This window comes from Streptomyces antarcticus (genome assembly GCF_026627255.1).
Lineage (GTDB): Bacteria > Actinomycetota > Actinomycetes > Streptomycetales > Streptomycetaceae > Streptomyces > Streptomyces antarcticus.
Map to the genome: position 1 here is coordinate 1 of NZ_JAPNLM010000041.1, position 46,906 is coordinate 46,906.

The following is a 46,906-nucleotide window of genomic DNA, read 5'->3' on the forward strand; positions in this document are numbered from 1 at the left end:
CTCAACCGCATCACCGGCGCACAGACCCCCTCCGGGATCCCCGTCACCATCACCAACCCCGCCTCAGACCGCCCCAAGCGCAGCGCCGCCTCCTCCCGCGGACGCCGCAGCCGCCCCGCACAGGAGCAGCGGCGGACCGGTCAGCGACAGTCCTCCTTCGACGCGGCGGCCTGAAAGGCCCTGTGATCCGGAAGCCGGCCCATCTCCGCAGGAGGCATCTCGTGACGCTGGTTCAGACGCAGCCCCGCCCCGCGCACGCCGACCCCGTCCGCAGGACCGTGGCCGACGCCATGGCCGCCGCCGGACCGCAGGTCTGCGACGACATGACCGTCGAGGTGGCCCTCGCCGTGATGGCCAGTGCCCGCGCCGGGCACCTGCTCGTCTGCGACGAGTACGGCGAGTGCACCGGGCTGGTCACCCGGGCACGGCTCACCGCCCTGCGCGACAGCGCCGGGTACACGGACCGGATCCGGCTGCGTGACCTCGCCGGGGACCTCGGGCCCCTGACCTCGACCCGCACCACGATGGCCGAAGCCGAGCACGCCATGCGCTACCGGCGGCTGCGGGCCCTGCCCGTGGTCGACGAGCACGGCAGCGCCCTCGGCGTCCTCGCTCTCACCCGCTGAACCGCCTCACCCGGCCGGACCGCCCTCCCCTTCTCCCTGTGAGGCATCATGCGCTGTGTCATCGCCCGTTTCCCGTTCGACCTGACGAAGAGCGGCGTGCTGGAATCGATGAAGGGCATCAAGCCCGAGCTGGTCACCGCCGAATCGGTGATCATCGGCCGCCGCCAGTACCCGGTCAAGCAGGTGGGTGAGGTCATCACCCGTCAGGACCGTCGCGACTTCAGCGCCGGTGAGGTGTTCCGGGCCATGACGCAGCTCGGCTTCACCTGCCGCACCGTCGCCAAGGCCGTGCCCGCGCCCGTCGCCGGCCCGCTCCTGGGGCGCGCCGCGATGATCGGCGCCCCCGCGGCCGTCTGACCGGCGTACGGGCGAGAGCCCAGAGCAACGCATCACGATGAGGGCCCGACCGGCACACGCCGGTCGGGCCCTCATCGCATGATCCGTCAGCCGGTCAGCCGGTGGCCCTCGTTCGGCTGGCCGGCCTGCCTGCCGCCCCCCTGCCCGCGCGGCTCCGCGGCTATCGGGCGAAGAGTGCGCTCACGGTCTTGCCTCCGCCGGTCCGGCGTGTGACGGCGGTGGCGCGGGCCAGGTGGTTCACCATGGGCCAGCCGAAACCCCCGTTGCCGCCGTGCAGATCGGGGACGCGCATGCGCGGCGCGTGTGGACTGGCGTCGTGAACGGCCACCTCGATGCTGTCGGGGTGCGCGGTCAGGTCCAGCGTGCAGGCACCGCCGCCGTGACGCAGGGCGTTCGTGACGAGTTCGGACACGACCAGGACGACGCTGTCTGCGGAGTCCTGGTCGACAGACGGCTGCCGCAGCCCGCCGAGGAACGCCCTGACGGAGTCCCGTGCGCCGGCGACGGCCGACGTGGAGCGGACGATGCTGGCGTTGGTGTTCGTCGTGTTCATCAGGCTCACCTGCTCTCTGGATCGTCCGTGGCCGGACCCTGCCCGGACCCTGCCCGGACCCTGCCCGGCGATGTGACCCGATGCGATCCGGTCCGTACCGGAACGGGGGAGGGGGCGAGGCCGGCGTCCCGCCTCCGGCGTCCTCGACGCGGCCACCGCACGGGCGCGCCGCCATGGACCGGGCCAAGCGTGCTTCGTGCCCCGCCCTTCGGGTACCCCGCGTCGCGGGGGCCATGTGCCGGGATGCCCGAAGTCGTGTGGGGCGGGGCGTATTTGTCACCCCGCGGTGCGGCGGTAGCGGCCCGAGCGCGGCTCGGGCACCGTCCGGAGGCGGCGCCGGGGCAGGCGCGGTGCGTCGGTGCTCCGGTGCCGGCCGGCGTGCTGCTCCGGCCGGAGCTCCCGCCTGCCCGGTCGTCCGTCCGCCCGGGGCGGCGTCACCGGTGGAGCGAGTACGAGAGCGGCGATGATCGTCGCCACCACGCTGAGGATGATCACGGTACCCACGGACATGTGTCCCGCCTCCCTGCGGTCGACTGCGTTTCTCCTCACCCAGTGTTACCGCTCGCGACTCCTTGAAACACGCTGTGTGATCGGATGTGCGTGTGCGGTGTCTTCCGTGCCCGCATTTCCCTCGTCGTTTGAAGTCGGATCACTCACCGTCGAACGTGCGAAACCTATGGTGGCCGGAGTAGACATTGCGCGGCCGCCTGGTTATGGTTTCTCACGTAGCCAAGATTGAACGGCCCGGCAGGCTGATCTGCCGGACAGGCGTACCCGCAGATCGGTGCGGCGGTGGAGTACCGGAGCCATGTGTTCGCACGACGGTGACGGGGCTGACTGCCGTACCGGGTGGCCCGCGGTGATCAGGGGCCGCCACGCTTCTTCGGGGGCGAGACGGCGGAAACAGAAGGTCGGCGCAGCACCAGGGCCGACAGATGGTGTTGAATTTCTTCGGGGCCCCGGTGCCACACGGCACCAGGGCCCCTCCATGCGTTCCCCGAGGCCTTACGTGAAAGTTTCGACAGAGGTGCAGATGACAGCAGAGAACCCCACAGGCCCGCTCGGCGGTCACCTGGACGACGACGACTATCCCGCCTACACCATGGGCCGGGCCGCCGAGATGCTCGGAACCACCGCAGGTTTCCTGCGCGCACTCGGAGAGGCCCGCCTGATCACCCCGCTCCGCTCCGAGGGCGGCCACCGGCGCTACTCCCGGTACCAGCTGCGGATCGCGGCGCGTGCGCGGGAACTCGTCGACCAGGGCACCCCGGTGGAAGCGGCCTGCCGCATCGTCATCCTCGAGGACCAGCTAGAGGAAGCGCAGCGCATCAATGTCGAGTACCGCCGCGCGGCGGGTTCCCCACATGCCTGACGCTCGGCGGGGGAGTGTGGCGTACCGATGTTGAGTGGCCGCTTCCTCTGGTGACGGTGCGTACCGTCCGTGTAGCGTGCCGGTAGCTGTCGTGGTTCGAAGTGCCTTCTGCCCGCATCTCCTTGGTGTGGGCAGTTCTGCTGAGTTGTGCCTGTGGACCAGGGCGATCACCTCCGTTTCCCGCACCGGTGGGCGACGATCATCGACTGGAAGGCATTGCTATGGCTACGGGCACTGTGAAGTGGTTCAACGCGGAGAAGGGCTTCGGCTTCATAGCCCAGGACGGCGGCGGCCCCGACGTCTTCGCCCACTACTCGGCGATCAACGCCTCCGGGTACCGCGAGCTCCAGGAGGGTCAGGCCGTGACCTTCGACATCACGCAGGGCCAGAAGGGCCCGCAGGCGGAGAACATCACCCCCGCCTGATCACCGGGTCCGCCTGATTCTCAGGGGCACCACGGGTACACGCCTCAGGGCCGCGCGGCGCGAGCCGTGCGGCCCTGAGGCGTATCCGGCAGCCGCGGACGTCCATCCGCAGGGCTCCCTCAGCTCTCGGCGAGCACGATGAGCCGGCCGCCCTCGGCGAAGCGGACCCGCTGCCGCTTGTCGGGGTTGATCCGCACGCCGTGGCCGGGGTCGGCGGCGGCGTCCGCGCGCAGCCGGTATCCGACCGCGCATTCCCGGCGGCGCAGCGCCCACTCCACGACCGTGGCGAACGCGACCTCGCGGTCCACCCGGACGTAGTCCGAGACCGGCTTCAGGTAGAGCTCGTTCCCCTCCGCGCTGAACAGCTCCTCGAAGACGTCGGCCAGGTAGCGGCTCTCCGAGATCTGTGTCATCAGGAGACTGATCATCCGACCGCTCACGATGAAGTCGGCTCCCTCCCGGGCGGGCGCGAGCAGGCGGTTGCCGTCGTCGGACATCTCGGTGGTGAGGGAGAGGTCCCGGTGGGTGGCGTCCCCGATCGCCCGCAGGTGCAGCAGCGTGACCAGTGTCCTGTCGTCCATCTCCGTCCCGGTCTCGGATTCCGGTCCGGGTGGCCCCGTACCCGGGGCCCTACCCGTTCCGGGGGCGAGGCGGGGCGCCGCCGCGGGCCCGGGGCCCATCTCACCGATGACGATCACGTTGTCGTACGACGGCACGTCCAGCTTGGCCAGCACGCCGGGATCGGTGATGTCCCCGCGCTGGAAGGACACTTCGAGGTGGCCGCGGGCCGGCGTGATGTCCGGGCCGGGCCCGGCCGAGTAGCCCCGGGGCCCGCCCTCACCCGGAGATATGAATGTTCCGCGAAACACCGATCGGCCGACGCGGGGCGGGCATGCCCCGCCGGGCCCGCCGGTGCGCCGATCCGTCGCCGTCACCGTCCGGGGACGAACGGGGCGCGGCGGCGGCGTACTTCGCCGAGGCCGGGGCAGCCGACCCCACGGGCGGCGTGCCGTGGCCCTCGCCGCGAACCCGCCCGTCCGGCCCGCCCCGCCCGACCCGATGAAAGGCCCCCGCACCCATGCATGCGCGCCGCGCCCTGCCCGCCGCCGTCCTGGCCTTGGCCGCCCTCACCACCCTGCCCGGCTGTGACGGAACGCCAGCGGCCGCGCCGGCCCCCGGTGCCGGAACCGGACGTGCTGCCGTGGCGCAGGGAGGGCGCGCCGCCGAGATACCCGGACTCGGACCCCTGACCAGGGGAGGCGTCCCCGGCGACGCGCGGCAGGCGGTCGTGGTCACCGGCCGGGACCCGGACTCCGGCACGTCCACGGTGACCCTGTACGAGCGCGACGCAGCCGGGGGCTGGACCCCGGCGCCGCTCTCCGGGTCCGGCTGGCCCGCGCACAACGGGCGGCGGGGCTGGACCGACCACCACACCCAGGGCGATCTGCGCTCGCCCGTCGGGGTCTACGGACTGACCGGCGCGGGCGGACTGCTCGACGATCCGGGGACCCGGCTCCCGTACGACCAGGGATCCGCCTTCACCATCGGCGGTACCGGATCGCTGGGCGAGCCCCTCGCCGGCTCCTTCGACTACGTGGTCGCGATCGACTACAACCGGGAACCGGGCACCTCGCCCCTGAACCGGACACGGCCGCTCGGCGAGGGGCGGGGCGGCGGGATCTGGCTGCACGTCGACCACAACGGCCCCACCGAGGGCTGCGTCTCCCTGGCGAAACCGCAGATGGGCGAACTGCTGCGCTGGCTCGACCCCGAGCGGCGCCCCGTCATCGTCATGGGCGACGCGGACTCCCTCCGCCGCTGAAACCGGTCAGGCGGACACGGGGGTCGGCGCGGCGCCGTCCGGAGCAGCCACGCGGTGGAGGCCGCCCTCCAGCGGTACGACCAGACAGTCCGCGGCGCGCAGGCGGTCGAGCGCGTCCTGTCCGGCGGGGTGGGTACGGTCGTCAGGGCGGCGCCCCGGCGGAGGCGTCGAGGGCGGCGCGAACCCGCTCGCCGCGTCGCGCCGGGGAGGCGCTGCGAGCGACGCGTACGACGGACCGGCCGGGGGAGCGGTCAGCGCAGCGGGGCGCCCGAGTAGTCGAGTTGCATCTGCGGCCGGCCGCTGACCAGCAGCCAGGCCGGCAGCAGCGCCACGCACAGCAGCGGCAGCAGGCCCGGGTCCGGGGCGAGGATCGCGGCGGTGAACAGGCTCACCCAGCCCTGCCGGGTGACGGCCAGCAGGACCCCGAGGACCCCGCAGGTCACGCCGACCGCCGGATGCACGGCGGGCACCAAGGCGTTCGCGGCCAGACCCAGCGCGACCCCCACGAAGACGGACGGGAAGATGCGGCCGCCGCGGAACCCGGACCCGCAGGCCACCAGGACGGCGGCCAGTTTCACCACGGTCATCAGGAGGAGCGAACCGGCCGAGTACGCCCCCGGATCGGAGGCGAGGACTCCGATCTCCTCCAGCCCCTTGAACAGGGTGAGTTTGCCGCCGAGCGCCCCGAGGAGGCCCAGCACCAGGCCGCCCAGGGTCAGTGCGAGCACCGGGTGCGGCAGCAGGTGGAAGGCACGGTGGACGTAGGGGAAGGCGCAGACGGCGACCAGGGCCAGGGCCGCCCCGGCCGAGGAGATCACGAGCGCGGCGATCAGGTCGGGCCAGCGCGGGTTGGAGAACGGCGGCAGCGGCAGGTGGAAGCTGGGCGCGGAGAGCATCACGCTCGTCACTCCGCCCGCTCCCGCGGCGATCAGCGGGGCGAAGAGCTGGTCCCACAGGGTGGGCGCGCGTTCGCCGGGGGCCGTCGGGGTCGCCGGCCGCGGCGCGGACACCATCGACTCCGTGAGGATCAGCACGGCCGCCACCGGGGTGCCGAACAGCGCGCCGACCGTACCCGCCGCGCCCAGCGCCACCCACACCTGCGCCGGACTGCCGGGCGCGAGCCGCCGCCCCAGCCAGTACGCGAGGGCGATGTTCGCGGCGGTGATCGGGTTCTCCGGGCCCAGGCTCACTCCGCCCGCCAGGGCCAGTCCGGTCACGACGAGCAGCCCGGGAACCACGCCCAGGGGCAGCGGGGCGTCCACCAGACCCGTGGTCGCGGGGTCGGGGCCGGCGTGCCCGTGGACCTTCCACGCCACGAGCCCGACCGCGAGACCGGTCGCGGTCAGGACGGCCAGGATCCAGGCGACGGACCAGGGACCGACGCCGAGGGCGTCGGGCAGGGTCTTCCACAGGACGTCCTCAAGGAGACCGGCCGCCCCGCTCACGCCGATCAGCAGCAGGCTGGAACCCACTCCGATGACGAGGGCGGGCAGGATCAGGGGGAGCAGGGCCCTGGCGGGGGAGGCCGGAGGGGGCGCGGCGGGCTGTGCGGGGACGGTCACCGGATCAACGTAGCGGTGAATCATCTGAAACCATGTCAAATGGTGGCGTGTACGCGTGACGGAGGGGTGCTCACCGCGACGGCGGGGCGATCCGGGGATGCCGGAGCCGTGGCCGTGCCGTGGCCGGGGCCGCGTCCGGGGCCGGGGTTGGGGCCGTGGGGACGTACCCGGCTCCGGCCCCGCCCGAGGGTCACGGCCGCCCGAGCATCCGCAGCCGCAGGCTGTCGTACACGGGCACGCTGCCCATCCGGTCGGCGGTCAGTGTCGCGGCGAAGCAGGCGGTGAGCAGCGGGACCAGCAGGGACGTGGCCCCCGTCATTTCGACGACGAGCACGATGCCCGTCAAGGGCGCCCGGACGGCCGCGGTGAACGGCGCCGCCATGCCGACGATCGCGAAGGACGCGGCGCCGGATCCGTCGTGGGGGTCACCCGGCGCACCCGAGCCCGTGGCGCGGCGGCCGGACGCGGGGAGCGCCGGGCATGTACTGACCTCCGCCAAGCCGTGGTTCGCGTCCGTCAGAGCCTGGCCCGCCGCCCGCGCGTCGCCCCGGACATCGGCGCGGCCGCGCCCGAACCTTGCCCGACTGGGCCAACGCGGCCCGGAATGCGGCGGCGTACGGTCCGCGACATCCGCGCACCAGCGTCCCCAGGAGATCGATTCCGAGCGCGAAGCATGGTATGCCGGTGTGCATACCGAAATGCCCAGTTTTCGGTCATTCGTGGAAGGTGACTTCGTTGTCGCACGATCCGCCGGCCGGCCCTCGTTCCCGAACCGACAAGGTGGTCTTCGGCGTCACGGCGGGCCTGACCCTGGCCTTCGTGCTGTGGGGCGCCCTGGCCACCGACTCCCTAGAAAGCGTGTCGAGCCGACTGCTGAAGGGGCTCATCCACAACGGCGGCTGGGCCTTCATGCTCGCCGCCACCGCCTTCGTCGTCTTCGCGCTCTGGCTCGCCGTCAGCCGCTACGGCCGCATCCACCTCGGCCGCGAGGGGGAAGCCCCCGAGTTCCGCACCGTGTCGTGGGTCGCGATGATGTTCAGCGCCGGCATGGGCATCGGGCTCATGTTCTACGGCGTGAGCGAACCGCTGTCGCACTACCAGACACCCCCGCCCGGCACGCACCCCGTCGACTCCGCCGAGCGCATGCAGACGGCGATGGCCACCACGCTCTTCCACTGGACGCTCCACCCGTGGGCGATCTACGCGGTCGTCGGACTCGCCATCGCCTACAGCACCTTCCGGCGCGGCCGCCGCCAGACGATCAGCGCGGTCTTCGAGCCACTCATCGGCGCCCGGCACGCCCACGGCGCCGCGGGCCGCGTCATCGACATCGTCGCCATCTTCGCCACGCTCTTCGGCTCCGCCGCCTCCCTGGGCCTGGGCGCCCTGCAGATCGGCAGCGGCTTCCAGGAGCTGGGGTGGATGGACGCCGTCAGCACCGGTCTGCTCGTCGCGATCATCGCCGTGCTGACCGTCGCGTTCGTCGCCTCCGCGGTCTCGGGCGTGGAGCGCGGCATCCAGTGGCTGTCGAACATCAACATGGTGCTCGCGCTCGTACTCGCCGTGTTCGTGTTCATCGCCGGGCCGACCATCATCGTGCTCGACCTGCTCCCCACCTCGGTGGGCGCCTACATCGGTGACCTGCCCCAGCTCATCGGCCGTACGGAGGCCACGGGCGCGGGCGACGTCGCCGACTGGCTCGGCAGCTGGACGGTCTTCTACTGGGCCTGGTGGATCTCCTGGACGCCGTTCGTCGGCATGTTCATCGCCCGGATCAGCCGCGGCCGTACGATCCGCCAGTTCATCGGCGGCGTCATCCTCGTGCCGAGCTCGGTCAGCCTGGTGTGGTTCGCCGTCTTCGGCGGTACGGCGATGAAGCTCCAGGAGAGCGGCGAACTCGGCCGCGAGACGACGCCGGAGGGGCAGCTCTTCGGGGTGCTCCAGCAGTTTCCCGTCCCCACCGTGATGAGCCTGCTGGTGATGGTGCTCGTCGCCATCTTCTTCGTGTCGGGCGCGGACGCGGCGTCCATCGTGATGGGCACCCTCTCCCAGAAGGGCGTCTTCGAACCGGCCCGACTGGTGGTCGTCTTCTGGGGCGTGGTCACCGGGGCCGTCGCCGCGATCATGCTGCTCATCGGGAACGGCAAGGGCGACGCGCTCGCCGGCTTGCAGAACCTGACGATCCTGGTGGCGGCGCCGTTCACGCTGGTCATGATCGGCATGTGCGTGGCCCTCATGCGGGACCTTCGCAGGGACCCGCTGATCGTGCGCGGGGAGATGGGCGAGGAGGCCGTCGCCCAGGCCGTGGTCGCGGGCCACAAGGAGTACGACGGGGACTTCGAGATCCGCATCGGGCCCGGCACCGGACCGGAACCGGACGGAACGCGGCCCTCGCCGGTCGAGCGGCCGCACTGACAGCCGCCGGGCCGTGTCGTCATGGTCCCGTCCGGCCGGCCGGCGCCCCCGGCGGGAGTGCGTGGGGAGGGTTCCTCAGCGGGTCCCCGGGCGCGGCGCCGCGGTGATCCGCCGTACGGACTCCACCACCGCCGCGCGGTGACGGGCCAGCCGCTCGGCCTCGTCGCCTGTCCCGACTACCAGCACTTCTCCGCCAACGGCGACTGAGCGCGCCGACGGCCGAGCCCTACGGCGGGTGACCCTCGCGACGGCCGGCCCCTGCGGCCGCTGAACCTCGCGACGGCCGCCCCACCCCAGCGGCGAGGCGCGCGGAACGCGTCCCGCTCGGGATCCGCGAGGACCGCAGGTTCAGAACGCCTTGCGGAGGCGGAGCCGCATGGGCCTGCCGTCCGGGTCCACGAGCAGCCGGTAGAACGGCATGGACACCCGCTTGGCCAGCGGCGACAGGTCCGGCGGCCGGTACGCGCGGAGCCGGCCCGGCGGCCGCGGCCCCTGGCGGCCGCCGTCGTGCCAGGCGTCCAGCGCCGAGGCGGCCGCCGCGAACGCGTCGAAGGCGTGCAGCGGGTCGCAGAGCGGATCCGGGGCGCCCGGAGCGGGCTCGGCTTCGTCGAGGTGTTCGCGCGCGAGGCGCAGCCGCAGTTCCCTGGCGAAGACGCGCGCGCCGTCCCCCAGACCGGCCGGGTCGTGCGGCGCGCGCGGGTCGGCGTCCTCGTCCAGGACGACGCAGCCGAGTTCCGAATCGTGGCTCCAGGAGCGGAGGTTGATGTTGTCGGAACCGACCGCCGCCCACACGTCGTCGATCACGCACGCCTTCGCGTGGACGTACACCGGAGTTCCGGCGTGGTTCTCCAGCCCGTACACCGCGACCCGATCGCCGCCCGCCTTGCGCAGCCGGTCCAGCGCGGCGATCCGTCCCACCAGGTTCATCGGCAGCGTGAGCCGCCCGTCCTGCTCCGGGACGGTGGGGATGACGGCGACCAGGTGCAGTCCGGGATGGGCCGCCAGGGCCCGCGCGAAGCTCTCCACCACGCTCGGGGACCACAGGTACTGGTCCTCCAGGTAGATCAGCGACCGGGCCCGCCCCACGGCCCGCAGGTAGCCGCGGGCGATGCTGCGCTCGCCGTCGGGGGCGAAGGGATAGCCGCGGAACAGCCGGTTCGGGTACGTGCGCAGCACCTGGACCGTGTGGTTCCCGCAGGGCTCCGGATCGGGAAGCTGCGCCGGCAGGGGGTCGGCTTCGGTGTCCTCGCGGTGGGCGATCTCCCGCATCCGCGTCAGGGGGCTGCGGCTGAGCGGCGACGGGTCCTCCCACCGTTCGCGGAAACCGGCCTCGAGGTCGCCGACGGCCGGCCCGCGCACCGCGAGCTGGACGTCGTGCCACGGAGGTCGGTCACCGTACGCCTCGGCGAAGGGGATGGCCTGCGGGTCGCCGTGGTGGGAGGCGTCGTCGTTGCGGCCGTGGCACAGGTCGATGCCGCCGACGTACGCGACGTCCGCCGCGGGCCGGTCCGGGTGGCGCAGTACGACGAGCTTCTGGTGGTGGGACCCGCCGGGGCGCACCCGCATGTCCAGCAGGCATTCGCCGCCCGCCGCGGCGATCTCCTCGCCGAGGTGGCGGTTCTCCGTCTGGCTGAACTGGAGCCCGTCGAGGTGGGAGCGCCAGATGAGCCCCTTGACGATCACGCCGCGCTCGGCGGCGGCGGCCAGCACCGCACCGATCTCGGTGCCCTCGCCGTCCAGGCGTTCGTCGGGGTCGCCCCGCCAGTCGGTGAACAGGAGGAGGTCGCCCGGCCCCTGCGCGCGAATCGCGGCGAGCAGTTCCGCGAAGTACGTCCTGCCGTGGACCAGCGGCCGCACGTGGTTGCCGTGGGACCAGGCCGCTCCGTCCGGTCTACGGCGGTCCAGGCATGTCGCGGGGTTGCCGCGCTCTTCTGCGGTCAGCAACCAGTCGGAGAGTTTCACTGCACGTCCCTTCCCTCCGTACGGCGGCTACCCCGTCCGCGCGGTCCCATGCCGACGCGAACGGGGCGGCACGCCGGCGCGGGAGCGGCTACTGCTTCGGGTTCGTGACCTCGACCCACGACTCCCACCGTCCGCTGACGGTGTGGTGCACGACGTACGGGCCACCGGAGACGGCCGTGCCGCTGGTCAGGTCGTCGAGGACCTGCACGTCGATGGAGACGCCGTTGATGTGGCTGATCTCGCCCGCCAGCGCCTCCCTGACGTGCGCGTCCGGGTTCGCGCGCATCGCGGCCCGCCCCGCCTCGTCCAGTTCGAGTTCGAACACCTCGATCTCCCGCGTCTCGACATCGCCGATGCGCCGCACGTTCGCCATGGCCGGTCCTTTCGGTGGGTGGCCCACCAGTGTTCAGCGGCCGGCGGCGGAAGCGGTGCAACCCGGTCGCCCGCAGCGGGGACGAGCCCCGTTCGGCTCACGCCCGGCCCCGGGACGCCCGTCAGCCGAGGGCAGAGGCCAGCAGGGCGGCGGTCCGGGCCACCAAGGGGTTGTCCGCCGCGGCGTCCGGCTCGGGCCGGGTCGTCAGGACGGCCATGACGACCGGCGCCGCCCCGTGCGGCGGCCAGGCGACGCCCACGTCGTTGTTCGTGCCGTACGAGCCGCCGCCGGTCTTGTCCGCCAGGACCCAGTCCGCGGGCAGCCCCGCCCGGAAGCGTTCCGTACTGGTCGTGTTGGCCAGCAGCCAGCCCGTGAGCCGCTCCCGGTCCCGGGGCGCGAGCGCGTCACCGAGCGCGAGGCGCTCGTAGGTCCGGCCGACGGCGCGCGGGCTGGTGGTGTCCGTCAGCCGGCCGGGCTCCGCCGAGTTCAGCTCCGGCTCCCAGCGGTCGAGCCTGGTGACGCCGTCGCCCACCGAGCGGCAGAAACGGGTGACGGCGCGCGGACCGCCGAGTTCGCGCAACAGCAGGTTGGCGGCCGCGTTGTCGCTCTGGCAGATCGCCGCCGCGCACAGCCGCTCGACGGTCATGCCGTCGGCCAGGTTCTCGGGCCGGCCGGTGACGGGGGCGTACCCGGAGACCCGTACGTCCCGCTCGGTGTACCGGATGCGCCGCGCGAGGAACTCCCCGTCGCGGTCCAGATCGCGCAGGACGGCGGCGACCGCGAGCGTCTTGAAGACCGAGCACATCGGGAAGGTTTCGTCGGCGCGGTACAGAACCGTCCGGCCACTGCCGGTGTCGCGCGCGAACACGCCCAGGCGGGCGGAGTGTTCGCGCTCCAGGGCGCGCAGCTCGCGCAGGACCCCCTTTCGGCCCGGCGGCGCGGCGAAGGCCGTGCCGCTCGAGGCCAGGACGGCGAGGGTGCCCGCGCCGGCGGCCAGGACCGCGCGGCGGGACGGGTGGGCTCGTACTGTCTCCACGATGCGTTCTCCTCTGCGGCGGCCTCGGAAGCCTCGGCCGGCCGGGTCGTATCCCGTATGACTGACCACGTATGGAGTACAAGACGCGCGGACTGCCCCGGCGGTTCACTCCGCCACCGTCCGACTCACGCGTCCGGCCGGGGCACACCGCTCAGGAGGCGGTACGCAGCCGGGCCGCCGCGGCCTCCGCCTCGCTCACCACCCGGTCGGGTTCGACGTCGACGAGGCGGCCGCCGAGTGTGAGGGGGCGGCCGTCCAAGGTGAGCACGCGCGAGGCGTTCCTGAGCGCGGTGGCCCGGGCGGCCCGCCCCGCCGGACCGCGGGCTCAGCCCGGACCGTGCGGGCGCAGGTGGCCCGAGCCGGCCGGGTCGGTGCCGCGGTGCGGGTCCGGGCGGCCCGGCGGATGGAAACAGGCCGTGATGGTCTTGCCGCCGTGGAAGGCGTGGGCGTCCCAGCGGTCCGCGAGGGCGTCGACGATGGCGAGACCCCGGCCGGAGACCGCTTCGTCCGAGGCTCCGCCCGGAGCCGGCAGGCCGGGATCGGAGTCGGCGACGCTGACGTGCAGGCACTCCCCGTCCCAGGTCAGGACGAGTTGGGCACTGCTGCGCGCGTGGACGTGCGCGTTGGTGACCAGCTCCGACACCGTCAGCAGGACGGAGTGGACGACATCGGGAGAGTCCTCGGTCCAGTTCAGGGCCTCCAAGTGCTCCAGGCTCCACCGGCGGGCCGAACCCGGCCCTCGGTAGATGGGGAACGACTTGGCCCAGCCCACCGCACGGAGCGACAAGGCACCCACCTCATTTCCCTGGTTCAGGCCTTTCGGCACGTGCTCCTCAGGTCCGTCCGGCCCGGTGGCGGGCGTGGTGACCGCCCCGGCGCTTGACGAGCAGGAGCGCCAGCAGCATCGGCGCGATCAGCAGGATCATCGTTGCCATGGTGGAGTCCTTCCTCGCGGACCGTTACCTCTGCGCGTGTGACCGCCAGGCCGCGCTCGAAACCCCTCCGGCCGAGTGACGCACCGCCCGGGGACGGCGCGACGTCCCCGGGCGCGGCCGAATCGCGCGGTACGGGGGAGGGATTGAGTCAGCGCTCTTGTGGTGCGGGTCTCCGGCCGGGCAGGCTCGGGTCATGAACACAGCCAGGCACGCCAGTGAACAGCTCATGAGCTGGCCTGCACTCAGCGAAGGCCGCACCCCGTGCGGCAGTGGGCTCGGCCTCAACGCCGGTTCACAGGAGATCGTCCACTTCCACGGCGATCACGAGGCTGACGTCCACCTGACCCGCGCGATGATCGCGAAACTGGAGCCGGCCCTCGCCGGATCCACCGCGGTCCATCTGCGCACCGGGTCGGAGTGGGTGACGGTACGTCTGGACATCGACTCCGACATCGACCTGCTGGCCACCCTCGTCAGCGCCGCGCTCCAGGCCGCCACCCGGGCCGAGGCAGAGCCGGACGTACGAGGACCGCGCCGGGACCCCTGTACGCGTCAGGGGAGCCCGGCCCCGGTCATCATCCGTCACCCGGACGTCCCGGGTGACGAGACGAGCGGGCGGAGCTGCTACAGGTAGCGGCGGATGGGCAGCACCGCGGTCTCCCGGGCGCGCTGGAGCACCGAGCGGCGCTTCCAGCGTCCCGGGCGGATCAGGTCGCTCGCCTCGAGGTCCTCGTCGTAGTGCGAGTCGAGGGTCGCCGTGAACTCGGCGTCCATCACGGCGAGCATCACTTCTTCGTCGTGGTCCAGCGACCGGCGGTTGAAGTTCGTCGAGCCGATCAGGGACACCACGCCGTCCATGGTCACGATCTTGGCGTGCATCATGGTCGGCTGGTACTGGTGGATCTTCACGCCGCAGGCGGTCAGCGCCTCGTAGTGGTGCTGGCCGGCCAGCTGGCACACGCGCTTGTCGGTGTGCGGTCCGGGCAGCAGGATCTCGACTTCGACGCCGCGGCGGGCGGTGGCGCAGAGCAGGTCGATGAAGTAGGTGTCGGGGGCGAAGTAGGCGGTCGCCAGGCGGACCCGCTCCTCGGCCGATTCGAGGATCACGCGTATCAGCGTCTGCATGTCCTGCCACCCGAAACTGGCCGAACCGCGGACCACCTGCACGATGGCGCCGCCGCTCGGTTCGTGGCTGACGAACCGGTCGCGGTCGTCGAAGAGCTCAGCGTGGCACTCGGCCCAGTTCTGGGCGAAGGCGGCGGCGATGCCGTCGACGGCCGGGCCGCGCACCTCGACGTGCGTGTCCCGCCACTCGCCCGGGTTGCGCGCGTTGCCGCACCACTCCTCGGCGATGCCGACGCCGCCGGTGAAGGCGGTCTGCTCGTCGACCACGAGGACCTTGCGGTGGCAGCGGTGGTTCTGCTTGAGCGGCGAGAGGTAGAGCGGCTTGCGGAACCACGCGACCTCGACGCCCGCCTCCTTCATCTCGTCCAGCAGGGTCTGCTCTATGAGACGGCTGCCGAAGCCGTCCAGCAGCAGCCGCACCCGGACTCCGTCACGGGCCCGGCCGGTCAGGGCCTCGGCGAACTGCCGCGCGATGTCGCCCCTCCAGTACACGAACGTCATCATGTCGACCGTGTGGCGGGCCGAGCCGATCGCGTCCAGCATCGCCGCGAAGATCTCGTCCCCGTTGCGGAGCGGCCGTACGGTGTTCCCCTCGGTGGCGGCGATGCCGATCAGCCGCTCCAGACGCCGGCGGATGCGCCGGATCCGCTCGTCCGCCGTGCGGGCGCCCGCCGGCCGTTCCAGTACGCCGCCGAGCGGCTGCTTTCCGTCGGTCATGCCGCGCGCTCCTCGGTTCAGGGTCTCTTGCCGCCCAGGACCCTATCCGACGCCGGCGGCGACGGTTCCCGGCCCTTCGCCGCGGGAAGCGGGGGCGGGCCGGAACGTGCCGCCGTCAGGTCAGGCGGCGGCCGTACCGGCCCGCGCGCCCGCTGTCGTGGCGGCGGCCGGGGCACAGGGCGCGGCCGCCAGCATGTCGTCGGCGGCCGCCAGGGCGTCCTTGATGTTCCGGGTCGCGGTTGCCACGCACAGGGTGAACGAAACGTTCTCCAGCTCGAGGCGCACCTCCGGGGAGTCCTCGAGGGCCAGCGTGATCCGTGCGTCGGCGTATCGGGACAGCAGGCGGCGAAGGACGGCGGGTGCGGGCTTCAGCACGGGGGACTGCCTTTCTACGGAGTGTGTTACGCAGCTGCCCCGTAGCGCGGCGCGCATGCGCGCGGTTCCGGAACCGATCCGCGGCAACCGATCCGCGGCGGGGTGGGCGGAAGAGTGCGCGCAGGGTCGGGCGGAGGGACGGGCGCTGGACGTCGGACCCGCGCGCGTACGGCACTTCGGCCCCCGCGGGGACGGTCGAGAGCCTCTGGGCGGGTCCCGCCCCCCTCCCTGCCCACCGTCCCCATGCCCGCGGACATCTACCTCCTCGTACGCGGCCAGCCCAACCAGGGCACCGGCAAGGAAGTTTTCGGCTGCTGGAGCAGCGGCCTGATCCGGCAGATCACCGCCGGCGAGTACAAGCGGTGGGGCTTCCCGCCCATCCAGTACACGATCCCGACCGGCCCGGACGGGGACGCCGAGTTCGCCCAGTACGTCGCCTACGACCGCGCGCTGCGCGGCTGAAAGGACCACCACCATGCGCATCTCCGGACGCGAGCCCGTCTACCTTCTCGCCGTCATCGCCGTCATCGCCGTCACGCTGAAGCTGGCCGCGGCGTACGGCTGGGAGGTCACCGAGTTCCAGCAGACCCTTGTCAACACGTTCCTCGCCTGCGCAGTCGCGGTCGCCTCCGCGATCGTGCTGAAGACCGGCGCCGCCGGAGCGGCGATCCTCCAGCTCGCGCAGGCGGCGCTCGCCCTGTTCGTCGGGTTCGGCCTCGACCTCTCGGCGACCGAGCAGGCCGGCTGGATGAGTCTGGTCTCCGCGGTCCTGGCCTTCGTCTCGCACGATCAGGTCGAGGCGCCGGTGGCCCGGCTCCCGATCGAGACGTCGAGCCCGGTCAAGGCGACCGCGCCGCAGGTGGTCTGAGTGCGGGCCGCCCTGTGGAGGCACCTCCAGTGGCGGGGCCTGGCGCTGGGCGGCACCGGCCTGTGCTGGATCGCATACGGCATCGGCCTGATCGTCACTGTGAAGTCCTGCCGGAAGGTTCTCGTCGAGCGGCCTGAGGGCGAGACAGGCAAGCCGGCCGCCTGCAAGGACGTGAAGGAGGGGGACTACGGGACGATCGTCATGAGCGCAACCGTCGAGCGGCTCGGCTGGTCCGACGAGAACGGCCGGTTCGACGAGCAGAAGATGCGGGAGAGCGTCGGCAAGTAGCGGGCGCGGCGCCCCCTCCCCGCCCAGGAGGGGGCGCCTACGTGCAACCGGGCCCGGTGGCTACGCTGCCCCCATGACCATTCGGACCGTCGTGCTCGACATCGGCGAGACCCTGACCCGCGACGATCGGTACTGGGCGGCCTGGGCCGACTGGCTGGACGTACCCCGCCACACTCTGTCGGCGCTCGTCGGCGCGGCCGTCGCGGAGGGCCGGGACAACGCGGACGCGCTCCGCCTCGTCCGCCCCGGCCTCGACGTCCCGGCCGAGTACGCGGCCCGTGAAGCTGCCGGCCGCGGCGAACTGCTCGACGAGAGCGACCTCTACGACGACGTCCGGCCCGCGCTCGCCGCGGTCCGGACGGCCGGTGCCCGCGTCGTCATCGCGGGCAACCAGTCACCGAAGGTCGGCGCGATGCTCCGGGCGCTCCACCTGCCTGCCGACGCGGTGACTGTGTCCGGGGACTGGGGCGTGTCGAAGCCGGACCCTGCGTTCTTCGCCCGCGTGCTGGCGGAGGCCGAGGCTGCCGCGGCGGAAACGCTGTACGTAGGGGACCACCCGGCCAACGACATCTTCCCCGCCGCGCTGGCCGGGCTGCGAACGGCGCACCTGCGCCGGGGGCCGTGGGGTCATTGGTGGGCGGACGACCTGGACGTGCGGGCGACAGCCGACTGGTCGATCGACACGCTCCACGATCTGGTGGACATCGTCAAGCAGTAGCGGCAGACGGCCTGTTGCGCGCGCGGTACGGTGCCTGCATGGCTGACCACATCAGGCAGCGCGTCGCCGCGCGTCGCCAGTCCCGACGCATGACCCAGCTCGACCTCGCTCGCGCCGCGCACGTCTCCTTGAGCATGGTCGCGGAGTATTGAGCAGGGCACCCGCGCGCCGAGCCCGTCCACGCTGGAGGCTCTTGCCGTAGCGCTCGCGGTGGACGCGGCCCGCCTGGATCACGCCTATGCCGGCACCGCGCACCGTGTTCACGCGGTCCTGCCTGCGGTGTCGGCGGCGATCGCAGGCTACGACATTCCGCTGGACCCTCCCACTGGGCCGCTGCTCCAGCTGCGCCGGGAGGTCGACACGGCGGTGTCGTGGCGGCTGGCTGCCCAGTACGGTCTCATCGCGGTGGCCGCGCCGAGGCTGCTGGGTGAGGCGCTGGCGCACCTGCACCACGCGGCGGGCGCGGCCCGAGCGGCCGCGGCTCGGACCGTCGTGGCCGCGGCGCGGTGCGCGGACGCGGTGGCGTACAAGTTCGGGGCGCACGACCTCTCGGCCCGGTTGATTGACGTGATGCGGTGGGCGGCTGGGCAGGCTGGCGATCCGAACGTCAGTGTCGTTGTGTCGTACGTTCGCGCCGAGACGTTCCTTGCCGCGCGCGCGTACCGGGCCGGGCAGGCCGCGCTGGAACTGGCGCTCGGCGCGGCTCCGGCGCCGGACACCGACCGCGCGGCGGCCGCCCGGGGTGCACTGCACATGCGGACCGCGGTGGTCGCCGCTCGGGCTGGCGCGGCGACGTGCGCGCGGGAGCACCTGCGGCACGCCGCAGGCTTCGCGGCCGGGCTGGAGGAGGGCGTCTATGCGGGGACCGCTTTCGGCCCGTCGAGCGTACGAATCCACGAGGTCGCCGTCGCCGTATCGCTGGGCGGGGACCACGTCGCCGCAGCCCTCGCCGTCGCCCGTGAGTGGAAGCCGGGCGCAGAGATCCCCGCCGAGCGCCGGTCTGGGTTCTACGTCGAGCTCGGCCGCGCACAGTTGTGGTCCGGCCGACCGGACGATGCGTTCGAGTCTCTGAAGGTCGCTCGGCGGCTGGCGCCGCAGCACGTTCGCGAGCACCCGTGGGCGCGGGAGGACATCGAGAAGATCCGCCGGTTGAAGCGCGCGGACGCCGAGTCCCTGACAGCGTTCGCGGAGTGGATCGGCGCCGTGTAGTCAAGCACTCGGGGTACCACAGGGTGTAGCACTTGCGCCCCTTGCCCCGGCCCATCATCTGTCTGTCCGCACAAGACGAGCAGATGGGACGGCCTGTGAGTACCCAACCGGTTGTGTCCGCCGGCGATGTGAGCATCGCCCGCCTGCACGGTGAGGCCTGCTGGGACTGCGGGGCCGTCTCGGCCGACCTCGTCCCGGCCGGTGAGGTCGCCGTGCGGGGCTTCGAGAAGACGTGGCCGATTCAGCGGTGCGCCGCCGGGCACCCCGCTGCGGCCGGGGGTGAGTCGTGATGGTGACTGCAGCCCTCTGCCAGGATGCGCCGCTGCCCGCTGTGGACAGTCTGACCTGGGACCAGACCGCGGGCCGTGCCTGCATCGCCTGCGGGCAGCGGCTGACGTTCGGGGCCGTTCCGCGCGGGTCGATCTCCACCCGGCATGGTGCCCGGGTCATCGCCTACGAGGTGTGGTCGTGCCCGCCACCGCCGGCGGTGGCGTGATGCGGATCTGCTGCTACTGCGACCGCGTCATCCGCGGCGAGGCCAACGAGGTAGTCGTGCACTCCGCGTCGGGGGTCCGACCGAATCAGCACGCGCACCTGCCGGGCGACCCGCAGTGCGGCGGAAGACGGCGGCCGCGCCGTGACCGAGTGGCAGAGGCAGATCCTGATCATCGCCGCCGTGTTCTGCACCGCGTCGGCCCTCGCGCTCGCCGCGATCGTCAACGGCAACTGACTCCCGGCCCGGCGTTCGCACACCCCCGCGGGCGCCGGGCCGGGCCCATCCCTGCAACCGTCCGAAGGAGGCAGTCGTGCAGCCCGTGACCAGCTCCCGAACCATCACCGCCCGCACCCGCGTTCGGCACATCCCCCTCGGGGCGCGCATGACCACCCCTCGTGTGGGGCATCCGGGGCAACGCGGCCCCCCGTAACGGGCCGGACCGCGTAGCCTCACGCGCGATGACCACAGACTTCGCCGACGAGGCCCGCTCCCGCGTCGCGCAGCTCCTGCGCATGGCGGCCAGCGCCGACGACCGGACCCGAGCCCGGATCGTGGCCTACGCCGCATCGACACCCGACCCGCCCCCGTACGGCCCCGACGGCATCCGCACCACGGGATGCCCCCGCTGCCACCGCACGATGTGGATGCAGCGGACCGTGTGGGTCTGCTCATCCTGCGGCCACGTAGAGGACGACCGAGTGAACTGCCACCGGTGCGACAGCCCCATGTACGAGAGCGACGCCAACCCCGGTAAGTGGTGGTGCCGCTGCGGGGCCTACCGCGCCACCGGCGAGAGCACCGCGGATGTCCGGGCCAGGGAAGACGAGACCGCCCGTGTGATGGCGCTGCTCGACGAAGCGATCGCCGAGCGGCCGGGGGCCCAGGAACAGCGCGACTCCGACCTGCTGATCCTCGCCACGATGGAGACCGACATGGGACAGACGATCCAGACCGCGGGCTGCGACAAGTGCGGCGGCACGATGTACCGCACCGTCGACACCGACGACAAGGGCAACCCGATCGGCATGGGCCCGTACGTGTGCGCCGGCTGCGGCCACATGCGGGGCTAGCACTTGACCGTGCCCCGGCCGGCTGCCTCTCCGGCTGGCCGGGGCCTGCCCGCGGACGAGGTGCGGGCGGAGGCGTCCACCGATATCGGATGCATTGGCCAACCGGTTGCCCGAAACCCATTGCGTCACGGCCTTGCAGCAGTAAGGGTGCTTACAGAGCCGCGCCGATCAACGACCCCCGGTGAGAAGACGTGCACGAAATGCCAGACATGCCAGGCCCGGGGTCGGCCCGTCCCGAAGTCGCACATCGCGACGAGATGCCCGCCTGCGCGCCGCCACAGCAGCGCGCAGCGACGGACTAGTTACTCACAACCTGAATGATTCCCTCCCCACAGGGCAGACGGCCGTACCTGGCCTCTGTTCCCCACATGCGCGCCCGCCCGCGCACCCTGGGCTGGCACGCTCTGGGATGCGCGAGCGCTCGACCCCGGCCGGCTGCCACCGGCCGGGGTCACTCACCTCCTGCTGTCGACGAGCTGCGTGACTGGCACCTCTAACGCCGTCGCGATCAACAGCAGATCGGTGAATCTCGGATCTTGTTCGCCGCTCTCGTAGCGCTGGATACTGCGCCGTTCGAGACCGATGCGGTCGGCGAGCTGGTCTTGGGACAGGCGCAGATCTCGGCGGCTCTGGGCGATGCGTTCGCCCAGCTCCTGCCTGCGGACGATGACCCATTCTGGGAGGAGGGGCGTACGGCGGGCTTGGCACTCGTTAACGCTCGAACCGGAATGATCTTGCGTCAGTACCCCAACGGGCGCTTCTGGCGCGCGGATGCCCTGACCACCCGAATGGTGGCCAGGGCATCGCTGCGCTGTGACCTCGTGAGGTGATGTTCCAGAGCGGGCGTGCGTTCCGGAATCGTTCCGCTGGGCCCCGGATTCCGGTGAAATTCCGTACGTTCACGGAACGCGCAGACCCTGCATGAAATGCTACGAAACGCATTGCTCAGCAGGTCAGAGCCCTAGCAGCCTTGTGATCTGCTCAGGCGCTTTCGGCGGTGAACATCCACGCGTGCTTCTCCAGGTCGCCCGTCAGGCCGATCAGGATGTCCTGGGTGATCGGGTCCGGGTCGCCGGTGGACTGGATGCGCTCCCGCATGCGCGTGATCACCGCGCCCAGGGCGTCCACCAGGATGCGTACGGCGTCGGCGTCCTTGACCAGGCCCTCGGGCACGCCGGCGATGGCGCTCGTCGACGCGACCGTGGCCGCCCGGCCGTCCGGGGTCACGCCGAGGGCGGAGGCGCGCTCGGCCACCACGTCGGAGTGGGTACGGGCCGAGGCGACGACCTCGTCGAGCTGGAGGTGGACGGACCGGAAGCGGGGGCCGACGACGTTCCAGTGGACCTGCTTGGCCACGAGGCCTAGGTCGACGAGATCCACCAGCGCGCCCTGCAGTGCTTCGCCGACGGTCTTCAGGTCGGCATCCGACAGGGCACTCTTCACGACGGACACGAGGTTCTCCAATGTGCGGTGTCCCCGGCGGCCGGCCCGGCGCTACGGGAGGGCCCTGCCGCTGAAGAACGGATTTCCGAGACGAAACATCGATTACCCGGATTACTCGGGCTAAAACGGATGCTCCACGAAGGAAGAGCGTGGCGCACCCGGCCGGCGCCCCCGGCGGAGCGGGCACGCGGCGGGCCGCCGACCCGCTGGTCAGTCCGGCCAGGTGCCCGTCAGGCGGCGGACGCCCGTGGCTCCCGCGCGGTCGACGGCCGCCTTCACGACCGCGAACACCGCGCCCTGGATGGCGGCGGCGAGCAGGATCTCCCGCCAGGTGCGGTCCTCGTCGGTCGCGTTCGGGGCGTCGTCATCGTCACCGACGACCTTCCAGATCTGTTTGACGGCCGCACCCGCCGCCATGCCGCCCGCGATTCCCAGCAGGAGGCCGACCGGCCTGTACGCGACCTTGGACGTATTCATCGGTTCCTCCTCCTGGCCCGGCGCAGCAGGGCCAGCGTGGCCACTACGCCGACCGTGATCAGGGCGGTGCGGTGGCGGCGCGCCACCGCCGCGATGATCCGGCCCTTCTCGCGGGCCTGCTCGGGGGTGCTTTCCTGAACCTTCGCCGCGACCGCCGAGGCCGACGCGGTGAGCTGGTCCCTGGTCTGCGCCGCCGTCTCCCGTACGGGCCCCGGCGTCTTCTCGTGCGCCGCCTCCACCACGTGGGCGGCCGCGTCGTGGACCTGTGTCTTCACCTGAGCGGTCCGGGCCTTCACCTGGGACTTCACCTCGGCGGCCTTCGCCCTGGCCTGCGCCTTGACGTCGGCCTTCGCGGCGAGGGCCTCCACGGTGTGGCCCAACTCCTCCCGTGTCACCCGTACTTGTTCGCGCAGCTCCGCGGGGGTGGGGGCGGAGTGCTTCCTGTCGGCGTGGTCCTCGGTCATCGGTGTGCCCTTTCCCTGATCTCGGCCACGTCGGCCTCCACGCTCCGGATGGTCTGTTCGGGAGGCGGCGGGGTGGCCCGGCCGATCCGCTCCCGGACGGAGCCGTGCCTGGACGGGTTCACCATGGGATCGCCTTCCGGTGCTGTCGTTATGACGCGCCTACCCCGGCCGCCGCGGGTCAGTCGCCGCGGGCTCCCCGCGTTGTGGGTCGCCCCGGCTCCTGGCTCCCGCTCCCGCTCCGGAAGCCGGCGCCACCGCGGCCGCTCCCGCCCGCCAGGTCACCCGTACGGCGGCGGACGGTAGCCTTCCGGGAGTCCGCCGAGAGGCGGGCGGGCGGGCGGATCCTCGGAAACTCAGGGCCGGGGAGGCTGCGGATACGGAGGCGGGAGCGGCATGACCGGGGCGGGTACCCACCGTGCGCGGGCCGGGCGGTCGTCGATCTCACCCCGATGGACGTGATGATGCCGGGGACGGACGGGTACACGGCCACCGCGGAGATCCGCCGGAGCCCCGGCCACGCGGGCCTCCCGGCCGCCGCGGTCACTGCGGTCACACCGGTGACCGCGGTCACACCGGTCACCGGCAAGGCGATGCCGGGCCCGCGCCGAGGCGGACCGCGGCCGGCACACCGCACCAACGAGAAGGGGACATGGTGAGCACCCCGTACAGCCCGTCGCAAGAACCCGAGGCGGCCCAGCCCCCGCCCACGCGGACCGGTACGCCCGAACAGGTCCTCGTGTCCGTACCCCTCCCCGGGCTGCCCGCGCCGCCGGCCCCGCCCGACTCGGCGGTCGGCCGGCTGGTGGCCACGGTGGAGCGGCTGCGCCGCGAGGTGCGGGAGGCCGACGCCGCCGCCGACGGCCGTGCCCTGATCGAACTGGCCAAGGGCATCCTCGTCGAAAGGCTCCGCTGCGGCCCCGCCCACGCGGCGGAGCAACTGGACCGACTCGCCGGCCGGTCGGGCGTGTCCCGGCTGGAACTGGCCGCCGACGTCGTCAACCAGGCGTCCCGGGACCGGGTCAGCGAGCTCGCCGCCGACTTCGCCGAGCGCACGAAGGAGCCCCCGTCCGCAGACCCGGAGGCGCTCCCGCTCTCCGTACGGCTGCGTACCGCCGAGAGCGGCGTCCTCGCCGCGGGCGACACCCAGGCGGTCGCACGGTCCCTGTTGGAGAACGCCCTCGACCCGCTGGGCGTGGTGGCCGTCGCGGTGTGGACGGCCGGAACCGACGGATCGCTCGTCCTCGCCGGGCACGCCGGCTTCCCCGAGGCGGAGGCCGCGCGCTGGCGCTACGTCCCCCCGGAGGTGGGTACCTTCGCCCGGCTGGCCCTCACCGAGCGCGGCCCGGTCACCTCGCACCACCCCACGGACCGGGACGCCCCGTCCCTGGGCCGCCACACCTGGCCCGAGGGAGGCCGGATCGCCCTGCCGTCCGGGTCCGGCGGGCGGGTCCACGGCGTGCTGGAGGTCTGCTGGCCGGTCCCGCTGGCCCCCCAGCCGCCGCAGGTCCTGCGCCAGCTGGAGGCCCTCGCCGAACTGTGCTCCCACACGCTGCACGACCTGCCCGCGCCCGAACGGCCCCACACGGCTCCGGCCGCCTGGCCGGAGCTGGAGGAGCTCACCGATCTCGTCGACAACCTCCACGACCCGGCCCTCGTCCTCACCCCCGCCATGGACGGCCGGGGGAACCTGACCGACTTCCGCATCCAGCACGTCAACGAGCGGTTCGTCGATCCGGCCGGCCGGCCCCGCGGCGCCATCAGCGGTTCCCTGCTGCTGGAGGCGTACCCCACGGCCGCCGGGGACAACGGCCTGTACGAGAAGGCCGAGCGGGTCCACGCGACCGGTGAACCGCTGCGCAACCAGCGGACCACCCTCACGGCCCTGATCGGCCAAGTCGCCCTGCCGGCGGTCGCCGAGGTCAGCATCAGCCGGCACGGCGGAGCCCTCCTGCTGCTGTGGCGGACCGAGGACGAGACGGCGCGCCTGGCGAGCCTGCTCCAGCACGCCCAGCGGCTCGGCTGGGTCGGTGGGTTCGAGGAGAACCTCACCGCCGGACGGATCACCTGGAACAGCCAGCTGTTCGACATCTACGGAAGACCCGCCACGGCCCGCCCCGTCCCGATGGAGGAACTGCCCGACCACGCCCACCCCGACGACGGCGTCGACATCCGGCGCTTCCTGAGGACCGTCCTGCACCACCGGCGCGACGCGTCCGTCGACTTCCGCCTCCAGCGGCCCGACGGGATCACCCGGCACATCCGCGTGGTCGCCGAACCGGTCCTCGACGCGCAGGAGGGCCTGGTCGCCGTCCGGGGCGCCTACCAGGACATCTCCGCCCAGCACTGGACCGAGGTCGCGCTGGCCGCGACCCGCGACCGGCTCGCGTACACCGAGGCCGAGTCGGCCGACCGGGTCCGGCTGACCCTCCAGCTCCAGCAGGCCATCATGCCCCCGGCCCCGGCGCCGCTGGAGGTGCCGGGCATGCGGATCGCCGTACGGTACCGGCCGGCCGAATCCGAGGCGCTCGTCGGCGGCGACTGGTACGACACGGTCCTGCTGCCCTCCAAGGAGGTCATGCTGTGCGTCGGCGATGTCGCCGGGCACGGCATCGGCGCGGCGACCGGGATGGTGGTCCTGCGCAACGCACTGCGCGGACTGGCCGTGACCGGCGCCGGCCCCGGACAGCTGCTGTCCTGGCTCAACCGGGTCGCGCACCGCCTCACCGACCAGGTGACGGCCACCGCCGTCTGCGGCCTCTACAACCCCGAGACCGGGATCCTGCGCTGGGCACGGGCCGGGCACCTGCCGCCCGTCCTGATCCGCGGCGAGAGCGTCACGTCGCTGCCGCTGTCCGAGGGCCTGCTGCTCGGTGTGCTCGACGACGTCACCTACACCGAGCAGGAGATCCGGCTGGAGGGGGACGATACCCTGCTGATGTTCACGGACGGACTGGTGGAACGCAGGGACCTGCCGGTCAACGAGGCGGTGGGGGAGTTCCTCGTCCGCACCAGGGACGCCCCCCGTGACCTGGAACGGCGTCTCGACCGGCTGCTCACCCACAGCAAGTCCGACACGGACGACGACACCTGCCTGATCGGGATACAGCTGGTGTGACGGGCGCGGCGGGAACGGCGGAGAAGGCGAACGGCGGAGAAGGCGAACGACGGAGAAGGCGGACGGCGGAGTCGATGGAGTACGAAGGAAGGCAGCACCCGGGGGTCGCGCACGAGCTGCCGAGCACCGTTGCCCAGGCTCGCGCGCGGGTCCGGGAGCTGTTCGAGAGCGTCCCCCCGGAGCGGGCGGGTACGGAGGAGGGACTCACCGACATCCTGCTGGTGACGTCGGAACTCGCCACCAACGCCATCCGCCACGGCGGTGGCCTCACCGGCTTCGGCGTCCGGCTGGGGGCGGACGGACTCGTACTCACGATCGCCGACGCGAGCCCGCTGATGCCGGTCGCGCTCCTCAGGGAGGAGGGGTACACCGGCCCGGGCGGGTTCGGCTGGCCCCTGATCTGCCGACTGGCCAAGGACGTCTCGATCACCCGGCTGCCCGGGGGAGGCAAGAGCCTGGAGGTGCTCATGCCCGTGCGCTGAGGGCGGGCGCGCGGGCCGGGCGGCCGGGCCGGGCAATCCGGGGGCCGCCCACCGGCGCCCGGAAGCCAACGTGCATGGTTGGTACAGGCCATGGGTAGTCCATGGCCGCACTGAACGAAGAAGAGGGGAGTCCAGGGTGACTGCCGACCGCTGCCATGTCGAAGTGCTGGATCAGCAGGACGGGGTGCGCGTCGTGGTGATGACGGGCGAGTTCGACCTCGACAACGCCGGTCCGCTGCGTCTGGCCCTGGATCCGCAGGCCGAAGGCGTCCGGCGTTTCGTCGTCGACGTCACCGAGGTGTCGTTCGCCGACTCGATCACCTTGACGATCCTGCTCCAGGCGACCCTGGCGCGGGACGTCGTGCTTGCGGGGTCGCAGCCCTCCCACCTCGCGCAACTGCTCAGACTCACCGGCGCCGACCGGGTGTTCGCCGCCGCGCCCTCCGTGGCCGAGGGACGCACCATGATCCTGCCGCCCCGGGCGGCGCGGTAGCCGGCCGCGTATCGCGGGGCGCGGCGTCGCGGGGCGCGGCCGTCGCGGTGTCCGACCCCGCGACGGCCGCCTTCGTCTCCCGCCGACGTCAGGGCCGCAGGCCGCGCGCCGCGCGTGCCTTCGTACCGCGTGCCCGCGCCGCGCGGGCCCACGGGCCGGGGGAGCGGCCGGGGGCGGCGGGCAGGGACCCGGGTACGGCGCCCAGGGGCTCGGGTGCGGCGGCCGCCGGGGACCGGCGCTGGAGTTCGGCGTTGAACTGCGCGCCGATGAGCAGCGAGAGGTTCCCGAGCCACAGCCAGATCAGGAAGACGACGATCCCGGCCAGGGACCCGTACACCCTGCTGTAGGTGCCGAGCCCGCTCTGGCTGTACAGGGTGAACAGGAAGGATGCGGTGAGCCACAGCACCGCGGCCAGCACACCGCCGGGCAGCCCCCGCCGGGTGCGCCCCGGGCTCAGCCGCGGCCCCGTGCGGAACAGCACCAGCACGAGCGCCGTCACGACGAGCAGCAGAGCGGGCCAGCGGGCGACCGCCCAGGCCCCGCTGGTGTCGTGGCCCAGAAGTTGCGAGAGTTTGCGCGCCGCCGGCGCCGACAGCAGCAGGAGCGCGGCCCCCGCCAGCAGCAGGGCCAGCAGGGTCAGGGCGGTCAGCACGATGGTGTGCGCGGTGCGCAGCGGCGGCCGCGAGTCCGGTACGCGGTGCATGGTGTGCAGGGCACGCCGGAAGACCGCGAGGTAGCTGGACGCGGACCACAGCGCGCTGAGCAGACCGCTGATCAGCAGCGCCCAGGTGGAGCTCTGCGAACTGACCAGGCCGGCCAGCGCCTCCTGGAGCACCTGGGCGGACTGCGGCGGCAGGTACGAGGTCAGGTCGGAGACGAGCCGCTCGCGGGTCGGCGTACCGGCCAGGCCGAACAGGGAGACGGCCACCAGCAGCGCCGGCAGGAGGGCCAGCACCGAGTAGTAGGTCAGCGCGGCCGCGCAGTCGGAGAGGTTGTCGTGCCAGCCGCGGACGACGGTGCCGCGCAGCACGCCGCCGATGCGCGCGCGGAAGGGCACGGTCGGGCGCGGCGACGGGGGTGGAGGGGAGGGCGGCGAGGGGAGCGGAGGCGGCGACGGGACCACTGCGCGCTCAGATTCCGGACCCGGACGCGGGCCGTGCGTGAGGAGACATGGGACCCGTCTACCCCCAGCCCGGTCCGGCATACGACGGGGACGGTGAAATGAATCAGTCCATCAATAGTGGCAAAACGGCGGAAAACGGGAAGTGCGACGAGGGACGTCCCCTCTCACGGCCGCACCGCGGCAGACAGGCAGGCAACAGCGTGCTCATCGATCTCGCCGGGAAGACCGCACTGGTCACCGGCTCGACCCAAGGCATCGGCGCGGCGATCGCGGCCGGCCCTGGAGATCGACGACGCCGAGTGGCGCCGCTACTTCGAGACGAACGTGCTCACGGCCGTCCGGACCACCCGGCACTACCTGCCGGGCATGATCGGATGCTCGTGGGGCCGCGTGCAGAACATCGCCAGCGACTCGGCCGTGGCGATCCCGGCGGAGATGATCCATTACGGCATGTCCAAGACGGCCTTCCTCGCGGTGTCGCGGGGCTTCGCAAAGGAGGCCGCGGGGACGGGCGTGACCGTGAACTCGGTCATCGCCGGACCCACGCACCCGGGAGGGGGCGAGGACTTCGTCTACGGGCTCGTGGACCCGGACCTTCCCTGGGACGAGGCCCAGCGGGCGTTCATGCGCGAGTACCGGCCCCGGTCACTGCTGCAGCGGCTCATCGAGCCGGAGGAGATCGCGCACATGGTGGTCTACCTCAGCTCGTCCTTCGCCTCGGCGACCACCGGCGGCGCCCTCCGCGTCGACGGCGGCTACGTCGATTCGATCCTTCCCTGAGGACCGGCCGCTCGGCCGTATCGGAGCAGCCGGCCGTTTCTGTGCAAGCGCTTGTGTGTAAAGGCGGGACGGCGGGGCAGCAGAGGCTCTGGAGGTTGATAACAATGGTTCCCCTGCTTCTTGTTCTTCTGCTCGCCCTGATCCTGTTCGGTGCCGGTTTCGCCCTGAAGGCATTGTGGTGGATCGCGGTCATCGTGCTGGTCGTCTGGCTCGTCGGCTTTGTCGCCCGCCCCAAGGGCAGTAGCGGTCGTTGGTACCGCTGGTAGCCGCTGTCGCCTTTGGTGGCCGGCCTGTCGGGCCATCGGCCGTTCGATATCGAGGAGTTGTCTTTACATGACGAACAACGTGTGGGCCTATCGCCAGACTTCGGGTCATCTCCGTGGCACCGACCTGACCGGATTCAAGGTCGAGGCGACCGAGGGAGTCATCGGCAAGGTCGACAAGCACTCCGACGAAGTCGGTTCGTCCTACCTGGTGGTCGACACCGGTGTATGGATCTTCGGCAAGGAGATCCTTCTTCCGGCGGGCGCCATCACGAAGGTCGACGTGGACGGGAAGAAGGTTTACGTCGACCGGACGAAGGACGAGATCAAGGGCGCTCCGGAGTTCCACCGGAACAAGCACCTGGACGACGCCGAGTACCACGAGCAACTCGGCGTCTACTACGGCACGGGCGTCCCGTTCGGCGGCCGCCCCGCCTGATGTCTGTTGCCCGACCCGGGGGCCCGCACTACGGTGCGGACCCCCGTTGGCGTGCCGGAAGTGCGTCCAGGTCAACCGGCGCGGCCGTACCGGACGTTCCCGCTCCAGATTCGCTCCAGCCGTACGCGGGTGCCCGGGCGGGGGGCGTGCCAGATCTTGTCGTGGCCGGCGTAGATGCCGACGTGTTCCACGGTCGAGCCGTTGGGAAAGAACACCAGGTCCCCCAATGCGCGGTTGCTGCGGGAAACATGCGAGGTCTGCTCGTACTGCTGCTCCGCGGTGCGGGGCAGACGTCTTCCCGCTTTCCTGAACGAATAGATCATGAGGCCCGAGCAGTCGAACCGTTTGGGGCCCGTCGCCCCGCGGGCGTACGGGGCCCCTTCCTTGGAAGCCGCAACGGCGACCGCTCTGGCGCCGTACTGCGGAGCCGCGTTGGCGGGTGACGCGGGGTCGGCCAGTATGCCGGCTGTCAGGGCGAAGAGGAGCGGAAAGACGCGAGGGATTCGAAATCTGGCGGCGCGGCGAGCAAGTGGGTAACCCTGTCGAGTCTTACGGGAGTCGGCCCTCGGGACGGACATCGTAGTACCTCCGCGTTCGGATGCAGATAGCGGTCGATCGGATACCTGAAGGCCCTGCTTTCAGTGACGTGATTCCTGGCGTTCAACGGCCGACAGTTTTCTCCGATGGCGTCCCGAATTCCTTTCCGGACATGGTTTGGATTGTATCGATTCTGTAACAGATCTGCGAATATATGCAAAAACGACACGCGTTGACGTCGGCGTGTCGGGACCCGGGAAGGTGTCGCGTCCACGAGATGCCCCGCCGCGGGAGAGGGGAGTCGCGGAGTCCGGACCGTGACGGCGGTGCGCGACGCGAAGCGTGCCGACCGCCGAACAGGCCTGATGGGCAACGGGGTTGGCGGCGGAGTTGGGCGGCGCGCGGCGGGTCGGCCGCAGAGGGGGAAAGGCGCCGGCGCGGCCCTCGCGTGCCGCGTACGGGGTCGGGCGGAACAGCGTTCCGCGCGCGGAGGCACCGCCACCCGTACGCGTGCCGGGTGCGCAGTCGTGGGGGCGCGGGTGACCGGCCGTCACGCGGACGCCGCCGCACCGCGCCGCCACCACGAGCGGCAACTGCCCCCTGCGGTGCGCGGGCCGGCGTCGCCGGCCCTGACGGACCCGTCGGACGCTTCGAGAGCGCGGCCCGCTGCACGGCGGACGTCCCAGGGGACGGGGCTCTTCGCCACCGGCCCGCCCGGCGACGCGCACGGGTCCGGGGCACACGGTGTCGCGGGGAGCCCGGCATCGCCGGGCCGGGTTCGGCGGAGCGGACGGCGGACCCGGAACGTGCCTGCCGACGCCTGGTGCGGGGCGTCGTCCCGGGTCCGGCGGGTCAGGGCTGCCGGATCGCGGACACCTCGAACTCCAGGATCACCTTGTCCCCGACCAGGACGCCGCCGCCCTCGAGGGCGGCGTTCCAGGTGATGCCGTAGTCCTTGCGGCTGATCGCGGCCGAGCCCTCGAAGCCGACGCGCAGGTTGCCGTACGGGTCCGTGGCGCTGCCCTGGAACTCGAAGTCGATGCCGAGCGGACGGGTGACGTCCTTGATGGTGAGGTCGCCGGTCAGCCGGAAGTCGTTGTCGCCGAGCCGCTGCACGCCGGTGGACACGAAGGTGATCTCGGGGAAGGCCGGCGCGTCCAGGAAGTCGTTGGTGCGCAGGTGGCCGTCGCGCTGCTGGTTGCGGGTGTCGATGCTCGCGGCCTTGATGGTGATCTCGGCGGAGGACTTCGAGGGGTCCTCACCGTCGAAGTGCCCGCTTCCCTCGAACTCGTTGAACGCGCCGCGCACCTTGGTGACCATGGCGTGCCGGGCCACGAAGCCGATCTGGCTGTGAGCCGGGTCGAGGGTGTAGTTCCCGGTCAGTGACGCGAGGGGGGTGGTGGTCATGGGCCTGCTCCGCGGGGGCTCGGGGACGGGGACGAAATGCGCTCGTCCACGCTAGCCACGCAGACCGCGACACGCGTTCGACCGCGCCCGGACGTCACCCGATCGGCCAGAGCCGGTGCCCGGCGGCCGGCAGCGACGTACCGGGCCGTACCGGGCCGTACCGATTCGCGTCGTCCCGGGCCGTACCGCGTCGTGCGCTACCGCACCGCGCCCGGCTGCTTCCCGCCGCGCCGCGCCGGCCGCGTCCCCACCGTCCTGTACGGTGCCCGGCGGCCAGTCGTCCGTGGGCGCGGCGGAGGCACCGGCCGGGCCGAGTTCGCCGGCGGTGTTCAGCCCTGCGGGTCGGTGGCGATCTCGTCGCGGATCTGGTTGCGGTGCTCCTCGTACACGAGGCGCGCCTCGTCGCTCGGGACCGCACCCGTGTCCAGGCCGCACAGGCACGTCACCGTGGTCTTGCCGGTGGGCAGCCGCCCGCTCCACTGCTGCGCGGGGGTGTCCTGCGAGTCGAGCGCCGTGTCGTGGTTCTCGTAGCGGAGTTTGTGCCGGTAGGCGGGCGTGCGCGGCTCGCGCGGGAGGGACGCCGGGCCGGTGCTGTCGAGGGTGGATCGGTACTCGCTCATGCGCCCATCATCCCGTGTCGGTGCGCTCCTGCCGCAAACCCCCGCCCGGGACACGGCCCGATGGGTGCACGCACGGCCCGCCGGGGAGCGTACCGGCCGCGTCCGGGGCGCGTCCGGGGCGCTCACGCGGCCGTCCGCAGGCCCCGTACGGCCCGTCGCCCCGGGGCTACTCGTCCACCAGCGACAGGACGTTTCCGGCCGGATCCCTGAACCAGGCGATCGACGGCGTGGAGCCGGCCTCCCCGCGGGCGATGCCCTTGGCGTCCTGGCCGAAGCCCGGATAGCGCTCGAACTCGACGCCGAGGGCCGCGAGGGCGTCGACCCTGTCCTCGATGTCGTCCACCGGGAAGTTGAGCACGGTGAAATCCGCGGGCCGGTGGTCGTCCTTGGGGTACAGCAGCACGCTGCCGCCGCCCCCGAGGTGCAGGAAGAGCATGCCGTGCTCCTGGGTGACCCGCAGACCGAGCGTTGTGCCGTAGAACTCCTCCGCCTTCCCGACGTCGTCCACCGAGAACCCGCTGAAGGCCTTCGTGTCCCGGAACATGATCACTCCTGTCGCCGCTGCGGCCCCTTCCCATCGTGCCCCGGCGGCCCGCGGGCGGCGCGGGCAACGCCCGGGAGGCCGTTCGCCGGCGCGGGGCGGCTCCGGGCCGGGACGAGTTCTCACGGGCAGGTGTAGGCGCCGGGCGGCACGGGGAGGAAGGTGGCGGGCGCCCGACCCGGGCACCTGGGCGGCTCCGATCCGGGCCGCTCGCTGAATCGGACAGAAGGACGAGCATGGCCAGCGGTACCGTGAAGTGGTTCAACTCCGAAAAGGGCTTCGGCTTCATCGCCCAGGACGGGGGCGGACCGGACGTCTTCGCCCACTACTCCAACATCTCCGGCAACGGATACCGCGAACTGACCGAGGGCGAAACGGTGTCGTTCGACATCACGCAGGGCCAGAAGGGCCCTCAGGCGGAGAACATCATCCGCGCCTGAGCACTTCCTCCGGGTCCTCCACCCCTTCTTTCGCCGACGGGGCCCGCACCACCGGTGCGGGCCCCGTCGCCGTGCGCGCGGGCGCACCCGGGCCCGGGGAGGCCCGGGGCGCCCCGGCACACGGCTACCGGGCCGGCAGCGCGCCCGCGACCGAGGCCGGGACCGGCGCGAGACCGGCCGGGCGGGTGGTGAACGTACCCCGCCCCTGGGTACGGCCGCGCAGCCGCGAGGCGTAGCCGAACAGCTCGGCCAACGGCACGGTCGCCGTGATCACCGCAGTGCCCGGAGCCGACGTGGACCCGGTGACCCGCCCGCGGCGTGCCGCGAGGTCCCCGAGGACGCTTCCCACCCCGTCCTCCGGGACGGTGACGGTCACCTCCACGACCGGTTCCAGCAGCTCCACCGCGCTCGCCCGCAGCGCCTCGCGCAGCGCGAACCGCCCCGCCGCCCGGAACGCGAGCTCCGAGGAGTCCTTGGAGTGCGTCGCCCCGTCGGTGAGCGTGACCCGCAGCCCCGTCACCGGATGCCCGCCGAGGGGACCCTCGCCGAGGGCGTCCCGGCAGCCGGCCTCCACGGCGCGCGCGTACTCCTGCGGCACGCGGCCGCCGCCGACCGTCGAGCGGAAGGCGAATCCCGGCGCCCCGTCCTCCTCCCAGGGTTCGACGTCGATGACGACATGGGCGAACTGGCCCGCGCCGCCGTCCTGTTTGACGTGCCGGTAGACCAGGCCCGCCACCCCGCGCACGACGGTCTCCCGGTAGGAGACCTGCGGCCGGCCGACGACGACCTCGACCCCGTGGCCGCTGCGGATCTTCTCCACCGCGACCTCCAGATGGAGCTCGCCCCTCCCCGACAGCACGGTCTGACCGGTCTCGGCGTCGGACCGCACGACCAGCGAGGGATCCTCCTCGGCGAGCCGGGCCAGCGCCGACGCGAGCCGGCCGGTGTCGGTGCCGCGGCCGGCCTCGACGGCGACGGAGACCACCGGTTCCGCCACCGAGGGCGGTTCGAGGACCAGCGGCGCCCCCGGAGCGCACAGGGTCGTGCCCGCCCGGGCCGCCTTCGGGCCGATCACGGCCACGATGTCACCGGCGACCGCCTCCTCCCGTTCCTCGTGCCGGTCGGCCTGTACCCGCAGGATGCGGCCGACCCGCTCCGTACGGCCCGTGCCCGCGTCCAGTACGGACTCGCCCTTGCGGAGCGTGCCCGCGTAGACCCGCAGGTAGGTGAGCCGTCCGGTCGCCGTGGCCGTCACCTTGAACGCGAGCGCCGCGAACGGCTCCCGCGGGTCGGGCGCGCGCACCTGCTCCGCACCGCCCGCCACACCCCGTACGGGCGGCATGTCGGCGGGCGACGGCAGGTACGCCAGGACCGCGTCGAGCAGCGGTTCGATGCCGCGGTTGCGGTACGCCGAACCGCACAGCACGACCACGCCTTCGCCGCGCAGCGTCAGCTCCCGCAGGGCGCGGGCCAGGGTCGGGCGGGTCAGGGCCGATGTCGCGCAGAACTCCTCCAGCGCGTCCGCATCGAGTCCGGCCACCGTCTCCTCCAGGAGCCGGCGCCTGCGGTCCGCCTCCTCGCGCAGCGGTTCGGGGACCGGCCCCGTCTCGTACGTGTCGGAGCCGGCGTGCCAGAGCAGTGCGCGCATCGCCAGCAGGTCGACGACACCGGTGAAGCCGTCCTCCCGTCCGACGGGCAGCTGGACCACCAGGGGAACCGCGCCCAGCCGGTCGCGGATCGAGGCGACGGCCGTGTCGAGGTCGGCGCCCACGCGGTCCAGCTTGTTGACGAACGCGATCCGGGGGACCCCGTACCGGTCGGCCTGCCGCCACACCGTCTCGCTCTGCGGCTCGACTCCGGCGACGGCGTCGAACACCGCGACCGCCCCGTCGAGGACCCGCAGGGACCGCTCGACCTCGTCGGAGAAGTCGACGTGGCCCGGAGTGTCGATCAGGTTGACGCGGTGTCCGCTCCAGGAACAGCTGACGGCCGCGGCGAAGATGGTGATGCCGCGGTCGCGTTCCTGCGCGTCGAAGTCGGTGACGGTCGTGCCGTCGTGGACCTCGCCCCGCTTGTGGACGGCGCCGGCCGCGAACAGGATCCGTTCGGTGATCGTGGTCTTGCCGGCGTCGACGTGGGCGAGGATGCCCAGGTTGCGGACGGTGGTGGCGGGGGAGGCGGTGGCGAGCGGTCGCCGGTCGGTGCGCATGGCCCGAGGCCTTTCGAACGATGAGGAAGAGGGCGGCGCGATTCCCCGACGGCGGCCCCGCGCCCGCCCTCACCGCGCCGGTCCGGCCGGGCACGCCGGTGCTCCGCGGAAACGGGGAGCACCGGTCGGCCACAGCGGGCCGCGCCGCCGGTACGGAGTCCGGGCGGGCGGGGCAGGGGCGAGCGGGGGCGGACGCTGAGCGAGCGTCAGGAGGTACGGTGGCGGCCGCGCGGCAGCCACCGCGCCCCGTGAGACACCGGGATCACGTCGTACCGGGACGGGTGAGCGAACGCGGCGGCGGTGCGGTGCGTGCACATGGTCCGGCTCCCCTCCTCTTCACTCGGTTCGAGCGGTGCGCCGCCCTGTCGGCGGTGCCAGGGGCGAGTGTAGTGAGCGAAGTCCGCCCGGGGCACGGGGTTTTCCCGCGGGGCGGGACAGACCGAGGGCCCGCGAAGTGAAGGTCTCCCCGGGCCCTGGGCCGCATACACCGCGGGGGACGCGGGTGTGTATCTGCGACATGAAGAGAAACGATCCTCCGCGGTTCGGGTTACGCGGTTCGACGGAAGCCGTCTTCCCGCCGCGGCCGGGCCGGGCCGGGCCGCGTACGTGGCGCGAGGGGCGCCGTAAGGTTTCCGTCACCTCCTCCGACCTGGTCCCAGGCGTCCCGGACCCGTTGAATACAGGGGACGGATTCTTTCGAGGAGGCAGCACCAATGGCAGCACCAGTGGCAGGAACGAAGCGGCGGCGCGGCAGGCTGTTCACGGGCGGGCTCGTCGCCGGGGCCCTGGTCGCGGGCGCGGGGCTCTACTGGTTCCAGCCCTGGAAGCTGTGGCAGGACACGACCGTCAACGAGGCCCTGCCGGCCGCCCCCGCGGCCGCCGCCCCCTCCGGTGCTCCGTCCGGTGCCGCGGCCCCCACCGGCCCCGCCGCCTCCACCGCGACGCTGGCCGGCGGGACGTTCACCAGCCACGAGCACGCCACCACGGGCAAGGCCGCCCTCATCCGGCTGCCCGACGGCTCCCACACGCTGCGGCTGGAGGGCCTCGAGACCAGCGACGGTCCGGACCTGCGGGTATGGCTGACCGACGCCCCGGTCCTGGAGGGCGTCGCGGGCTGGCGCGTCTTCGACGACGGTGCGCACGTGAGCCTGGGCAAGCTGAAGGGCAACAAGGGCGACCAGAACTACGCGATCCCGGCCGATGTGAACCTGGCCGCCTACACCAGCGTCACCATCTGGTGCGACCGGTTCGACGTCTCCTTCGGCGCCGCCGCCCTCACCCGGGTCTGACCCCGGATTCCGGCCGCCCGGGTCCGCGCCGGCGAACGGAGACGTGAGTCGTGGTGCCTGCCGCCGCCCTACGTGTTCAGCTGCCACACGGCCGCGTTGAGGGCGGTGGCGAAGGCCACCCACAGCAGGTAGGGCAGGAACAGGAGCGCCGCCACGCGGCTCAGCCGGTGGAAGCGGACCAGTGTGATGGTGACCGCCGCCAGCAGCAGGACGATGTCCAGCAGGGCCAGACCGAACTGGCGGGCGCCGAAGAACAAGGGCGTCCACGCCAGGTTGAGGACGAGCTGTACGCCCCACCAGGCAGTGCGGCCCGTGCGCGGGCGCGGTCCGGGTGGCGCCAGACGAGCCACGCCGCGACGGCGATCACGGCGTACAGGACCGTCCACACCGGCCCGAAGACCCATCCGGGCGGAGCCCACGCCGGTCGTCGCAGCGACCCGTAGACGTCGCCCGCGTCGGCGGAGGCGACGGCGCCCAGGGCGGCGACACAGAAGGTCACGGCGAGAAAGGCGGCGAAGGCTGCCCAGCTCTTCGCCCCGCCCCGGCGCCCCGGCGTCGGGGACGGGTCCGGCGTCGGGTCCGGTGTCGGTCCGGTGTCGGCGTCGGGTTCGGTGTCGCGGATGCTGCCACGGCTGGCTCCTGGTGGTTTCGGCGTGCTCCGGGGTGGGTGGGCGCCGCCCGCACGGGTGTCGACCGCCGGGCCGGCCCCACCCCTCCTCTTCCGCCCCGGCGCGCTCGTCGGATTCGCCGCCGCCGGGGGAACACGACGCGTCCGGGTCCGCGGCCCCGCCTCCGCTTCGAAGGCCGTCGCCGGTGTGGCGGGGCAACGACGGCGACCGGCCGCGCTGACGCACGCTTGACCGGAGTGACCGCGGGGCACCCGCCCCGTACGGACGCACCACGAGGAGCCGCTGTGACGGAGCTGGACGCCTTCACCGAAGGACTCGACGGCCCGGTGTACGTGGTCACGGCCGCCGCCGGGGGCCGGCGCGCGGGATGCCTCGTGGGGTTCGCCTCGCAGTGCTCGATCCACCCGCCGCGGTTCGTGGTCTGGCTGTCCACCGCGAACCACACCTACCGCGTCGCCCGCGAGGCCTCCCACCTCACCGTCCACCTGCTGCGACGGGACCAGGCGGCGCTGGCGAAGCTGTTCGGGGGGCGGACCGGAGACCGGGTCGACAAGTTCACCCGAACGCCCTGGCGTCCGGGGACGGAGGGCAGCCCGGTCCTCGCGGAGGCAGACACCTGGTTCACCGGCCGTGTCGAGGGGCAGATCGAGGGCGGTGACCACGTGGGTTTCCTCCTGGCCCCCGTCCGCGAGGGACCTCCCACCGAGGGCCCGCTCCCCGCCCTGCTCCGGTACAGCGACGTACGCGACGTGGAGCCCGGGCACGCGCCCTGATCCGTCGCGGGAGCCCCGCCGACGGGCGTCACCGGGAGCCGGAGCCGGAGCCGGAGCGGGATCGGGAACGGGTGAGGGCGCGGGCGCGACGGGCGAGGCGGTGCAGACGGGGGTAGCGCTCGCGCCGCGCCCGCGCGTGCCGGTCCAGTTCCTCCATCAGCCGCTCGGAGCGCTTGTCCACGCTCAGCTCGTCCAGTACGCGGTCCGCCTCGGCGAGCAGGGCCCCGTACAGCTGCCACTGCCCGGGGTGGCGGTCCATCTCCTCCGGCAGCAGGGCGGCGAGGCGCGCGCGGCTGTGGCGGGCGGTGGCCAGTTCCTCGGAGAGCCGGGACTCGGCCGCCTCCGCGTTGGCGCTGACCTGGGCCGTGATGAGCTGCGCGAAGGACTCCACCGCGACCGCCGTGTGCCGGTACAGGTCGTTCAGCGCGAGGGCCACCTTCGGGGGGAAGAGCGGCTCGTCGCCGCGGGCCCGGGCGAGGTCGGTGAGCGTACGGCAGGACACGCGCAGCACCACCGCGCAGATCTCGAGCGTGTCGAGCCCGGTGCGCAGCACCAGGCGGAAGAGGAGCCCCTCGCGGACACGGGGGTTGAGCCGCAGGCTGTCCTCGGCCTGCCGCAGCGCCCCGTCGACCTCGGCGATGTCGTTGTCGAGCCGGCGGGCCTCGTGCAGCCGGGCGGCAGCCTTCTCGACCGTCACGGTGTCGCCCGATTCCTCGCCGATGTGCAGCAGCAGGGTGCGCATGCGCGTGGCCAGGTCGGTGATGGCCTCACTGGCGGGACCGACCCAGACCGGCGGGACGAACAGGACGTTGAACGCGAGGCCGACCGCGGCGCCGATCAGCGTCTCCAACACCCGGTCCCAGGCCGTGTCCGCGACCCGCGTCACCCCGAGGACCAGCATGGCGCTGATCGCCACCTCCGGGACGAACTCGCCCGCCTTGACGACCCGGCCGACGACGAGCGAGGCCAGGATGATCAGGCCGAGGCTCCACCACGTCAGTCCGACCAGGGCGCTGAACCCGATCGCGAGCAGCACCCCGGCGACGACCGAGTTGACGCGCCGGATGCCCGTCGTGAGGGTCGTGTACAGGGTCACCTGGACGACGAGCAGCGCGGTCAGGGGCGCCGTCAGCGGAGCCGGTTCGCTGCTGAGCCGCAGAGCGATGACGTACGAGACGACCGCGGCGGCGGTCGATCGGACCGCCTGGACGACGGCCGGCTCCCGGTACCGGCGTACGAGGTGGAGCAGACGGGCAGTTGCATGTGTCATACGCCGTGCCTGCCCCGATCAGGCGAAACCATCACCCCCGGGTTCACCCGGTCCGCCCGCGGCCGGGGGCGCGCCCCCGGCCGCGGACCGGACCCGCCGTGCATCCTCCGGGGCGTCGGCGGCGGAATCACTCCCGTATCCGGTACCCAGGAGGACGGGGACGGACGGAGAGCGGAGGACATCGTGGACACGCGTCGGGCGAGTCGGAACGTACTGGTCGTCGGAGCGGGCCTGGCGGGACTGGCCTGCGCCCGCGACCTCGCGGCGGCCGGGCTGTCGGTACAGGTGCTGGAGGCCGGTGACGGCGTCGGCGGACGGGTCCGCAGCGACCGGGTGCGGGGCTTCGTCATCGACCGCGGGTTCCAGGTCTTCAACACGTCCTATCCGCAGGTCAAGGCGCGGATGGACCTGCGGGCCCTGCGGCTGTCGGCGTTCACGCCCGGGGTGGTGACCCACAGGGGTGCGGGTCGGCTGCGGCGGCTCGTCGATCCCAGCCGGCGTCCGCGCGAAGTCAGGCAGTTGCTCACGGGCGGTGTGTCCCCCCGGGACCTGGCCGCCCTCGGCGCACTGTCCGCACGCGACCTGTGCGCCCCGGCGGCGCTGCTCCGCAGGGGCGGCCGGGAGCGTACGACGCTGGAGGTGCTGCGCGGGGCCGGGTTCTCGGACGCGTTCGTCGAGGAGTTCTTCCGGCCGTTCCTGTCCGGGGTGTTCCTGGAGGACGAACTCGAGACGTCGGGCCGGGTCTTCCACCTCGTCTGGCGCAGCATGCTGCGCGGGACGCTGTGCCTGCCCGCCGGTGGCATCGGGGCGGTGCCCGGGCAGTTGGCCGACGGCCTGCCCCCGGGCGCCGTCCGCCTGGAGACCGCCGTCACCGCGCTCACCGACGACGGCGTGCTCACCGCGGAGCACGGCGAACTGGCGGCCGCCGCCGTGGTCGTGGCCACGGGGCCGGGCGCCGCCCGGCGTCTGCTGGACGGCGTCGAGCCGGCGCCGTACCGGACCGTGACGACCTATTACCACGAGGCGCCCGGCCTGCGCGGGTACGGGCCGGACCTGGTGACGGACACGGCGCGCAGGTTCCTGAACACCTGCGTCCAGAGCGAGGTGTCGCCCGGCTACGCGCCCGCCGGTACCTCCCTGGTCGCCACCTCCGTACTCGGACCCGGCTCGCCCGGTACCGGAACGGCGCTGCTCGGCGTGCTCGCCGAGGTGTACGGGCGGGACACCGCGCACTGGGAGGAGGTGGCCGTGCGCACCGTCGAGGAGGCGCTGCCGGCCATGACCGGCGCGTGGCCGCTCTCGCGCCCTTCCTGGGCCGGCCGCCGCCGGTACGTGTGCGGGGACCACCGCGCCACCGGCTCGGTGCAGGGCGCCCTCGCCTCCGGGGCCAGAGCGGCCCGCGAGGTACTGGCGGACCTGGCCGGGCCGGCGCGCTGACCGGCCCGGCCGGCCGACGCGTGCCGGAGCAGGGCGGGGCGGGGCCGGGGGGCGGGCGCGCGGCCGTGGTCAGGCCATCAGCGTCACCAGCTGCCGGGCGGCCCGCGCAGGGCCGAGCGAGCGGACCTGGCGGCTCAGGCCCGCGAGGGCCTGCCCCGGGGAGTCCAGCAGCGACGCCACGGCCCTGCCCACGTCGTCGGCGCGCAGCCCGTGCGGGTCCAGGCACAGCCCGGCGCCGGACCGCTCGGCGTCGTGGGCGATGGAGAACTGGTCGCTGGAGAACGGCAGCACCAAGGCCGGTACCCCGGCGGCCAGGCACTCCGTGAACGAGTTGTTGCCGCCGTGGTGGACCATGGCGTCCACCCGGGACAGCAGGGCCTGCTGGGGGACGGTCGCCGCGATGGCCTTACGGGGCCCCGCCAGGTGCGCGAGCGCGTCGGCCCGGTCGCCCGCGGCCAGGACGACCGACACGTCCGGCCGCGCCGCGAGGACGCCCCGGCACACCGTCTCCAGTACGTCCTCCCGGGCCGGCAGGAAGGTGCCGAGCGCCACCAGCACCACGCGGCGGCCCGCCCGCCGCAGCCGGCGCAGCTCCGTCTCCCAGAACGGGCCCGGTCCGGCCGGATCGGCACGCGTGCAGTGCCCGCTGAACACGTACCGCGGGTCCTGCGCCGGTCCGGGCAGCCAGTCCAGCCGCGGATGGTTCAGGACCACGGCGTGCGGAGAACTCAGGGAGAACGCCCGGCCGGGCGCGGGCCGGTGCGGAGTGTGGCGCGCGGCGAACGCGGCGAACAGCGCGGTGAAGGCGATGTCGTTGGCCCGGTCCTCCCGGCGCAGCGCGAGGAGGTCCGACGCGGCGGGCCGTACCGCCCGCGGCCAGGCGTACGGCACCCCGAACAGGGCGCCCGCGGAGTGCGTGAGGTAGCTCGGGTGCCCCGGGCAGAACGTCGCGTACGGCAGGCCGAGGCAGTGCAGCGCGAGCGTCACCGCGTAGCTCAGCTGGTCGACCACGTACCAGTCGGCGGGCCACCGGGCGTGCAGCGCGCGCAGCTCCGACAGGACGCGTTCGGGTTCCGCCAGCATGTCGGCCCGGCGGTGACGGGCCTGGGCGAGGAGCGCGGGAACGGCTCCCGCGCGGGTGGCGTCGAGGAACTCCTCCAGGCGCGCCGCCTCCTCGCGCCCCTGTTCCGTGCGCCGGGCGATGCCCGTGTTCGCGTTGCGGGTGACCGTCAGCGCTGTGAAGGCCGCGCCCGCGGCCGCGGCCAGGGGGACCGCCGGCCGGACCTGGTGCACGTCCGGTACGCCGACGACGGCTCCCTCGCCGTCGCGGAGGCCGCCCGGCGGCTGGGGGCCCGCCTGGTCTTCACGGCCACGCCGGACCCGCACCGCCGGGTGAGTGAACGCCACGCGGGCGACCGTGCCCGTACGGCGGCCGGCCGGGAGGAACTGCGCCAGGACCTGCACCGCGTCTTCGCCGCCGACCGCCTCGTCGAGCGGGCCGACGAGGTCGTCGGGATCCCCGGCCCCGGCGGCACGGCCGAGCTGGTCCGCCACTTCCCGCAGCTCGCGGGCGTACGGGAAGGCAGGGGGCCCGCCGCACCGCCGGAGGGCATCACCGCCCACCGGCCCCTGCCCGACGAGCACCCGCGCGGCGAACGCCTGCTGGAGCGGCTCTTCAGCGCCGGGGACCGGCCGGCGGCCCTGGACCCGGCAGCCCGGGGACTGCCGCTCCTGCTGACCGTCGGCAGGCTGCACCCGCTCAAGCAGCAGCACGTGCTGGTCCGCGCCTGGATCGAATCCGGGCTCCACCTGCGCTCCACGCTGGTCGTCGTCGGCGGATCGGCCCGCGCCGACACCGCGGACGCGGCGGAACGCGAGGTGCGCACCGCCATCGCGGGTCTGCCCGTCGCGGCGACGGGCCGCGGGGGCGTACCGCACTACCTCCGGGGCACGGTCAACGGCCTGCTCCTGGACACGTCCTCGGCTCCGCGGCTGGCGCGGGGGTGGAAAGGCTGCTCGCGCTGCCGGACGACGCCGTCGCCGCGATGACGGCACGGGCCGCCGAGACCGTCCGGGGCGAATACTCCATCGAGGCCGCCGCCTCGGCCTTCGCCTCGGTCTACGCCGGCCTGGCAGGGCGGGCGGAACGCGAATGCCTCCCGGCCTGAGGCCGGGAGGCATTCGTGTGAGACCGGACGGCTACCAATAGTGACGCCTCCCGCCGACGCCGTGACCGACGGCCCCCATGATCCACAGGACGGCACCGATGACCACCAGGATGATCCCGAGGGTCCAGAGGATGGAGATGCCGAGGAGCCAGCCGATGATCAACAGGACGATTCCGAGTGCGATCATGTTTTTTCTCCCATCTCGCGATCGGCTTCTGCCCCGTCCCGGCGACGCCATGCCTGCCCGGGGCCTCCAGCCGGAATCGGGGGAGCGCGACCGCCCTGAACGGCCCTCCGGCCTTCCCGCACCGGGCGAAGCGCTGCACGAACGCTGCACGAACGCTGCGCTCGGCGCGCGCTCCCCGGGGGTCCCCATACTGGAAGGCGGGGGTACCGGACCCGGGGGGCACAGGAGGGCACCATGAGCGCACACCCGGTTCCGCCGGAGGAGACGCCCCCGGTGGAGGGCAGCACCGCCGAGGCCCACCCCGAGCGGCCCGACGGGGGCCTGTGGGAGCACCCCCGGTTCCTGCTGACGCTCATCGTGATCGGCGCCGTCCTCTTCGCGGGCTTCTTCGCGGCCCGCATCGCGGGCTTCTGACCCGGCATACCGAACCCGGCGGCCACGGCCGGGCCCTGGCGCGGCGCGTCGGCGGCCCGCACCGGCCCGTACCGGCCCGCAGTGGTTGACGCGACGCGTCAGCGCACCTCGTCGAGCAGGCCGGTGGCGACATCGAAGACGAAGCCGCGGACCGCGTCCGTATGCGGGACGAAGGGGCTCGCCCTGATGCGGCGCACGGACTGCCGGACGTCCTCGTGCGCGTCCGCGAACGCCTCGGCGGACCACGGCGGACGGATGCCGGTCTCGTCCGCGACCCGTTGTTTGAACGCGTCGTCGGTGAAGGTCAGCATCCCGCAGTCGGTGTGGTGGATGAGGATGATCTCCTTCGTTCCCAGGAGCCGCTGGCTGATGGCCAGCGAGCGGACCTCGTCGTCCGTGACGACCCCGCCGGCGTTGCGGATGACGTGCGCTTCGCCGGGCTTCAGGCCGAGGGCGCCGTACACGTCGATCCGGGCGTCCATGCACGCGATGACGGCCACGTGCCGGGAGGGGGGAAGGGGGAGCGGACCGGTGAAGGAAGCCGCATAGGCCTTGTTGTTGGCGAGGTACTCATCGGTGACGGACATGCCGCCTCGCTCTCTCGTTGGCGTTACGGCCAAACTACTGACGCGGGAGCGCACCCTGAGGACTCCGTTCCGCCCGCCACACGACCGCAACACTCCCGCAACACTCCCGCATCACTCCGGCCCGCTCCCCGGCCGGCCGGACCGCGGGGTCCGCAGGGCGAGGGCCGCGCAGTGGCCCTCCGGGACCAGGACGTCGGTCAGGGTCCAGCCGGGCAGCGGGGCCGGGACGGGCCCCGAGCCGACGTAGTCCGCGGCGGGGTTCTCCGACAGACCGACCCCCAGGCCCTTGAGGTAGGCCTCCTTGCGGGTCCACACCCGGGTGAAGGCGGGCGAGCGCTCCCCGGCGGGGAGGACCGCCAGTTCGGCGGCCTCCCGCGGGTGCAGTACGTCCGACAGCTCCGGGATCGTGCGCGACGCCACCAGCTCCTCCACGTCCACCCCGACCGGGGCGGCCGCGAACGCCAGCAGGCTGATCCCGGCGCAGTGCGAGAGCGAGAAGTGCAGCGCGCCGCCCGGGAGTACGGGCCGCCCGTGCGGCTCGTCGCAGTGGGCGCAGGGGGCCCGCTCGACGGTGACCTCGCGCGGGGCGAGGCCCAGGTACGCGCCGAGCAGCCGCCGCAGCGCGACGTGCGCGCAGACGTACGAGTCGCGGTCGGCCGCCCGTACGAACTCGGCGGCGCGCGCCAGCTCCTGCGCGTCCAGCGTGCCCGGGGCGTGCCGGGCGGCGTGCACCCGGTAGTCGGTGGTGTCCACGAGCCACAGCTGCGGGCTCGCGGCCACCAGGACGGCGCGGGCCGGTCCGGGGTCCGACAGCCTTTCCGGCATCAGGAGTTGCCGTGTGACCAGTGCCATCGGGTCCTCCTCAGACGGCCGCGGGGACGGGGATCTCCACCGGCGCCGGCTCCTCGGCCCGCGCGGGGTGCCGCAGGGCGATGACCGCCGCCAGCGGCGAGACGAAGGCGATCGCACCGCACAGCAGCCAGGTGGTCTGGATGCCCAGGACCAGGGAGAGCGAGCTGAAGACGGCGATGGAGATGGGGGCGGTGCCGATGCCGGCCAGGGAGAGGGTGGACATCGCCGCGCCCATCCGGTCCTCGGGGGCGGACTGCTGGTACAGGGTGACGATGGCGGGCCCGTTGAGCCCGGACAGCAGGCCGACCCCGGCGGCGACGGCGGTGAGGGAGGCCACGGACGGCATCAGGGCCATCACCAGGATTCCGGCGGCGAGGCCGACCCCGGTGACGACGAGGCGTACGAACATGGGGATGCGGTGCGCCATCGCGGCGCCGACGGCACTGGAGCCGAGGGCGCCCACGCTGAACGCGGCCAGCACGATGCCCACGGCGGCCACGCCCCAGCCGCGTTCGGAAACCAGCAGCGGCAGCGCCACCTCGGCGGGCCAGCTGAAGGCCAGGTCCAGGCAGAGGGCGGCGATGAACATCCAGCGCAGCCGGGGGTTGCGGGCCAGCAGCCGGAACCCGTCGCCGGACCGCTTGACCAGGGAGACGCCGGGCTCCGGCTTCGGGCGGACGAAGCCGTGGGTGACGTGCAGCAGGCAGCCGAGCCAGATCGCGCCGGTGACGGCGCCGGCCGCCATGGCCAGCCACAGTTCGCCGACGGTGATCAGGAAGGCTCCGGCCGGGGCGCCGAGGATGGGCGCGACGCGCAGGACCATGGCGTAGAGGGAGTTCGCGCGGGCCAGCTGGTCGCCGCGGGCGAACATCGGCAGCAGTACGCCCGAAGCGGGACCGGCCAGCCCGAGGAGCACCCCCTCGATCAGGGCGATCACCACCAGCGGCCACAGCTGCTGCGACGTGGCGGTGACGACGGCTCCGACGGCGAGCAGGACGACGCGGGCGGCCGTGGTCCGCAGGAGGACGAAGCGCGGCCCGAGGGTGTCGGCCACCGCCCCGCCGAAGATCAGCATGAGGGCGCGGGGCACGGTCGCCGCGAGCATCAGCAGGGTGACCGCGCGGGTGCCGCCGAGCTCGACGGCGGTCCAGTTCATGGCGATGAGCAGGGCGAAACTGCCGAGCTGGACGGCGGCTTGGCCGCCGACGAGGGAGCCGACCCGGCCCCACTGGACCGGCGCCGATGCCTGCGGCCGCGGAGCCTGCGGTTGTTCGGCCTGCTGTGCGGGGGTGTCCATGGTGCACCTGTTCTCTGCGAGGGGTGAGGGACGGAGGGGTGAGGGACGGAGGGGTGGGGAGGAGAAGGGTGGTTCAGCCGCGCTGGGGGCTGGCCAGGGCGGCGGCGACGGCCCGGCGGGCGGCGCGCGCCAGGTCGGAGCTCCGGGGTGCGGAGCCGGTGGTACGCAGTTCCAGACGGCCGCCGAGGTGGCCGAGGCCGGCCGAGCCGAGGGCGCGGTACGCGGCCGTGGCCGCCACGGCGGCGGAGCCGGCTCCGGGCACGGGGCCCACGGTGACCCCCGGGACCTCCGAGAGCCGGAACCGCCCGCGCACGCACGCGGCGTGCCCCCGGCGCCCGCCCGGCCCGTGGCCGCCGGCCCGCCGGCCCGTGCCGTGCGGGGCGGCCCGCCGGCCGCCCGGCCGGTCCGGAACGGCCGACGGGGCCGGTCCCGCCCCGCCCCGTACGCCGGCCACCGGGCCGTACCGCCCTGCGGCGGTCTCCACGAGCGCGCCCGAGGCGGGTTCCGGGGCGGGCTGACGGGTGAGGACGTGGCCGGGCCGGGCGGGTGCCGGGCCTGGCCACGTTCCGGGCCCCGTATCGGACGGTCCGGCCGCGAGGGCCGGACGGGGAGCCGGTGTGGGTTCCGGGCCGGCCTGCCGGGCGAGCCGGTGACCATCGCCGTGGCCGGGTGGCGTTCCGGGCCCCGCGGCGGGTTCCGCGCTGGTTCCCGAGGCGGGGTCCGGGGCGGGCGTCGTGCCGGGCCCCGGGCCGGGTCGTCGCGTGGCGGGTTCCGCGCAGGTTCCCGAGGCGGGGTCCTGGGCGGGGTGCCGGGTGAGGGCGTGGCCGCCTTGGGCGGGGTCCGGGGTGGGGCGGGGAGTGGTGGGG

Annotated in this window: 57 protein-coding genes and 3 pseudogenes; 30 read left to right on the top strand and 30 right to left on the bottom strand. The window is 73.2% G+C overall.

Annotated elements, in window-relative coordinates; translation table 11 throughout:
- The 3 genes and pseudogenes from OTB16_RS35680 to OTB16_RS35690 form a co-directional block, all read left to right on the top strand.
- A pseudogene (locus OTB16_RS35680) lies at positions 1-174 on the top strand (DEAD/DEAH box helicase); the annotation flags it as partial.
- A 47-nt stretch (positions 175-221) separates the two neighbouring features.
- Positions 222-626, top strand: a complete 405-nt coding sequence (locus OTB16_RS35685) for a CBS domain-containing protein (RefSeq protein ID WP_267726640.1) — start codon at positions 222-224, stop codon at positions 624-626.
- Between the two features lie 48 nt (positions 627-674).
- Positions 675-983, top strand: coding sequence for an SCO5918 family protein (locus tag OTB16_RS35690; protein WP_267726641.1), 309 nt, complete (start codon positions 675-677; stop codon positions 981-983).
- A 160-nt stretch (positions 984-1,143) separates the two neighbouring features.
- Here the strand turns inward: OTB16_RS35690 and OTB16_RS35695 are convergent, their stop codons facing one another.
- Both OTB16_RS35695 and OTB16_RS35700 read right to left on the bottom strand, forming a co-directional pair.
- On the bottom strand, positions 1,144-1,536 hold the full coding sequence (locus OTB16_RS35695) for an ATP-binding protein (protein WP_267726642.1): 393 nt from the start codon (positions 1,534-1,536) through the stop codon (positions 1,144-1,146).
- A gap of 276 nt (positions 1,537-1,812) precedes the next feature.
- Positions 1,813-2,046: a hypothetical protein gene (locus OTB16_RS35700; RefSeq protein ID WP_267726644.1), complete on the bottom strand. Its 234-nt coding sequence runs from the start codon at positions 2,044-2,046 to the stop codon at positions 1,813-1,815.
- 523 nt (positions 2,047-2,569) lie between these two features.
- Here OTB16_RS35700 and OTB16_RS35705 point away from each other — a divergent pair.
- Positions 2,570-2,908 (top strand): helix-turn-helix domain-containing protein, encoded by a 339-nt coding sequence (locus OTB16_RS35705; RefSeq protein WP_267726645.1) that lies wholly within the window; start codon positions 2,570-2,572, stop codon positions 2,906-2,908.
- Positions 2,909-3,129: 221 nt separating this feature from the next.
- Positions 3,130-3,333 carry a cold-shock protein gene (locus OTB16_RS35710; protein WP_267726646.1) on the top strand — a complete coding sequence of 68 codons (204 nt, stop codon included), beginning with the start codon at positions 3,130-3,132 and terminating at the stop codon, positions 3,331-3,333.
- A 119-nt stretch (positions 3,334-3,452) separates the two neighbouring features.
- Here the strand turns inward: OTB16_RS35710 and OTB16_RS35715 are convergent, their stop codons facing one another.
- Positions 3,453-4,103 (bottom strand): hypothetical protein, encoded by a 651-nt coding sequence (locus OTB16_RS35715; protein WP_267726647.1) that lies wholly within the window; start codon positions 4,101-4,103, stop codon positions 3,453-3,455.
- 308 nt (positions 4,104-4,411) lie between these two features.
- On the opposite strand from OTB16_RS35715, the gene OTB16_RS35720 reads away from it, so the two are divergent.
- A complete protein-coding gene (locus OTB16_RS35720) occupies positions 4,412-5,155 on the top strand; it encodes a L,D-transpeptidase family protein (RefSeq protein WP_267726648.1) in 744 nt (247 codons plus the stop codon).
- A 251-nt stretch (positions 5,156-5,406) separates the two neighbouring features.
- Here the strand turns inward: OTB16_RS35720 and OTB16_RS35725 are convergent, their stop codons facing one another.
- Complete coding sequence (locus tag OTB16_RS35725; RefSeq protein ID WP_267726650.1) at positions 5,407-6,741, bottom strand: ion channel protein; 1,335 nt, start codon at positions 6,739-6,741, stop codon at positions 5,407-5,409.
- A 166-nt stretch (positions 6,742-6,907) separates the two neighbouring features.
- Positions 6,908-7,216 carry a chloride channel protein gene (locus tag OTB16_RS35730; RefSeq protein ID WP_267726651.1) on the bottom strand — a complete coding sequence of 103 codons (309 nt, stop codon included), beginning with the start codon at positions 7,214-7,216 and terminating at the stop codon, positions 6,908-6,910.
- A gap of 179 nt (positions 7,217-7,395) precedes the next feature.
- On the opposite strand from OTB16_RS35730, the gene OTB16_RS35735 reads away from it, so the two are divergent.
- A complete protein-coding gene (locus OTB16_RS35735) occupies positions 7,396-9,132 on the top strand; it encodes a BCCT family transporter (protein WP_420717870.1) in 1,737 nt (578 codons plus the stop codon).
- A 348-nt stretch (positions 9,133-9,480) separates the two neighbouring features.
- On the opposite strand, the gene OTB16_RS35740 is transcribed toward OTB16_RS35735, so the two are convergent.
- The 4 genes from OTB16_RS35740 to OTB16_RS35755 all read right to left on the bottom strand — a co-directional run bounded on the left by OTB16_RS35740 (position 9,481) and on the right by OTB16_RS35755 (position 13,299).
- Complete coding sequence (locus OTB16_RS35740) at positions 9,481-11,094, bottom strand: phospholipase D family protein (RefSeq protein WP_267726654.1); 1,614 nt, start codon at positions 11,092-11,094, stop codon at positions 9,481-9,483.
- Positions 11,095-11,182: 88 nt separating this feature from the next.
- Positions 11,183-11,467: a hypothetical protein gene (locus OTB16_RS35745; protein ID WP_267726655.1), complete on the bottom strand. Its 285-nt coding sequence runs from the start codon at positions 11,465-11,467 to the stop codon at positions 11,183-11,185.
- A 121-nt stretch (positions 11,468-11,588) separates the two neighbouring features.
- On the bottom strand, positions 11,589-12,503 hold the full coding sequence (gene bla, locus OTB16_RS35750) for a class A beta-lactamase (protein WP_267726656.1): 915 nt from the start codon (positions 12,501-12,503) through the stop codon (positions 11,589-11,591).
- Positions 12,504-12,828: 325 nt separating this feature from the next.
- Positions 12,829-13,299: an ATP-binding protein gene (locus OTB16_RS35755; protein WP_267726658.1), complete on the bottom strand. Its 471-nt coding sequence runs from the start codon at positions 13,297-13,299 to the stop codon at positions 12,829-12,831.
- 332 nt (positions 13,300-13,631) lie between these two features.
- Here OTB16_RS35755 and OTB16_RS35760 point away from each other — a divergent pair, with 332 nt between their 5' ends.
- Positions 13,632-14,072 carry a luciferase domain-containing protein gene (locus OTB16_RS35760; protein ID WP_267726659.1) on the top strand — a complete coding sequence of 147 codons (441 nt, stop codon included), beginning with the start codon at positions 13,632-13,634 and terminating at the stop codon, positions 14,070-14,072.
- On the opposite strand, the gene OTB16_RS35765 is transcribed toward OTB16_RS35760, so the two are convergent.
- Both OTB16_RS35765 and OTB16_RS35770 read right to left on the bottom strand, forming a co-directional pair.
- Complete coding sequence (locus tag OTB16_RS35765; RefSeq protein ID WP_267726660.1) at positions 14,063-15,280, bottom strand: phospholipase D-like domain-containing protein; 1,218 nt, start codon at positions 15,278-15,280, stop codon at positions 14,063-14,065. The genes OTB16_RS35760 and OTB16_RS35765 overlap by 10 nt on opposite strands.
- Before the next feature lie 120 nt (positions 15,281-15,400).
- Positions 15,401-15,655, bottom strand: coding sequence for a DUF5133 domain-containing protein (locus OTB16_RS35770; protein ID WP_267726662.1), 255 nt, complete (start codon positions 15,653-15,655; stop codon positions 15,401-15,403).
- A gap of 243 nt (positions 15,656-15,898) precedes the next feature.
- Between OTB16_RS35770 and OTB16_RS35775 the strand changes: the two genes are divergently transcribed.
- From OTB16_RS35775 to OTB16_RS35810, 8 genes are all read left to right on the top strand, one after another.
- Positions 15,899-16,117 (top strand): hypothetical protein, encoded by a 219-nt coding sequence (locus OTB16_RS35775; protein ID WP_267726663.1) that lies wholly within the window; start codon positions 15,899-15,901, stop codon positions 16,115-16,117.
- 13 nt (positions 16,118-16,130) lie between these two features.
- Positions 16,131-16,523 carry a hypothetical protein gene (locus OTB16_RS35780; RefSeq protein ID WP_267726665.1) on the top strand — a complete coding sequence of 131 codons (393 nt, stop codon included), beginning with the start codon at positions 16,131-16,133 and terminating at the stop codon, positions 16,521-16,523.
- A complete protein-coding gene (locus OTB16_RS35785) occupies positions 16,524-16,811 on the top strand; it encodes a hypothetical protein (protein ID WP_267726666.1) in 288 nt (95 codons plus the stop codon).
- A 73-nt stretch (positions 16,812-16,884) separates the two neighbouring features.
- Positions 16,885-17,529 (top strand): HAD family hydrolase, encoded by a 645-nt coding sequence (locus OTB16_RS35790; protein ID WP_267726667.1) that lies wholly within the window; start codon positions 16,885-16,887, stop codon positions 17,527-17,529.
- A gap of 210 nt (positions 17,530-17,739) precedes the next feature.
- Positions 17,740-18,738 (top strand): transcriptional regulator, encoded by a 999-nt coding sequence (locus OTB16_RS35795; protein ID WP_324290927.1) that lies wholly within the window; start codon positions 17,740-17,742, stop codon positions 18,736-18,738.
- 113 nt (positions 18,739-18,851) lie between these two features.
- Entirely contained in the window at positions 18,852-19,028 is a 177-nt protein-coding gene (locus tag OTB16_RS35800) for a hypothetical protein (RefSeq protein ID WP_267726668.1), read from the top strand.
- Positions 19,028-19,234 carry a hypothetical protein gene (locus tag OTB16_RS35805; protein ID WP_267726669.1) on the top strand — a complete coding sequence of 69 codons (207 nt, stop codon included), beginning with the start codon at positions 19,028-19,030 and terminating at the stop codon, positions 19,232-19,234. Before OTB16_RS35800 ends, OTB16_RS35805 begins: the two co-directional genes overlap by 1 nt.
- Positions 19,235-19,692: 458 nt before the next feature.
- Entirely contained in the window at positions 19,693-20,304 is a 612-nt protein-coding gene (locus OTB16_RS35810; RefSeq protein ID WP_267726670.1) for a hypothetical protein, read from the top strand.
- Positions 20,305-20,759: 455 nt separating this feature from the next.
- On the opposite strand, the gene OTB16_RS35815 is transcribed toward OTB16_RS35810, so the two are convergent.
- The gene (locus tag OTB16_RS35815) at positions 20,760-20,915 is read right to left on the bottom strand and encodes a helix-turn-helix transcriptional regulator (protein ID WP_267726715.1); all 156 of its coding nucleotides are present in this window, start codon (positions 20,913-20,915) and stop codon (positions 20,760-20,762) included.
- On the opposite strand from OTB16_RS35815, the gene OTB16_RS35820 reads away from it, so the two are divergent.
- Entirely contained in the window at positions 20,841-21,134 is a 294-nt protein-coding gene (locus tag OTB16_RS35820; protein ID WP_267726671.1) for a hypothetical protein, read from the top strand. The genes OTB16_RS35815 and OTB16_RS35820 overlap by 75 nt on opposite strands.
- Positions 21,135-21,285: 151 nt before the next feature.
- Here the strand turns inward: OTB16_RS35820 and OTB16_RS35825 are convergent, their stop codons facing one another.
- The 3 genes from OTB16_RS35825 to OTB16_RS35835 all read right to left on the bottom strand — a co-directional run bounded on the left by OTB16_RS35825 (position 21,286) and on the right by OTB16_RS35835 (position 22,688).
- Positions 21,286-21,756, bottom strand: a complete 471-nt coding sequence (locus OTB16_RS35825) for a Dps family protein (protein WP_267726673.1) — start codon at positions 21,754-21,756, stop codon at positions 21,286-21,288.
- 201 nt (positions 21,757-21,957) lie between these two features.
- Positions 21,958-22,224: a DUF4235 domain-containing protein gene (locus tag OTB16_RS35830; protein WP_267726674.1), complete on the bottom strand. Its 267-nt coding sequence runs from the start codon at positions 22,222-22,224 to the stop codon at positions 21,958-21,960.
- A complete protein-coding gene (locus tag OTB16_RS35835) occupies positions 22,221-22,688 on the bottom strand; it encodes a DUF3618 domain-containing protein (protein ID WP_267726675.1) in 468 nt (155 codons plus the stop codon). Before OTB16_RS35835 ends, OTB16_RS35830 begins: the two co-directional genes overlap by 4 nt.
- 649 nt (positions 22,689-23,337) lie before the next feature.
- Between OTB16_RS35835 and OTB16_RS35840 the strand changes: the two genes are divergently transcribed.
- The 3 genes from OTB16_RS35840 to OTB16_RS35850 all read left to right on the top strand — a co-directional run bounded on the left by OTB16_RS35840 (position 23,338) and on the right by OTB16_RS35850 (position 26,778).
- A complete protein-coding gene (locus OTB16_RS35840; RefSeq protein WP_267726677.1) occupies positions 23,338-25,803 on the top strand; it encodes a SpoIIE family protein phosphatase in 2,466 nt (821 codons plus the stop codon).
- Between the two features lie 74 nt (positions 25,804-25,877).
- On the top strand, positions 25,878-26,285 hold the full coding sequence (locus OTB16_RS35845) for an ATP-binding protein (RefSeq protein ID WP_267726679.1): 408 nt from the start codon (positions 25,878-25,880) through the stop codon (positions 26,283-26,285).
- A 136-nt stretch (positions 26,286-26,421) separates the two neighbouring features.
- On the top strand, positions 26,422-26,778 hold the full coding sequence (locus tag OTB16_RS35850; protein ID WP_267726681.1) for an STAS domain-containing protein: 357 nt from the start codon (positions 26,422-26,424) through the stop codon (positions 26,776-26,778).
- A gap of 88 nt (positions 26,779-26,866) precedes the next feature.
- Here OTB16_RS35850 and OTB16_RS35855 read toward each other — a convergent pair whose 3' ends face one another.
- Positions 26,867-27,835 (bottom strand): YihY/virulence factor BrkB family protein, encoded by a 969-nt coding sequence (locus OTB16_RS35855; protein ID WP_267726682.1) that lies wholly within the window; start codon positions 27,833-27,835, stop codon positions 26,867-26,869.
- Positions 27,836-28,168: 333 nt separating this feature from the next.
- Between OTB16_RS35855 and OTB16_RS35860 the strand changes: the two are divergent.
- From OTB16_RS35860 to OTB16_RS35870, 3 genes and pseudogenes are all read left to right on the top strand, one after another.
- A pseudogene (locus OTB16_RS35860) lies at positions 28,169-28,681 on the top strand (SDR family NAD(P)-dependent oxidoreductase); the annotation flags it as partial.
- 104 nt (positions 28,682-28,785) lie between these two features.
- Positions 28,786-28,947, top strand: a complete 162-nt coding sequence (locus tag OTB16_RS35865) for a DUF5670 family protein (protein WP_267726685.1) — start codon at positions 28,786-28,788, stop codon at positions 28,945-28,947.
- A 67-nt stretch (positions 28,948-29,014) separates the two neighbouring features.
- Positions 29,015-29,383 (top strand): PRC-barrel domain-containing protein, encoded by a 369-nt coding sequence (locus OTB16_RS35870; RefSeq protein WP_267726687.1) that lies wholly within the window; start codon positions 29,015-29,017, stop codon positions 29,381-29,383.
- A gap of 71 nt (positions 29,384-29,454) precedes the next feature.
- On the opposite strand, the gene OTB16_RS35875 is transcribed toward OTB16_RS35870, so the two are convergent.
- From OTB16_RS35875 to OTB16_RS35890, 4 genes are all read right to left on the bottom strand, one after another.
- On the bottom strand, positions 29,455-29,961 hold the full coding sequence (locus OTB16_RS35875) for a C40 family peptidase (RefSeq protein WP_267726689.1): 507 nt from the start codon (positions 29,959-29,961) through the stop codon (positions 29,455-29,457).
- An 811-nt stretch (positions 29,962-30,772) separates the two neighbouring features.
- Complete coding sequence (locus OTB16_RS35880) at positions 30,773-31,327, bottom strand: YceI family protein (protein ID WP_267726691.1); 555 nt, start codon at positions 31,325-31,327, stop codon at positions 30,773-30,775.
- A 329-nt stretch (positions 31,328-31,656) separates the two neighbouring features.
- On the bottom strand, positions 31,657-31,947 hold the full coding sequence (locus OTB16_RS35885; protein WP_267726692.1) for a hypothetical protein: 291 nt from the start codon (positions 31,945-31,947) through the stop codon (positions 31,657-31,659).
- A 166-nt stretch (positions 31,948-32,113) separates the two neighbouring features.
- Positions 32,114-32,491, bottom strand: a complete 378-nt coding sequence (locus tag OTB16_RS35890) for a VOC family protein (RefSeq protein ID WP_267726694.1) — start codon at positions 32,489-32,491, stop codon at positions 32,114-32,116.
- 233 nt (positions 32,492-32,724) lie between these two features.
- Between OTB16_RS35890 and OTB16_RS35895 the strand changes: the two genes are divergently transcribed.
- Positions 32,725-32,928, top strand: a complete 204-nt coding sequence (locus tag OTB16_RS35895) for a cold-shock protein (protein ID WP_267719484.1) — start codon at positions 32,725-32,727, stop codon at positions 32,926-32,928.
- A gap of 124 nt (positions 32,929-33,052) precedes the next feature.
- Here OTB16_RS35895 and fusA read toward each other — a convergent pair whose 3' ends face one another.
- Complete coding sequence (fusA, locus tag OTB16_RS35900) at positions 33,053-35,137, bottom strand: elongation factor G (protein ID WP_267726695.1); 2,085 nt, start codon at positions 35,135-35,137, stop codon at positions 33,053-33,055.
- 713 nt (positions 35,138-35,850) lie between these two features.
- On the opposite strand from fusA, the gene OTB16_RS35905 reads away from it, so the two are divergent.
- Positions 35,851-36,426 carry a DM13 domain-containing protein gene (locus OTB16_RS35905; RefSeq protein ID WP_267726697.1) on the top strand — a complete coding sequence of 192 codons (576 nt, stop codon included), beginning with the start codon at positions 35,851-35,853 and terminating at the stop codon, positions 36,424-36,426.
- Between the two features lie 68 nt (positions 36,427-36,494).
- Here OTB16_RS35905 and OTB16_RS35910 read toward each other — a convergent pair whose 3' ends face one another.
- Positions 36,495-36,776, bottom strand: a complete 282-nt coding sequence (locus OTB16_RS35910; RefSeq protein ID WP_267726699.1) for a TspO/MBR family protein — start codon at positions 36,774-36,776, stop codon at positions 36,495-36,497.
- Between the two features lie 20 nt (positions 36,777-36,796).
- Positions 36,797-37,459, bottom strand: a pseudogene (locus OTB16_RS39390) (TspO/MBR family protein); the annotation flags it as partial.
- Here OTB16_RS39390 and OTB16_RS35920 point away from each other — a divergent pair.
- Complete coding sequence (locus OTB16_RS35920) at positions 37,340-37,828, top strand: flavin reductase family protein (protein WP_267726701.1); 489 nt, start codon at positions 37,340-37,342, stop codon at positions 37,826-37,828. The pseudogene OTB16_RS39390 and the gene OTB16_RS35920 overlap by 120 nt on opposite strands.
- A gap of 28 nt (positions 37,829-37,856) precedes the next feature.
- Here the strand turns inward: OTB16_RS35920 and OTB16_RS35925 are convergent, their stop codons facing one another.
- On the bottom strand, positions 37,857-39,098 hold the full coding sequence (locus OTB16_RS35925) for an FUSC family protein (RefSeq protein ID WP_267726703.1): 1,242 nt from the start codon (positions 39,096-39,098) through the stop codon (positions 37,857-37,859).
- A gap of 183 nt (positions 39,099-39,281) precedes the next feature.
- On the opposite strand from OTB16_RS35925, the gene OTB16_RS35930 reads away from it, so the two are divergent.
- A complete protein-coding gene (locus OTB16_RS35930) occupies positions 39,282-40,535 on the top strand; it encodes an NAD(P)/FAD-dependent oxidoreductase (protein WP_267726704.1) in 1,254 nt (417 codons plus the stop codon).
- Positions 40,536-40,604: 69 nt separating this feature from the next.
- Here OTB16_RS35930 and OTB16_RS35935 read toward each other — a convergent pair whose 3' ends face one another.
- Positions 40,605-41,828, bottom strand: a complete 1,224-nt coding sequence (locus OTB16_RS35935; protein WP_267726706.1) for a glycosyltransferase — start codon at positions 41,826-41,828, stop codon at positions 40,605-40,607.
- On the opposite strand from OTB16_RS35935, the gene OTB16_RS35940 reads away from it, so the two are divergent.
- Positions 41,823-42,584, top strand: coding sequence for a hypothetical protein (locus tag OTB16_RS35940; protein WP_267726707.1), 762 nt, complete (start codon positions 41,823-41,825; stop codon positions 42,582-42,584). The genes OTB16_RS35935 and OTB16_RS35940 overlap by 6 nt on opposite strands.
- Positions 42,581-42,703, top strand: a complete 123-nt coding sequence (locus tag OTB16_RS35945) for a hypothetical protein (protein WP_267726708.1) — start codon at positions 42,581-42,583, stop codon at positions 42,701-42,703. Before OTB16_RS35940 ends, OTB16_RS35945 begins: the two co-directional genes overlap by 4 nt.
- A 31-nt stretch (positions 42,704-42,734) precedes the next feature.
- Here the strand turns inward: OTB16_RS35945 and OTB16_RS35950 are convergent, their stop codons facing one another.
- Positions 42,735-42,890: a DUF6131 family protein gene (locus OTB16_RS35950; RefSeq protein WP_267726709.1), complete on the bottom strand. Its 156-nt coding sequence runs from the start codon at positions 42,888-42,890 to the stop codon at positions 42,735-42,737.
- A 234-nt stretch (positions 42,891-43,124) separates the two neighbouring features.
- Between OTB16_RS35950 and OTB16_RS35955 the strand changes: the two genes are divergently transcribed.
- The gene (locus tag OTB16_RS35955) at positions 43,125-43,304 is read left to right on the top strand and encodes a DUF6480 family protein (protein WP_267726711.1); all 180 of its coding nucleotides are present in this window, start codon (positions 43,125-43,127) and stop codon (positions 43,302-43,304) included.
- A gap of 98 nt (positions 43,305-43,402) precedes the next feature.
- Here the strand turns inward: OTB16_RS35955 and OTB16_RS35960 are convergent, their stop codons facing one another.
- From OTB16_RS35960 to OTB16_RS35975, 4 genes are all read right to left on the bottom strand, one after another.
- Positions 43,403-43,891: a beta-class carbonic anhydrase gene (locus OTB16_RS35960; protein ID WP_267726712.1), complete on the bottom strand. Its 489-nt coding sequence runs from the start codon at positions 43,889-43,891 to the stop codon at positions 43,403-43,405.
- Positions 43,892-44,002: 111 nt separating this feature from the next.
- Positions 44,003-44,743, bottom strand: coding sequence for a 4'-phosphopantetheinyl transferase family protein (locus OTB16_RS35965; RefSeq protein WP_324290237.1), 741 nt, complete (start codon positions 44,741-44,743; stop codon positions 44,003-44,005).
- Positions 44,744-44,753: 10 nt separating this feature from the next.
- Complete coding sequence (locus OTB16_RS35970) at positions 44,754-46,040, bottom strand: MFS transporter (RefSeq protein ID WP_267726713.1); 1,287 nt, start codon at positions 46,038-46,040, stop codon at positions 44,754-44,756.
- A 73-nt stretch (positions 46,041-46,113) separates the two neighbouring features.
- Positions 46,114-46,906: hypothetical protein (locus OTB16_RS35975; RefSeq protein ID WP_267726714.1), on the bottom strand; the 793-nt coding region annotated here is incomplete at its 5' end.

Coding starts and splice junctions, on each gene's coding strand:
- OTB16_RS35690 (WP_267726641.1), top strand. CDS start 675: ATGCGCTGTGTCATCGCCCGTTTCCCGTTCGACCTGACGAAGAGCGGC.
- OTB16_RS35695 (WP_267726642.1), bottom strand. CDS start 1,536: ATGAACACGACGAACACCAACGCCAGCATCGTCCGCTCCACGTCGGCC.
- OTB16_RS35700 (WP_267726644.1), bottom strand. CDS start 2,046: ATGTCCGTGGGTACCGTGATCATCCTCAGCGTGGTGGCGACGATCATC.
- OTB16_RS35705 (WP_267726645.1), top strand. CDS start 2,570: ATGACAGCAGAGAACCCCACAGGCCCGCTCGGCGGTCACCTGGACGAC.
- OTB16_RS35710 (WP_267726646.1), top strand. CDS start 3,130: ATGGCTACGGGCACTGTGAAGTGGTTCAACGCGGAGAAGGGCTTCGGC.
- OTB16_RS35720 (WP_267726648.1), top strand. CDS start 4,412: ATGCATGCGCGCCGCGCCCTGCCCGCCGCCGTCCTGGCCTTGGCCGCC.
- OTB16_RS35725 (WP_267726650.1), bottom strand. CDS start 6,741: ATGATTCACCGCTACGTTGATCCGGTGACCGTCCCCGCACAGCCCGCC.
- OTB16_RS35735 (WP_420717870.1), top strand. CDS start 7,396: ATGCCGGTGTGCATACCGAAATGCCCAGTTTTCGGTCATTCGTGGAAG.
- OTB16_RS35745 (WP_267726655.1), bottom strand. CDS start 11,467: ATGGCGAACGTGCGGCGCATCGGCGATGTCGAGACGCGGGAGATCGAG.
- OTB16_RS35760 (WP_267726659.1), top strand. CDS start 13,632: ATGAACACAGCCAGGCACGCCAGTGAACAGCTCATGAGCTGGCCTGCA.
- OTB16_RS35765 (WP_267726660.1), bottom strand. CDS start 15,280: ATGACCGACGGAAAGCAGCCGCTCGGCGGCGTACTGGAACGGCCGGCG.
- OTB16_RS35775 (WP_267726663.1), top strand. CDS start 15,899: ATGCCCGCGGACATCTACCTCCTCGTACGCGGCCAGCCCAACCAGGGC.
- OTB16_RS35780 (WP_267726665.1), top strand. CDS start 16,131: ATGCGCATCTCCGGACGCGAGCCCGTCTACCTTCTCGCCGTCATCGCC.
- OTB16_RS35790 (WP_267726667.1), top strand. CDS start 16,885: ATGACCATTCGGACCGTCGTGCTCGACATCGGCGAGACCCTGACCCGC.
- OTB16_RS35805 (WP_267726669.1), top strand. CDS start 19,028: ATGGTGACTGCAGCCCTCTGCCAGGATGCGCCGCTGCCCGCTGTGGAC.
- OTB16_RS35810 (WP_267726670.1), top strand. CDS start 19,693: ATGACCACAGACTTCGCCGACGAGGCCCGCTCCCGCGTCGCGCAGCTC.
- OTB16_RS35830 (WP_267726674.1), bottom strand. CDS start 22,224: ATGAATACGTCCAAGGTCGCGTACAGGCCGGTCGGCCTCCTGCTGGGA.
- OTB16_RS35835 (WP_267726675.1), bottom strand. CDS start 22,688: ATGACCGAGGACCACGCCGACAGGAAGCACTCCGCCCCCACCCCCGCG.
- OTB16_RS35840 (WP_267726677.1), top strand. CDS start 23,338: ATGGTGAGCACCCCGTACAGCCCGTCGCAAGAACCCGAGGCGGCCCAG.
- OTB16_RS35845 (WP_267726679.1), top strand. CDS start 25,878: ATGGAGTACGAAGGAAGGCAGCACCCGGGGGTCGCGCACGAGCTGCCG.
- OTB16_RS35865 (WP_267726685.1), top strand. CDS start 28,786: ATGGTTCCCCTGCTTCTTGTTCTTCTGCTCGCCCTGATCCTGTTCGGT.
- OTB16_RS35870 (WP_267726687.1), top strand. CDS start 29,015: ATGACGAACAACGTGTGGGCCTATCGCCAGACTTCGGGTCATCTCCGT.
- OTB16_RS35875 (WP_267726689.1), bottom strand. CDS start 29,961: ATGTCCGTCCCGAGGGCCGACTCCCGTAAGACTCGACAGGGTTACCCA.
- OTB16_RS35880 (WP_267726691.1), bottom strand. CDS start 31,327: ATGACCACCACCCCCCTCGCGTCACTGACCGGGAACTACACCCTCGAC.
- OTB16_RS35885 (WP_267726692.1), bottom strand. CDS start 31,947: ATGAGCGAGTACCGATCCACCCTCGACAGCACCGGCCCGGCGTCCCTC.
- OTB16_RS35890 (WP_267726694.1), bottom strand. CDS start 32,491: ATGTTCCGGGACACGAAGGCCTTCAGCGGGTTCTCGGTGGACGACGTC.
- OTB16_RS35895 (WP_267719484.1), top strand. CDS start 32,725: ATGGCCAGCGGTACCGTGAAGTGGTTCAACTCCGAAAAGGGCTTCGGC.
- fusA (WP_267726695.1), bottom strand. CDS start 35,137: ATGCGCACCGACCGGCGACCGCTCGCCACCGCCTCCCCCGCCACCACC.
- OTB16_RS35905 (WP_267726697.1), top strand. CDS start 35,851: ATGGCAGCACCAGTGGCAGGAACGAAGCGGCGGCGCGGCAGGCTGTTC.
- OTB16_RS35925 (WP_267726703.1), bottom strand. CDS start 39,098: ATGACACATGCAACTGCCCGTCTGCTCCACCTCGTACGCCGGTACCGG.
- OTB16_RS35945 (WP_267726708.1), top strand. CDS start 42,581: ATGACGGCACGGGCCGCCGAGACCGTCCGGGGCGAATACTCCATCGAG.
- OTB16_RS35950 (WP_267726709.1), bottom strand. CDS start 42,890: ATGATCGCACTCGGAATCGTCCTGTTGATCATCGGCTGGCTCCTCGGC.
- OTB16_RS35955 (WP_267726711.1), top strand. CDS start 43,125: ATGAGCGCACACCCGGTTCCGCCGGAGGAGACGCCCCCGGTGGAGGGC.
- OTB16_RS35960 (WP_267726712.1), bottom strand. CDS start 43,891: ATGTCCGTCACCGATGAGTACCTCGCCAACAACAAGGCCTATGCGGCT.
- OTB16_RS35965 (WP_324290237.1), bottom strand. CDS start 44,743: ATGGCACTGGTCACACGGCAACTCCTGATGCCGGAAAGGCTGTCGGAC.
- OTB16_RS35970 (WP_267726713.1), bottom strand. CDS start 46,040: ATGGACACCCCCGCACAGCAGGCCGAACAACCGCAGGCTCCGCGGCCG.